This window comes from Vibrio sp. 10N.286.49.E11 (assembly GCF_041469505.1).
Classification (GTDB): Bacteria; Pseudomonadota; Gammaproteobacteria; order Enterobacterales; family Vibrionaceae; genus Vibrio; species Vibrio crassostreae_C.
This window is the reverse complement of sequence record NZ_JBFRKQ010000002.1, coordinates 1-57671: the sequence shown is the minus strand read 5'-3', so window position 1 is coordinate 57671 and position 57671 is coordinate 1. Positions and strand designations below refer to the sequence as shown.

Annotated in this window: 47 protein-coding genes and 1 pseudogene (1 of these 48 running past the window's edge); 18 read left to right on the top strand and 30 right to left on the bottom strand. The window is 43.3% G+C overall.

Translation table 11 applies throughout. The features are described 5' to 3' along the window. Together AB4167_RS00490 and AB4167_RS00485 are read left to right on the top strand one after the other, a co-directional pair. On the top strand, positions 1 to 632 hold the 3' portion of the coding sequence (locus tag AB4167_RS00490; RefSeq protein WP_136974601.1) for an isopenicillin N synthase family oxygenase. The gene continues 208 nt to the left of window position 1, outside the view; only the last 632 of its 840 coding nucleotides appear in the window; its start codon lies off the left edge, out of view; its stop codon occupies positions 630 to 632. Between the two features lie 589 nt (positions 633 to 1221). Next, positions 1222 to 1842, top strand: a complete 621-nt coding sequence (locus AB4167_RS00485) for a DNA-J related domain-containing protein (RefSeq protein ID WP_029235437.1) — start codon at positions 1222 to 1224, stop codon at positions 1840 to 1842. 145 nt (positions 1843 to 1987) lie between these two features. On the opposite strand, the gene mrdA is transcribed toward AB4167_RS00485, so the two are convergent. The 5 genes from mrdA to AB4167_RS00460 form a co-directional block, all read right to left on the bottom strand. Next, the gene (mrdA, locus tag AB4167_RS00480) at positions 1988 to 3886 is read right to left on the bottom strand and encodes a penicillin-binding protein 2 (RefSeq protein WP_102478747.1); all 1899 of its coding nucleotides are present in this window, start codon (positions 3884 to 3886) and stop codon (positions 1988 to 1990) included. Between the two features lie 376 nt (positions 3887 to 4262). Continuing rightward, positions 4263 to 5918: a P-loop domain-containing protein gene (locus AB4167_RS00475; RefSeq protein WP_372135964.1), complete on the bottom strand. Its 1656-nt coding sequence runs from the start codon at positions 5916 to 5918 to the stop codon at positions 4263 to 4265. A 120-nt stretch (positions 5919 to 6038) separates the two neighbouring features. Beyond that, positions 6039 to 7946 carry an EAL domain-containing protein gene (locus AB4167_RS00470; protein WP_372135963.1) on the bottom strand — a complete coding sequence of 636 codons (1908 nt, stop codon included), beginning with the start codon at positions 7944 to 7946 and terminating at the stop codon, positions 6039 to 6041. Positions 7947 to 8125: 179 nt separating this feature from the next. Next, on the bottom strand, positions 8126 to 9325 hold the full coding sequence (gene fabV, locus AB4167_RS00465) for an enoyl-ACP reductase FabV (protein WP_017067782.1): 1200 nt from the start codon (positions 9323 to 9325) through the stop codon (positions 8126 to 8128). 81 nt (positions 9326 to 9406) lie between these two features. Then, positions 9407 to 10024, bottom strand: a complete 618-nt coding sequence (locus AB4167_RS00460) for an arylesterase (protein WP_017060079.1) — start codon at positions 10022 to 10024, stop codon at positions 9407 to 9409. Between AB4167_RS00460 and AB4167_RS00455 the strand changes: the two genes are divergently transcribed. From AB4167_RS00455 to AB4167_RS00445, 3 genes are all read left to right on the top strand, one after another. Further along, entirely contained in the window at positions 10023 to 10697 is a 675-nt protein-coding gene (locus AB4167_RS00455) for an ABC transporter ATP-binding protein (protein ID WP_004730959.1), read from the top strand. The genes AB4167_RS00460 and AB4167_RS00455 overlap by 2 nt on opposite strands. A gap of 1 nt (position 10698) precedes the next feature. After that, positions 10699 to 13137 carry an ABC transporter permease gene (locus tag AB4167_RS00450; protein WP_136978589.1) on the top strand — a complete coding sequence of 813 codons (2439 nt, stop codon included), beginning with the start codon at positions 10699 to 10701 and terminating at the stop codon, positions 13135 to 13137. Positions 13138 to 13669: 532 nt separating this feature from the next. Continuing rightward, positions 13670 to 15124 (top strand): FAD-dependent oxidoreductase, encoded by a 1455-nt coding sequence (locus tag AB4167_RS00445; RefSeq protein WP_136978591.1) that lies wholly within the window; start codon positions 13670 to 13672, stop codon positions 15122 to 15124. A gap of 180 nt (positions 15125 to 15304) precedes the next feature. Here AB4167_RS00445 and AB4167_RS00440 read toward each other — a convergent pair whose 3' ends face one another. The 3 genes from AB4167_RS00440 to AB4167_RS00430 form a co-directional block, all read right to left on the bottom strand. Further along, positions 15305 to 16255: a biotin-dependent carboxyltransferase family protein gene (locus AB4167_RS00440; RefSeq protein ID WP_372135962.1), complete on the bottom strand. Its 951-nt coding sequence runs from the start codon at positions 16253 to 16255 to the stop codon at positions 15305 to 15307. Then, on the bottom strand, positions 16248 to 17000 hold the full coding sequence (locus tag AB4167_RS00435) for an allophanate hydrolase subunit 1 (RefSeq protein WP_372135961.1): 753 nt from the start codon (positions 16998 to 17000) through the stop codon (positions 16248 to 16250). Before AB4167_RS00435 ends, AB4167_RS00440 begins: the two co-directional genes overlap by 8 nt. Positions 17001 to 17134: 134 nt before the next feature. Beyond that, positions 17135 to 17878, bottom strand: coding sequence for a 5-oxoprolinase subunit PxpA (locus tag AB4167_RS00430; protein ID WP_102320812.1), 744 nt, complete (start codon positions 17876 to 17878; stop codon positions 17135 to 17137). Between the two features lie 375 nt (positions 17879 to 18253). Here AB4167_RS00430 and AB4167_RS00425 point away from each other — a divergent pair, with 375 nt between their 5' ends. The 3 genes from AB4167_RS00425 to galE all read left to right on the top strand — a co-directional run bounded on the left by AB4167_RS00425 (position 18254) and on the right by galE (position 21862). Continuing rightward, positions 18254 to 18790: a YfiR family protein gene (locus AB4167_RS00425; RefSeq protein WP_102394476.1), complete on the top strand. Its 537-nt coding sequence runs from the start codon at positions 18254 to 18256 to the stop codon at positions 18788 to 18790. Beyond that, positions 18790 to 20766 carry a diguanylate cyclase domain-containing protein gene (locus tag AB4167_RS00420; protein ID WP_102394475.1) on the top strand — a complete coding sequence of 659 codons (1977 nt, stop codon included), beginning with the start codon at positions 18790 to 18792 and terminating at the stop codon, positions 20764 to 20766. Before AB4167_RS00425 ends, AB4167_RS00420 begins: the two co-directional genes overlap by 1 nt. An 82-nt stretch (positions 20767 to 20848) precedes the next feature. Beyond that, a complete protein-coding gene (gene galE / locus AB4167_RS00415; protein WP_372135960.1) occupies positions 20849 to 21862 on the top strand; it encodes a UDP-glucose 4-epimerase GalE in 1014 nt (337 codons plus the stop codon). Between the two features lie 339 nt (positions 21863 to 22201). Here galE and AB4167_RS00410 read toward each other — a convergent pair whose 3' ends face one another. Further along, the gene (locus tag AB4167_RS00410) at positions 22202 to 24349 is read right to left on the bottom strand and encodes a TonB-dependent hemoglobin/transferrin/lactoferrin family receptor (RefSeq protein ID WP_102320809.1); all 2148 of its coding nucleotides are present in this window, start codon (positions 24347 to 24349) and stop codon (positions 22202 to 22204) included. Positions 24350 to 24574: 225 nt separating this feature from the next. On the opposite strand from AB4167_RS00410, the gene AB4167_RS00405 reads away from it, so the two are divergent. Then, positions 24575 to 25462 carry a LysR family transcriptional regulator gene (locus AB4167_RS00405; RefSeq protein ID WP_102320808.1) on the top strand — a complete coding sequence of 296 codons (888 nt, stop codon included), beginning with the start codon at positions 24575 to 24577 and terminating at the stop codon, positions 25460 to 25462. Here the strand turns inward: AB4167_RS00405 and AB4167_RS00400 are convergent. Further along, on the bottom strand, positions 25454 to 28135 hold the full coding sequence (locus AB4167_RS00400; RefSeq protein ID WP_372135959.1) for a GNAT family N-acetyltransferase: 2682 nt from the start codon (positions 28133 to 28135) through the stop codon (positions 25454 to 25456). The genes AB4167_RS00405 and AB4167_RS00400 overlap by 9 nt on opposite strands. Before the next feature lie 216 nt (positions 28136 to 28351). Here AB4167_RS00400 and AB4167_RS00395 point away from each other — a divergent pair, with 216 nt between their 5' ends. Together AB4167_RS00395 and AB4167_RS00390 are read left to right on the top strand one after the other, a co-directional pair. After that, entirely contained in the window at positions 28352 to 28915 is a 564-nt protein-coding gene (locus AB4167_RS00395) for an SPOR domain-containing protein (RefSeq protein ID WP_017069919.1), read from the top strand. Positions 28916 to 29094: 179 nt separating this feature from the next. Next, positions 29095 to 30090: a D-alanine--D-alanine ligase gene (locus AB4167_RS00390; RefSeq protein WP_372135958.1), complete on the top strand. Its 996-nt coding sequence runs from the start codon at positions 29095 to 29097 to the stop codon at positions 30088 to 30090. Between the two features lie 155 nt (positions 30091 to 30245). Here AB4167_RS00390 and AB4167_RS00385 read toward each other — a convergent pair whose 3' ends face one another. Then, positions 30246 to 31214, bottom strand: coding sequence for a tyrosine-type recombinase/integrase (locus AB4167_RS00385; RefSeq protein ID WP_017060094.1), 969 nt, complete (start codon positions 31212 to 31214; stop codon positions 30246 to 30248). Positions 31215 to 31314: 100 nt separating this feature from the next. On the opposite strand from AB4167_RS00385, the gene AB4167_RS00380 reads away from it, so the two are divergent. The 3 genes and pseudogenes from AB4167_RS00380 to AB4167_RS00370 all read left to right on the top strand — a co-directional run. Beyond that, the gene (locus AB4167_RS00380; RefSeq protein ID WP_372135957.1) at positions 31315 to 31683 is read left to right on the top strand and encodes a DUF3319 domain-containing protein; all 369 of its coding nucleotides are present in this window, start codon (positions 31315 to 31317) and stop codon (positions 31681 to 31683) included. Positions 31684 to 31686: 3 nt separating this feature from the next. After that, positions 31687 to 31998: a stress response translation initiation inhibitor YciH gene (gene yciH, locus AB4167_RS00375; RefSeq protein WP_008221404.1), complete on the top strand. Its 312-nt coding sequence runs from the start codon at positions 31687 to 31689 to the stop codon at positions 31996 to 31998. Positions 31999 to 33028: 1030 nt separating this feature from the next. Further along, positions 33029 to 33449: pseudogene (locus AB4167_RS00370) on the top strand (GGDEF domain-containing protein); the annotation flags it as partial. A gap of 561 nt (positions 33450 to 34010) precedes the next feature. On the opposite strand, the gene AB4167_RS00365 reads toward AB4167_RS00370, so the two are convergent. The 9 genes from AB4167_RS00365 to AB4167_RS00325 form a co-directional block, all read right to left on the bottom strand. Then, complete coding sequence (locus tag AB4167_RS00365; protein ID WP_004731009.1) at positions 34011 to 34163, bottom strand: YoaH family protein; 153 nt, start codon at positions 34161 to 34163, stop codon at positions 34011 to 34013. A gap of 41 nt (positions 34164 to 34204) precedes the next feature. Continuing rightward, on the bottom strand, positions 34205 to 35359 hold the full coding sequence (locus tag AB4167_RS00360) for a conjugal transfer protein TraF (protein WP_017069084.1): 1155 nt from the start codon (positions 35357 to 35359) through the stop codon (positions 34205 to 34207). A gap of 50 nt (positions 35360 to 35409) precedes the next feature. Continuing rightward, positions 35410 to 36297: a DUF2861 family protein gene (locus AB4167_RS00355; protein WP_029235234.1), complete on the bottom strand. Its 888-nt coding sequence runs from the start codon at positions 36295 to 36297 to the stop codon at positions 35410 to 35412. After that, entirely contained in the window at positions 36297 to 36956 is a 660-nt protein-coding gene (gene vxrB / locus AB4167_RS00350) for a response regulator transcription factor VxrB (RefSeq protein WP_017060099.1), read from the bottom strand. Before vxrB ends, AB4167_RS00355 begins: the two co-directional genes overlap by 1 nt. Further along, positions 36931 to 38403 (bottom strand): sensor histidine kinase VxrA, encoded by a 1473-nt coding sequence (gene vxrA / locus AB4167_RS00345; RefSeq protein WP_372135956.1) that lies wholly within the window; start codon positions 38401 to 38403, stop codon positions 36931 to 36933. Before vxrA ends, vxrB begins: the two co-directional genes overlap by 26 nt. A 289-nt stretch (positions 38404 to 38692) precedes the next feature. Continuing rightward, positions 38693 to 40090, bottom strand: a complete 1398-nt coding sequence (pntB, locus tag AB4167_RS00340; protein WP_017064580.1) for a Re/Si-specific NAD(P)(+) transhydrogenase subunit beta — start codon at positions 40088 to 40090, stop codon at positions 38693 to 38695. A gap of 10 nt (positions 40091 to 40100) precedes the next feature. Further along, positions 40101 to 41648 (bottom strand): Re/Si-specific NAD(P)(+) transhydrogenase subunit alpha, encoded by a 1548-nt coding sequence (gene pntA, locus AB4167_RS00335; protein WP_372135955.1) that lies wholly within the window; start codon positions 41646 to 41648, stop codon positions 40101 to 40103. A gap of 300 nt (positions 41649 to 41948) precedes the next feature. Next, positions 41949 to 42230: an HlyU family transcriptional regulator gene (locus tag AB4167_RS00330; RefSeq protein WP_372135954.1), complete on the bottom strand. Its 282-nt coding sequence runs from the start codon at positions 42228 to 42230 to the stop codon at positions 41949 to 41951. A 40-nt stretch (positions 42231 to 42270) separates the two neighbouring features. After that, positions 42271 to 42639: a late competence development ComFB family protein gene (locus AB4167_RS00325; RefSeq protein ID WP_017060104.1), complete on the bottom strand. Its 369-nt coding sequence runs from the start codon at positions 42637 to 42639 to the stop codon at positions 42271 to 42273. A 476-nt stretch (positions 42640 to 43115) separates the two neighbouring features. Here AB4167_RS00325 and AB4167_RS00320 point away from each other — a divergent pair, with 476 nt between their 5' ends. Beyond that, a complete protein-coding gene (locus tag AB4167_RS00320) occupies positions 43116 to 44357 on the top strand; it encodes a GGDEF domain-containing protein (RefSeq protein WP_032546996.1) in 1242 nt (413 codons plus the stop codon). A 144-nt stretch (positions 44358 to 44501) separates the two neighbouring features. On the opposite strand, the gene AB4167_RS00315 is transcribed toward AB4167_RS00320, so the two are convergent. Further along, positions 44502 to 45512: a Solitary outer membrane autotransporter beta-barrel domain gene (locus AB4167_RS00315; protein WP_029235232.1), complete on the bottom strand. Its 1011-nt coding sequence runs from the start codon at positions 45510 to 45512 to the stop codon at positions 44502 to 44504. A gap of 78 nt (positions 45513 to 45590) precedes the next feature. After that, complete coding sequence (locus AB4167_RS00310) at positions 45591 to 46541, bottom strand: diguanylate cyclase (protein WP_017060107.1); 951 nt, start codon at positions 46539 to 46541, stop codon at positions 45591 to 45593. Positions 46542 to 46693: 152 nt separating this feature from the next. Between AB4167_RS00310 and AB4167_RS00305 the strand changes: the two genes are divergently transcribed. Continuing rightward, complete coding sequence (locus tag AB4167_RS00305) at positions 46694 to 47131, top strand: DUF3069 domain-containing protein (protein WP_017060108.1); 438 nt, start codon at positions 46694 to 46696, stop codon at positions 47129 to 47131. A 311-nt stretch (positions 47132 to 47442) separates the two neighbouring features. Here AB4167_RS00305 and modC read toward each other — a convergent pair whose 3' ends face one another. Genes modC through AB4167_RS00285 form a run of 4 tightly spaced genes read right to left on the bottom strand, consistent with a single transcriptional unit; the run spans position 47443 to position 51526 of the window. Further along, a complete protein-coding gene (modC, locus tag AB4167_RS00300; RefSeq protein WP_017067812.1) occupies positions 47443 to 48549 on the bottom strand; it encodes a molybdenum ABC transporter ATP-binding protein ModC in 1107 nt (368 codons plus the stop codon). Then, on the bottom strand, positions 48546 to 49244 hold the full coding sequence (modB, locus tag AB4167_RS00295; RefSeq protein WP_017060110.1) for a molybdate ABC transporter permease subunit: 699 nt from the start codon (positions 49242 to 49244) through the stop codon (positions 48546 to 48548). The genes modC and modB overlap by 4 nt, the downstream gene beginning before the upstream one ends. Next, positions 49245 to 50003: a molybdate ABC transporter substrate-binding protein gene (gene modA, locus AB4167_RS00290; RefSeq protein WP_017060111.1), complete on the bottom strand. Its 759-nt coding sequence runs from the start codon at positions 50001 to 50003 to the stop codon at positions 49245 to 49247. It lies immediately after the preceding gene. 56 nt (positions 50004 to 50059) lie between these two features. After that, positions 50060 to 51526 carry a cobyric acid synthase gene (locus AB4167_RS00285; protein WP_017069093.1) on the bottom strand — a complete coding sequence of 489 codons (1467 nt, stop codon included), beginning with the start codon at positions 51524 to 51526 and terminating at the stop codon, positions 50060 to 50062. 286 nt (positions 51527 to 51812) lie between these two features. Between AB4167_RS00285 and AB4167_RS00280 the strand changes: the two genes are divergently transcribed. Together AB4167_RS00280 and AB4167_RS00275 are read left to right on the top strand one after the other, a co-directional pair. Beyond that, positions 51813 to 52205, top strand: a complete 393-nt coding sequence (locus tag AB4167_RS00280) for a YgiW/YdeI family stress tolerance OB fold protein (protein ID WP_017064574.1) — start codon at positions 51813 to 51815, stop codon at positions 52203 to 52205. A gap of 97 nt (positions 52206 to 52302) precedes the next feature. Next, a complete protein-coding gene (locus AB4167_RS00275) occupies positions 52303 to 52827 on the top strand; it encodes a hypothetical protein (RefSeq protein WP_372135953.1) in 525 nt (174 codons plus the stop codon). 137 nt (positions 52828 to 52964) lie between these two features. On the opposite strand, the gene AB4167_RS00270 is transcribed toward AB4167_RS00275, so the two are convergent. The 4 genes from AB4167_RS00270 to AB4167_RS00255 form a co-directional block, all read right to left on the bottom strand. Beyond that, complete coding sequence (locus AB4167_RS00270; RefSeq protein WP_080582218.1) at positions 52965 to 54572, bottom strand: ABC-F family ATPase; 1608 nt, start codon at positions 54570 to 54572, stop codon at positions 52965 to 52967. Between the two features lie 324 nt (positions 54573 to 54896). Further along, positions 54897 to 55583, bottom strand: a complete 687-nt coding sequence (locus tag AB4167_RS00265; protein WP_372135952.1) for a RimK/LysX family protein — start codon at positions 55581 to 55583, stop codon at positions 54897 to 54899. Positions 55584 to 55594: 11 nt separating this feature from the next. After that, positions 55595 to 56779: an amino acid aminotransferase gene (locus tag AB4167_RS00260; protein WP_017060118.1), complete on the bottom strand. Its 1185-nt coding sequence runs from the start codon at positions 56777 to 56779 to the stop codon at positions 55595 to 55597. A 211-nt stretch (positions 56780 to 56990) separates the two neighbouring features. Next, positions 56991 to 57671 (bottom strand): AraC family transcriptional regulator (locus AB4167_RS00255; RefSeq protein ID WP_372135951.1); only part of this gene is annotated, 681 nt, incomplete at its 5' end.

Sequence of the window (57671 nt, the reverse complement as noted above, 5' to 3'; positions counted from 1 at the left end):
CACCTTCAGTGTCTGAAGTTGCTAAAGGCCACACTGTAAAAGACATCAAAGAGTACTTTCACGTATACCCTTGGGGCCAAATCCCTGAACAGCTGAAAGAACAGATTCTAGATTACTACCAACGTGCGAATGCTTTTGCTCAAGAGCTGCTAGGTTGGGTTGAAGCTCATGCTCCTAAAGAAGTACAAGATAAATTCTCTATAGCGTTATCAGAAATGATCAACGGCAGTGAACAGACTCTGCTTCGTGTTCTTCACTACCCACCAATGCAAGGTGATGAAGAGCCAGGTGCAATCCGCGCTGCGGCACACGAAGACATCAACTTACTGACGGTTCTTCCTGCTGCAAGCGAGCCGGGCCTTCAAGTTAAAGCTCAAAATGACGAGTGGCTAGATGTTCCATGTGACTTCGGTAACATGATCATCAACATCGGTGACATGCTTCAAGAAGCATCTGGTGGTTACTTCCCATCGACAACTCACCGTGTAATCAACCCATCAGGTGAACGCCAAGAGAAGTCTCGTATCTCTTTGCCTCTATTCCTTCACCCGAAACCAGAAGTAGTGCTATCTGAAAAGTACACAGCAAACGAATACCTAATGGAACGTCTAAGAGAGCTTGGCGTTATCTAGTCAGTTCAATGCTTCGTCCCTAAAATTGGGATAGATGTGAAAGGTCAGCTAAGTCGCTGACCTTTTTTGTATCCGTACCAAAGAATTGCGGCTTTATTACTAGGGCGTGTTGATCTTTCGAGCTGATTTTTGCAGCGAGTTGCTGGGTATTTATACAAGGCAGAGGCATCGATGTGTAGCTAGCCTACATGAGAAGCCGATAACGTAGTAGAAATGACCAGCAAACGCTGCCCGAAGGGTTCGAGCTGGGCGCCCCCGCAAAAAGCGTTTTACTCTTTGTTGAGGGAGATTTGCTTAGAATGACTAGGCTACTTCTCCCTCGCCGCGATTAAAACGCTTTTATCTCGAACAAAATTTAACCGCGAAAGGTCAACACGCCCTAATGGTTGTATTCAACGAAATGGTACTCAGTTTTGACGATAAAAGGTGCCTTTAAGCCAAACGTTAGAAAGTTGTTTGTCCTTAAGCTCGACAAATCTTAGAAAATCGCTTTCAATTAAAGAAGATACGCAACGGATGCGAAACAGGTTACTTATAGTATCCACAGTTCTAGAAATCCATTAATTCAGAGAAGCTAACTGAGTCAACTATGTCGAATTATCAAGATGTGAGAGCAAACTTTCATTGCCATATGGAAAACCCATTGCTTTGGCCGATAATGGAAGTGCTTAAGCAAAAGCCAAGCGGATGGAAAGTACACACATTGGCAGCTCATCTGAACGATCTTGGGTTTGTGCCAGTGTTGGATGCTGTGCCTGAGAAAGAGTTGTTTAAAAAGAACTTCCTTATCATGAATGCGCTTTATCAGCTTCAAGAAACCTTACACCCAGATGGTTGGCTCCAAGTCCAAGCGATGGACATCGAATTGATGAATGGTCGTTATCACGGAAGCAGTCACAGCATCGATCATCAAGACCCACTTCGAGAATACTACATTAATTGGGTTAACTATGAAGCGGATGAAGGTGAAGTCAAAAGGCTGTTGAACGAATTTTGGACTCGGTATAGAAAGTATGTGGGTGGTGATGAACTCGATATGGATCGAAGTCGAGCATTGAACCTGTTTGAGTTACCTTTAGACGCGACACACCATGAAATTAGAAAACGTTGGCGACAACTGGCATTGAGATGGCATCCGGACAGAGACGAAGGCAACACCGCAAAATTTCAGACGCTCTGTGAAGCATGGCATGTATTAAGAAGCTCATAATCGACAGGCATTTTTAGCTGTCTAATTGCTTAGAACCCTAAAACAGAAAGCCCCACATTGTGAGTGACACAAGTGGGGCTTTGTCGTTATTACGTTATGTTTTGGGTAACTACGTTATGTGCTGTAGCGACTTAAGTTATTGGTGTTAGGAGTGATCTTTGCTCTCGCCACTTTTATGTTCAAAGGCATAGTCGAGTACTTTACGGATATAAGGCGCACCGACTTTTGAACCGCCGTTACCGTGTTCAATGACCACAGTTGCGACATATTCAGGGTGTTCATACGGTGCGAAAGCCGTGTAAAGCGCGTGGTCAAGTAAATGCCTAGCGAGTTTCTTCGAGTTGTAGACCTGATCTTTCGCAAGATCAAAGACTTGTGCAGTTCCTGATTTTCCGCCGCTCGTATAGTCAGTTCCCTTAAATGCACGTCTGCCGCTGCCTCTACTTCCGTGGTTCACGAGTCGCATCGCGTTGATTGGTACATCCCAAATTCTATCCGGCACTTCGGTGATTGAGGGCATTGGCTCCGGTTCGACAAGTTGTTGTGTACTGAAATCTTCACCATGATCTAAGGTGGCTCTTAAGATATGAGGGGGCATCACCTTACCATGATTAACTAATACTGATGTTGCTTTAGCAAGTTGCATAGGTGTCGATGTCCAATAACCTTGGCCAATACCAATCGGAACTGTGTCACCCTGATACCAAGGGGTGCGATAACGCATCATCTTCCATTCTCGAGTCGGCATGTTGGCGGTACTTTCTTCATAGATATCAATGCCTGTCGGTTCACCAAATCCAAATCGGTTCATCCAACTTGAAATTCGGTCAATACCCAAATCGAAAGCGGTTTGATAGAAGAATGAATCTACCGACTCTTCAATGGCTTGAGTGACATCGACAGGTCCGTGACCCCAACGTTTCCAGTCACGCCACGATTTAGAGTTTCGTTTAGAGCCAGGAATTCTCCAAACGCCATGGTCGTTACGGATGGTATCTTCAGAGATGACATGTTCTTGCAGTCCTGCCACAGCCATAAATGGTTTAACGGTTGAGGCAGGAGGATAAACGCCTAGAGTGGTGCGGTTAACCAACGGGTGAGCCGGATCATTCAATAAACGTTGGTAGTTCTTACTCGAAATGCCGTCGACAAATAGGTTAGGGTCGTAACTCGGGCTTGATGCCATCGCCAACACGCTGTTGTCTTTCGGATCGAGAATAACCGCGCTTCCAGTTCGGTGATCAAGTTGCTCAAAGACGTATTTTTGCAGCTCAAGGTCAATATTTAACACGATATCTTTACCAGCTACTGGCGGCACGTACTCAATGGTTCGGACTATTCGCCCACGGCTGTTTACTTCGACTTCTTGATAACCTTTGGTGCCGTGCAGAATATCTTCGTAATAACGTTCAACACCCAGTTTTCCTATGATTGTTGTAGCTTGATAATTCGCTTCTATCCCTTGTTCTTCAAGCTTTCTGAGATCGCTATCATTGATGTGCGCCACGTAACCAAGAACATGGGTAAGCACCTCACCATTCGGGTAAAAACGCTTTAAGCTGGTATCGATAGATAAGCCGGGGAACTGGTACTGGTGCACGGAGAACTTGGCGATCTCTTCCTCCGTTAAGTTCTCTAGAATAGTCACAGATTTAAAACGGCGGGTGTTGTGATAGCGTTTTTTGAAACGAGCGATCTGCTCTGCATCACGGGGGACATATTTGTCTAGCTTGGTGAGCATTGCATCGACATCATCGGTTTGCTCAGGAATCATGGTTAGATCAAAGACAAGCTTGTTCTCTGCAAGCAACACGCCGTTACGGTCGTAAATAAGTCCTCGAGTAGGGGCGATAGGTAATACTTTGATTCTGTTGCCATCGGCACGAGTTTGATAGCTTTTAAAATTTTCAACTTGAAGTCGGTATAGATTGCCGACTAAGACAAGAGTGAACATCAAGATCCCACAAAACGCGACGATTACGCGGTTTTTGAATAGGTTCACTTCGATTTTATGGTCACGCATCTTAACGCGTTTATGATTCATTGAAGCCTCAAGGGTCTGTTACATTTGGTTACACTTGTCGAGTCGGGACTTTATCTGAATATCACTAGGGTTTTGTAAAAGCTGTGTCATGTTTTGAAGGATCGACAGCATTAGATGGCGGTAAACAGTGCCTTTAATTTTCTCATTACAAAAGATGATAAGTAATTGATGTAAAGATTGGTTTTATGAATTTATAAAGTTCAAGAGTTTTGACGACACTAGAGGTTAGGTCAAAAGAGGTTAGATAAATTTACGGCCCTCAGAATGAGAGCCGTAGAAGGTTAATTTGCTTATTTAGTGGCTTAGAAGCTTTAGTAAATTAGAAGATTAAAACTTCAAAAACCTAGAAGCACAATAAATCCGATATTTAACGAAATCAGTTCGAAGGCTTGAACTGAGATTTACGCATACGGTTCAGAGCAGCCATCACATCTAACGTTCTTGGTTTCGCTAGGTCACCGTAGTTAGGCATGTTAGCGTGCCATTCGTTTTCTAAAATAGCGTTAAACTCTTTAGCAGGGTTGTTTGACCAACCTGGAGTTTGTGCGAATTGGAACCAAGCCCAACCGATCGCATTCACTTCAGACGGTGATTCTAATTGCTCAAGCGCAGAAAGGTCTGCAAACTCTTTACCAAAACGCAGTGACTCTTTGCCTTTAGCATTAACACGGAATTTACCGTCAGTCAGAATGTTCATCAGTGAAGCACGGTTCAATGAACGTGGTACAAACGTTTCTAAAGCAGTTTCACATTCGTTAGTACGCTGAGTAGGGTGCTGAGCAATCACGTCTTTTGCTTTTTCAGTCACATCTACCGCTTGGTAGTCGTGCATTTGAATCACAGTGTTCGCGACATCTAGGTAATCACCAGAGCCACCCATTACAACAATGGTAGAGATATCCATCTCTTCACGAAGCTGACCAATGCGGTCGACAAGTGGTGTGATTGGCTCATCGCCTTTTGACACTAGCGCTTGCATACGCTCGTCACGAATCATGAAGTTAGTCGCTGACGTATCTTCATCGATAAGTAGAGTTTGAACGCCGGCTTCAATCGATTCTTGTAACCAAGCCGCTTGAGACGTAGAACCTGACGCATCTTGTGTGCTGAAGTCAGATGTGTCTTTCTGCATTGGTAAATGGTTGATGTAGTTTGACAGGTTCAAGCTGTGCACACATCGACCATCTTCAGCGCGGATCTTCATCGTATCAATCGCAGTTACAATGCCTTCGCGACCGTCACCAGGAATATGGTTGTAGATAGAACGTTCAACGGCGTTCAACAGTGTCGATTTACCATGGAAACCACCACCAACGATCAGCGTAATGCCTTTTGGAATGCCTAGGCCGGTCACGTCACCTTGGTTTGGAGTATTTAACGTAACACTCAATGATTCTGGAGCCGCGAAAGGTACCGCGTCTTTCATTGGAAGGTCGCAGTTACCCGCGATACGAGGTAACACACTGCCGTTTGCAACGAAAGCGGCTAGGTTGTTTTCTTCCAATTGAGCACGAAGCGCTTCTTGGTCTTCAATCGTTTCACAATGTTTGATCATTGCATCGATGTTCAGTTCGCGTTCAAGCGTTGCACGACGAATAAACTTCGGTAAATAGAAAGTGATGATGTTGATTGCTTTCTTAGCAAGGATGCTACGGCCATCAGCTGGTAGGTTGATACGGAAACGAAGTTCGATACCGTGCTCAGTGAACACAACCGATGTGCTGTCTAAAACCGTTTGGCCAGTAAGAGCGATTGAAACAGTCGATTCTTGCTTAGCGAATTCAGAAAAGCTGCGCGCAATAAAGTCACGAGCAGCAACTTGGTATTCGTAAGACTTTTCTTTCAGCCAATCTAACCCAGTTAACGACCACGCGCGTGTTGCGCGAAAACGAGAAGCTGACGCGTACGGGTCGCCTTGGATGTGGTCGATGTGTAATTCAAAATCAGCAAAGTCGTATTGACCTTTAATTTGTTGATATGCACGGTAGTTTTGTTTTTCGAGCTTTTTAAGCTTTGCAGTCAACTGATCCATAACGAGGAATGCCTATATAAGGGGAAAGATAAAAACAGAAAGGCGGCGATTATAAAAATCACCACCTTTAGAGTAAAGAGAAAGTAGGCCTAAATCCAAAACTAACTGCTCTTTTTCGCTTTAAGCGTAACGAGTTGTCCCCAAATAGTTTTGATTGATTAAGCTGTGTTCGAATTCTTGGCTCGGCATCGGTCTACCATAGAGGTAACCTTGGCCAACATCGCAGCCTTCATCGATAATAAACTTCTCCTGAGCTTCTGATTCTATGCCTTCAATCGTGACTTCGAGGTCGAGTTTTTTCGCGATTTGGACAATCGAACGAACAATTTCCGAGTCTCCGTCTGAGTTGAGCATTTGATCAATAAAACTCTTATCAATCTTAATCGTGTCGAATGGGAATTTCTTCAGGTAACTGAAAGAGGCGTAGCCAGTCCCGAAGTCATCGAGTGACAATGTAACGCCAATGTCATGCAAAGTTTCCAACGTGGCCTTGGCTACCACTTCATCTGCGATTAAGCCGCTTTCGGTGACTTCAAGCTCTAAGAAGCGGGGATCGAGGTGATAGGTTTCCAATAGGTGAATCACTTGTTCTGCAAAATGCGCGTTTTTGAGTTGCACAGCAGAAACATTGACCGCCATTTTGAAGTCTTCAACGTATTCAGACCACTCTTTGGCTTTTTCAATCGCATTACGCAAGACAAAGCTACCCACTTCGAAAATCAAGCCGTTTTGTTCGGCCATATGTATCAGGGTTTCATTGGAAATATCACCTAACACAGGATGTCGCCAACGGAGAAGTGCTTCCGCGCCAACCCAGCGATGAGTCACAGGGCTCACTTTAGGTTGGAAGTAGAGCATCAAGTCATCATTACGAACGGCCTGTAGCAGATACCCTTCAATCTTATTGATGTGGCTTTGCTCTTCTGTATGAGATTGAGAGTAGTAAGCGTATTTTTGTCCAGAATCTTTACAGGCGAGCATAGCTTCTGATGATTTTTGAAGAATGCTCTCTGCATCATCTTCACTGTCCGTAATCGCAATCCCAATATAGGCATGCAAATGAACTTTATCACTTTCAATATCAAACTCGGAATGCCCAACTTGCACTAACGTTTGACTGAGCTCTTCGAGGCGATGGTGGAGATCTTTCACACTGAATGCCAGAACAAGGTCGACAGAAGTAGGGCGTGCCGTTAATACCTCGATGTCAGTAATGCTGTCGATACGTTGTCGATATTCTACAAGCACTTGGTCTAGCGCGCTGTAGCCGTAACGTGCTTGTATTCTTCTGCCATTGGTAAATCCAATATGAATAACGGCAAACGAACCTTCAGTCAGCCTTCGTTGTGCGATCAGCTTGTGATTTAAGCGAGATTCAAAGGCACTTCGGTTTAAAAATCCCGTGCCGAGGTCATGATTCTTTTGGAAGTTAATCTTCTGTTCAGCCGCTTTTCGCTTATCAATTTCTTGATTCAATGAGTAATTAAGGCTCGCGAGATCTTTAGTGCGATTGTAAACGCGGTTTTTTAGGTCGCGATTCATTTGGGTTAGCTTGGCGTGCCGGAACAGGGTTTTAAGCTGAGATTCAATCGAAGTACGAAAGCTCTCTAACAGTTTGATATAAGTAGAGGTGTAGTGGTTCTCTTTCGAGTCCAAGATACAAATGGTGCCGAACAGTTCACCGTTAGGCCAGAGTAATGGAATACCACAATAGGAGACTAAACCGAGTTTGATGTCTGGGTTGTTTTCCCACTTAGGATCGGCAAGCGCGTTAGGCACAAGAAGCTGTCGTTGAGTTTCCATCACGGTTTCGCAGTACAGCCCGTTCCCCAACGTTTCAGAATCGCCTTTGTTGTATGGGTTATTTTCATTTCGGCTGGTCGAGAATACTTCAATATAATTGGCGTGAACACGCATGATCAGTGCGGCGGGCACTTGAGTGATTTGAGCCAAGAGGTCGACAATATTTTGCCAACCAGACACCATATCGTCTGGGATATCTAAGTCTACTGTTTTTATCTTCTTCATATGACTCCGAGTCAATTATGCTAAATGCATCAACACATCCTGTGTTAATTATGATGAACCAAAGAAAACTATGAACCTTACGTTTAATAAGTATAAGAAATGTTGCACGAAAAAACCTCCGCAATTATGCAGAGGTTTTCAAATGTGAATCCGGGTCTCAGTAATGAGATAATTTTCGTTTAAGGCTTTAACTTTATAAAATCTTCTGTATTAAGTTTTTGGCTATAATCTACCGAGGGTTGAGCAAACCCATTTAATTGCAGAAATTCCTCTTTAAACCCTTGGTAATCACCTAAAGTTTGGAAGTTGTTTTCATCCATCTTTTCTAGTAGTTCAGTTACGTGCGCTTGGGTTTCTGGGTCTAATTCCCAATCATCCATACGGATCAATCGCTCACCATCAAGTGGTACTTTGGATTGACCATAAAGTTTACTGCCAAACAGACGCTGCATTTGTTGGATACAACCTTCGTGGGTCTCTTTCTCTTTCATCACCTTATACAAAGCAAGTAAGTAAGGGCTTAATCCAGGGATGAAAACGCTCGCTTTAGTGACTAGGGCTTTACATACCGCCGCGTAAGCGTTGCCATCAAAGTTAGCTAACTCTAGATTAAGAGCGTGGCTGGTTTGGTGAAGGTCGATCTTAGCGCGTCCCAATGTACCGTCTAAATAGATAGGATGTGTGACTTCTGGACCCACATAAGAAAACGCGATTGTCTTACAACCCGGAGCAATAGATTCTGCGTTGATGAGCTCATCTATCCATTGTTCCCAATCTTCGCCTCCCATCACTTTGAGTGTGCTTTCGGCTTCTTCTTCCGTCGCGGCTTCAAGCGTGTTGGTGACCCAGTTGTCGTGTTCCAGAGAAATGGTTGCGCCAGTTACGCTTTCACCAATAGGTTTGATGGCAGAGCGCCAAAACTCATCGGAATCTGGTTTAGGACGAACGCCTGCAGCTAAGCTATAGATAATCAGATCCACTTCACCTTCGAAGTAGGTTTCAATGGCTTCGACAACTTGTGAGCGTGTTTCTTGCGAAAATGCGTCGCCAACGATGTTGATAGCAGTGCGTTGCTCTCGTTCGGCTTCTTTTTTGAAGTAGATGTTGTTGTACCAACCAGCACTACCTAGGGATTTTTCGTTTGGACCGCGCTCGAATGAGACGCCGATAGTGTCAGCTTTTGCGCCGCCAAAGGTAAGGGCAATACGAGCGGCAAGGCCAAAGCCTGAGGAAGCGCCGATAATCAGTACTCGTTTAGGGCCATCTTTGATTTGCGGCGCACTCTTAACAAACTTGATTTGTTGCTTTACGGCTTCTTGACAGCCAAGAGGGTGAGCGCTTTTGGCTACCACACCCTTGATAACAGGTTCGATCAGCATAAATAACCTTACAGTTAACGGTGATATGCACTCAGGCTAACGTAAAGCTGTGTAAAATTTATTGAGCTAGACCATTAAAACTTAAAGATACTGATATAATTCTTCGGCGACGAATTCAGCAATCCAAGGTTGAGCTTCTGGTTTTGGATGCAGTCCATCGTTCATCATCCACTCAGGTTTGAGGATGATATGCTCTAGGAAAAACGGCAAAAGTGGCACGTTTTGTTGATCAGCAAGCGCTGCAAAAACGTATTCAAACTGCTGGTTGTAACGCTTTCCGTAATTTGGTGGGATTTTAATCTGCATCATTATAGGTTTGGCGCCCGCAGCTTTTATCTGCTCAATGATCTGCTCAAGATTTGCAGACATCAGCTTAGGTGGGAAACCACGAAGTCCATCATTCGCACCAAGTTCGATAAGAACGGTGTCTGGAGCATGTTCTTCAAGCAATTGTGGTAGGCGGGCTAAACCATTGCCCGTTGTATCACCAGAAATACTCCCGTTAACCACGGTTACCGTTTTGTCATGCTTTGCTAACGCGTCTGGTAACAGGCTTGGCCAACTCTGTTTGATGTCCATGTTGTAACCAGCACTCAGGCTATCACCAAGGACCAGTAACTTAGAATCTAAGCGGGTATCTTGAGCCAAAGAAGCGGTTGAAAATAAAATAAAGAATAAAAAGGAAATTAGTCGAGTCATGCATACATCCATCATTAAAGCAGAAGCTGTTTCGAAGACAGTGTCTACTAATCAAGAACATTTAACAATCCTAGAGCACGTCGATATCGATATTCGTGAAGGCGAAACTGTCGCGATTGTCGGCACGTCTGGCGCGGGTAAATCGACCTTAATGACGCTGCTTGCTGGTCTTGATGTACCAACGAAAGGCGAAATCAGTTTATTAGGACAGCCACTTTCACAGCTTGATGACGAGGCAAGAGCGAAGATCCGCAGTGAATCGGTAGGGTTTGTATTTCAAAGCTTCTTGTTAATTCCAAGTCTTTCAGCGCTACAAAATGTCACGTTACCTTGTTTGTTAAAGGGAGAAGACGAAGACATCGAACGCGCGACTGCTCTGCTTGAATCAGTAGGCTTGAAAGACAGGCTTGATCACTTACCGTCGCAGCTATCTGGTGGTGAACAACAAAGGGTCGCGTTGGCGCGCGCATTTATGATTAAGCCAAAAATTCTTTTTGCCGATGAACCCACAGGCAACCTAGACCAACAAACGGCAGCCAAAATTGTTGAGTTGTTGTTTGAATTGAACTCATCCCACGGCACAACTTTAGTTTTGGTGACACACGATCCTAAGCTTGCACAACGTTGCCAAAGAACACTCAAGATGCATGTCGGTCAGATAGAGGAAGTCTAAATTGAATTCATCAAACGGACTGAATAAACGCCTGTTTTCATGGAGTATCGAAGAGATTCGACACGGCCAGTTGTGGCCAGTTTCAATCGCTTTAACGCTTATTATTGCTTGTGTATTTGCATTGTCGGCGTTGGCCGAACGTATGGAGCAGGTAATTGTTAAACAGGGCAAAGATGCGCTTACTGCTGATAGCGTGTTTATCTCAGCAAACCCAATTCCGCAATCCTTGTTAGACCTCACTCAAGTTGAACAATTAGAAAGATCTCAGTTGACTCGTTTTTCAACCATGGCATTCAGTGATAACTCAATGCAGTTAGTGACGGTAAAAGCAGTTGAAAGTAATTACCCATTACGCGGTGAAATGATCTTAGAGGGCGCTGATAAAGCATCAAGTAACCATGTTGAGCCGGGTGAACTTTGGCTAGACGAGCGTATATTTGCACAGTTAGAGGTTGAAATTGGTGACAATGTCACTATTGGTGATGCCGATTTAGCGATAACTGGACGAATCACTCAAGAACCAGGCTTAAGCTTTAACCCATTCCAACAAATGCCAGCTGTGCTGATTCATACAAGTGATATCGATGCCACGGGAGCGATTCAACCGGGCAGTCGCGTTAGCTTTAGATTGTTTTTAAATGGTGATGAATCGAAACTCAAAGCCGCACAAGACAGTATCGAACTGACACCAAGTGACCGCTGGCGTACACAAGACTCAGCCAGTCGTACCAACGACATGTTCGAAAGCACCACTCAATACTTATCACTAACGGTAGCTATCGTAGTGATCATGGCTGCGACCACTTTGGTACTCACTTGCCAACATTATGTTGCGAGTCGTCGTAAAACCATCGCGATGCTTAAGAGTTTAGGTGCAAGCAAGCAGTGGATCGTTAAATGGTTGTCTGTACAGGTATCTTTGTTAGTGGTTATCGGTGCAGTACTGGGAATAACCATCGGTATCGGCTTGGAGTTTTTGCTTCGTATACCTCTGGGCGACTTATTACCAACGCCACTTCCTAGCTATGGTATTGAACCTGCAATCTTGGCGATTTTATCAAGCATCTTAATTGGTGTTCCTGCTCTTGGTATCCCGTTAATTGGCTTGGTCAACACCTCGGCAATCAGCGTTATCCAATCAAGTCACCAGTCCAATGAAAGCTACAAGAAATATTTGTTGTTACTGGTACCGATTATTCCAATGATGCTGATGTATGGCGACAATCTATTGGTATGGATAGTTTTAGCGGGTATCGCTTGCCTGTTCTTAGTGCTTGCGGTCGTCAGTACGCTTGTTCTGCGTTTAGTTAGTAAGTTGCCGACATCGACATCGATGCGTTTGGCATTGAGTCGAATTAATCGCACACCTTTAGCAACTGGGATTCAATTTGGCTCTTTAGCGCTTTCACTGATGTTGCTGTCTATCATCTGGTTGGTAAGAAGTGATTTACTGTCAGATTGGCAACAAACCTTACCCGAGAACGCACCGAATGCGTTTGCACTTAACATTGCAAGCTATGAAAAAGACAGTTATCTCGAGACGATTGATGCAAACGAAGTAGAGCGTACTCAAGCGTTTCCAATTATCCGAGGACGACTGACGACGATAAACGGTGTCGAAGCATCGGAATACAGTGATACCTCTGGAGAAACAGACGCACTAAGCCGTGAGATCAACTTCACTTGGGGAGATAGCTTACCTAAGTACAATGAAGTATTAGAAGGCAGCTGGACACAAGAGCATGGCGTATCTGTGGAATCGGATGTCGCGGAGCAACTGGATCTAAAGATTGGCGATGAGCTGTCATTCACAATCAACAGCCAGAATGTTTCTGCCAAGGTGAATAGCATCCGCAAAGTCGAGTGGCGAGAAATGAAGCCGAACTTCTACTTCATTTTTACTCCAGATGTCTTGAGTTCAATCCCTTCTACTTGGCTAGTGAGCTTCAGATTAGAAGAACAACACAATCAGATGCTCAACGAACTCTCTCGAAATCATCCAACCGTGAGTTTGATGGATATTCGTAAGATGGGTAGCAAGATCCAAGAGTTGCTTAAGCAGATTGTTTGGTCGATTACCGTACTTGCGGCGTTAGGTGTGGTGGCGGGGCTGTTGCTTATCTTCACTCTATTGCGATTGAGCTTATCTCAAAGACAACAAGAGATACGCTTGTATCGAACATTAGGCGCGAGTAAGAAGCGAATTCTCAATACTATTTGGTGTGAGTACGGTTTAATGGCGTTAGTCGCAGGCTCAATTGCAGCCCTTGGTTCTGAGCTCAGCGTGGCAGGAGTGATGAACTTTGGTTTTGAGTTACAACCTTCACTTCACCCGATGTTGTGGATAGCGCTACCGGTGCTAACGTTCATCACATTAGCCGCGGTAGTGAATAGCTTAATCAAACGTTTGTTGGCACCAGTAAACAAGGATTTTGGCTAGTCGTTAGCGAGATCTAGCCAAGCGCTTAAAACGGTCTAAAAGTGAGATTATTTATACTTAGTCATGCACTATTTATAATACGTCGCTTTAGACCGTTTTTTATTTAACCAACCGGTAGCATAAGTAAAAAATATCGCACCTTAGATTCCACTGTTTTTAGCATTTTTTAAAACTAATTACCCAATAATGCCGATTTAATGAACAGCGGTTAGTCCCTGTAAACAAAGGGTTTGCGCAACTTAGCAAGAACGTTATCAACAGTTATCCACAAAAACGGTGGATAACTTTAGGGATAAGTTAACCGCTATGTTTTAAGAGTACTGAGGCAGCCTTTATGTGGCGTCACTTAGGACAAATTTGACTGTTAGAATAACCTTTAAAACCCTATCTGGAGTTATTGAGTCAAGAGATTATTTATGTTTTTTACATAGATATTAAATCCCGCCTATCTAAGACCTTGATAAAAATGTGTTTTAATTCATCGCAGAACAAAAGTAGAATAGAGGCAGTTAATCTTATTCTACAGAACACGATGAACCACAACAAAACGGATACAAATCAACCTTCTATTGCCATTGTTGGTGGTGGTATTGCCGGAACAACGAGCGCGATTCACTTTAGTGAGTTGGGTTTTAAGGTCACTATCTTAGAAAAAGGGCCGAGTTTGGTTAATGGTCCACCAATTTGCCACCTGCACGCTGGCGGCAATTTGTATCGAGATATTTCTGTAGAGCAGTGTCTTCAATTGCTCACACAGTCAATTGATACCGTCCGCTTATTCCCTCATACGATCAATATTCGTCCGACAATCATCGCCGTTCCGCACAGTGATGGTGGAGAGCCGTTGGATCTGCTTCCTCGTCTCAAGATAATCAAAAGCGCTTATGCCGATCTTGTTAAACAAGATAAAAGCAACCAAGTGCTTGGTGACCCGGAAGAGTATTATAAGCTGTACAGCAAAGAAGATTTATTAGCACTTTCTGCAAAAACGCAGCCTCTGAAACCAACATCGCTTGATGATTGGTGTATTCCTTTCGCCAAGCATACGGATTTAGAGACTCTTAAGTATCCTGTTGCGATGGTTCAAGAGTACGGTTGGAGTGTATTCCGCTTATCTGCGACCGCTCAATTGTCTTTAGGGCAACAAGCTAACTGTACTGTGTTCACCAACAGCCGATTACAATCTGTTGAGTCGACAGGCCAAGGCTGGTCTTTGACTTATACCGATGCCGAAAACCAAAGCTGCCAACTAACGACCGATTACTTGATTAATGCGAGTGGGTTTGAAACGGGTATTGTGGACGACTTTGTTGGCTCTAAGCAGCAAAGACTTGTTGAATTTAAAGCTGCGTACGTTACCGAGTGGCCATATTCGCAAGAATGTAAGGAAGAATGGCCAGAGGTTATCTTCCATGGCCCGAGAGGCACACCGCAAGGCATGGCGCAATTGACGCCATATGCTGATGGTGTGTTCCAACTTCACGGTATGACAGAAGGGATTACTCTGTTCGAGGGTGGGCTTGTTTCATCGTCAACAGACTCGTCACAGCCACAGTTGCCTTCGAAGCTGCTTAAGAAAATCGTATCGGGTTGGAGTGAAGAGCAGCTTGAATTAAGAACTCGCGCGGCAATAACGCATATGTCTCAGTTCATCCCAAGTTTCAGTTCTGCATTGGTCGGTGGTAAACCTTTGTTTGGTGCACAACAGATTCCGGGAACCGATCCAAGCTTAAGAGCTTCAGACGTTTCATTCTGTGGAGATCGCTATGCTCGACTTGAAGTAGTAAAAGCTTCTTCAACATTAGAAGCGGCACAAAAGGTCGCTGAGCAATGGTTTGATGTATCAGAGGCGGCATCTATTGAAGACACACACTCAGTGACAATGTCACTTAATCTAAATGATATTGAAAACAGAGCGATAGATTTGACACAAGAACGTGGATACCCAGAAGCGCTTGCCAAGGTGTCAGGTCAAGATCACGCTTAATAGCCTATAATTAGTCTATCATCATCGACTGCGTTTAATTTCTTCAATTCGGCTTACCTATTACAGTAAGCCGAATCTTCATTTCAACATCTGCTTAGATACCGAACCTCATCTAAATGACATCTTCCTAGTTGATTATTCTCAGCTACATAGCATTTAGCACATAACACATCGCAAAAACTAATAGCCGAAAAACTGAGCCCATTGGCACCAAACATCTTGTAAGCCCAAGCGATCGCCCTTGCTGAACGATATCGCATGTCCAGGTTTTGCTTGCGCCAAGCGTGGTAAATCGATTCTGGCGACACATCCTATCTTCGGATAACCACCTATGGTCTGTCTATCATTAAGCAGCACGATAGGCTGTCCATCTTGTGGAATTTGAATCGCACCTAAGGCAATGCCTTCTGACAATAGCGAAATGTCAGGCGAGTCGACGGGTTCGCCACTGAGTCGATAACCCATCCGATTTGAGTTTTGGTCAACGTGATATTCCACGTTATACAAAGTTTCTCTTGCTGACTTGGAGAATAGCTCGCTTTGATAGCCTTCAATCACTCGTAGGTTCACGGGTAGATTGTAATTAGGCGTGTATCGGAAGGTAACACTCAACGCTTTAAACGGGCGCGAGAGTTGATGTTGGGTAAAAGCGATTTGTTGCCCTTGCTGGCATGGATCTCCATCTTGCGTTAATCCACCAATCTTTTCACGAGTCACTGTAGAGCAGCTATCAAGAGTTGATGGGACATCGAAACCGCCCTTAATGGCTAAATACGCCCTTAGACCATTTTTAGGCAAACTAAATGAGAGAACTTGCCCTTTAAAAGCTTGAAAAGTGCACCAGTTAGCCTGTGGTTTACCATCGAGCTTCGCTTGTAAATCACCCCCGCATAGCGCCATCTCACAATCAAAATCGATTCGTAACGCGCATTGCCCAAGCGTGATTTCCAACGCCGCTTGGTTGACTGGGTTGCCCAATAGATGATTGGCCCAGCTATAAGAGTAATCATCAACCGGTCCACCTTGCGTTAATCCAAGATGAGCAACACCAAATCGCCCAAAGTCTTGAATCAAACTCAACGGACCGGGCTTAATCACTGTCAGTGTTGGTTTAGCTTTTGTCTTAGCCATTTACGATGCCTCCACCCAACTCTACAAACTCTTGTTTTGAAATCGCGTTGAAACGGACTGTGTCACCAACATTAAGCAGAGACAGCGGTCTTTGCGTGATATCGGCGTTCTTCAATTGGCTATGATCGAACAACGGAAGCGGGCAATTGCCAATAATATTCCAGCCGCCCGGTGAATCCGAAGGGTACACAGCTGTTTTAGTATTCGCGATGGCGATACTGCCTTTGGGCACATTTAAGCGGGGTGTGGAGTGCCGGGGTAAGGCAAGCTCATTAACCACATCCGACATAAAGGCAAAGCCAGGCGTAAACCCAATAGCACTGACGCTGTATGTCTGTGAGGTGTGATATTGAATAATCTCGTCCAGAGACAGACCTTTGTCTTGATATCGGTCTAAATCGAGCGCCGTTTCTGGTGAGTAATAGGCAGGAAGCTCAATCGTATCGCGAGTTTTACTAATACTAGAAAAGGTCGATAGAGCGTGATTCAACAAATTATTGAGTTGTTCAATGAGCTGCTGTTCTGATATTCGATAAGGTAGGTAATCGACCAATATAGTTTGGTAAGCCGGCGTCACATTCATCAACACCGGTGCTAAATTTTGGCGAATGGCATCGGAAAAGTGAGCCATGTAATGCGCATATTCGGCGCTAGATTGATTATTTGAAGGCGATAGTGTCAAAGTCACTAAAACGCTGCATTCCGCGACTGGCGCTATATTGAATTCAATCTGATTCGTCGTCATTTCGTTTCCATACGTTTGTTATCTTGCCTTTTTTAGCTTACTTGGCGTGTCTCACTTCCGTGTCCAAGCCAATACAAATCAATTAGATCTCACGAGCGATTAGACCATGCGTCATACCAATCACACGCTTCATACTAATTAAAAGCGTTGAGGTCTTGTCTGATTTTTCTAATTAATGCGATGGATTGAGGGTTATCACCATGAACACAGATAGTATCAGCTTCAATAGGCAGTCTTTCGCCCTCTAAAGTCGTAACCGAGCCATAGTTAATGATTTGCATAACTTGGTTATAGATATCGTCTTGATTGACGTAAACCGAGCCTTTTTGAGTACGTGGCGCTAATTGTCCGTTATTTAAATAAGCACGGTCGGCAAACGCTTCAAACAAGAGAGGCAAGTCATGGTCGTCAGCAATATCCAAATACTGTTGATTGTCTGATGAAGAGAGAATCATCAACGGGATGTTAAACTCAGCGACGGATTGGGCTACCGCATTGAACACATCAATGTTTGCCATCATATCGTTATAAAGAGCGCCATGAGGTTTCACATAGCCAACAGTGGTATGGTGATAGCGGCAAAGGGCTTGTAATGCACCGACTTGATAACAAACCAGCTCACTGATTTCGTCCATGGTGTGTGGAATAGAACGGCGACCAAAACCAACGAGATCTTGATAACCGGGATGAGCACCAATTTGGGTGTGATAGTGCTGCGCCAGTTTTATCGTCTTGGACATAACGTGCGGATCAGACGCGTGGAAGCCACAAGCGATGTTTGCCATATCGACCCATTCCATGACCGACTCGTCATCGCCCATCTTCCAATTGCCGAAACTTTCTCCCATGTCGCAATTAAGCAAAATCTTCGTTGTCACGTGGTGCTAATCCTTTACGTTGAGGTAAGTAATGACGGTCTTATAAATACCATAAATAAACAGTGACCTAACTCAAACTTTCGACACCGTAGATTTACCAGTATGGCATTTCATATATAGTTGAACTATTGATTAAAGGATTAATATCTATCTGTATATTAGGTGAGCACATGATATCCCGCCAGGTTTGCTTAGGACTAGCATTAACGATACCTGTTTTTGTCTCTGCTCAAGAAAACTCTCTAGACCAGCTCATGTCGATGAGCCTTGAAGAGTTGTCTATGTTAGATGTCGAAATGGAAACGGCTTCGAAAGTGACACAAAAACTTACCGAGATTTGTGTCAACCAAGAGTCCGTATATGTGAGGATCTCTCATGAATTCTAAGTGGCTCAAGTACCGTATTAAGCTCGGTTTTACGAAACTCAGCCTTGCCACTATAGCTATGTTTATTGTGCCTTTGAATACATCGGCGGCTAGTTTCAAGCCTTATGAAGTGAAAGCGGTGTACCTTTTTAGAATTGCCAACTTTATTCGTTGGAACGACGAGAGCACCATGAATACGGTTAACTTCTGTGTGATTGGCGATGAGAAGGTAAGCAAAGCACTGACGTCGATTACACAAGGGAAATCTATTCGTTCTCTCGCTATTCAAGTACATCAATTGGTGACTCCTAAGTGTGATATCACTTATCTATCTGATCTCGATAATGATGAATTTAGCCGTAAAGCCCACTCACCACATACTGTGACGATTAGCGATATCCCAAACTTTACGGACATGGGAGGAGTCATTGAGCTAACGCACATCGATAATAAGCTAAAGCCTAAGATCAACTTAGTGAATGCAAGACGCGGTGAATACGTCATTGGCTCAAACCTGTTACGAATCGCTATAGTGGAGGGCCAATAATGTTGTCTTTCATTAATAATTTATCTATTAAAAACAAGCTGATATTACCGATTGTCATCTTCATCGCAGTTACTTTTGTGACGATTCAATCAATTAATTACACTGTCACTTTTGAGCGAGAGAAAGAGAGTCTTATTCAGCGAGTTAAAGTGTTAGCACAAGGTGTTGCTTATAACCTACAGGCCGCGATTCTATTTGAGGATAAATCTTCGGCTCAGGAGATTTTGTCAGCCTTCGTTGCGGATAAAGATATCGTCAGGGTGAAGCTCTATGACATTAATGAACAGCTTTTTGCGAGTTATCAAGTCAGTAATACGCTGGTTCCAAGGCCGAATACCGATGAATTAAATGACATCGCGGATCACCAATTTGCAATCTCCGAGAATTTCATCTTTTTGCTTGTTCCGGTGACGCTGGATGACGCTGTGATCGCTAACTTGAGAGTGACAATATCAAAAGAAACGTTTAATACGATCTTAACGAATATTTTCAAGGTTGCGGCCGTCTACTTGCTGTTTCTTGTGATCTTAGGCGGGGGATTGGTCAAATTGGTTCAACGCTTGATTATCGATCCAATGTTTGACCTTAATGAGGCGATGCAAGCTTTTGTTGAACGTCGTTCAGAACAACCAAAATTAGTCGCAACGAACCACGATGAGATAGGGGATCTGGTTCGAGCTTTTAATACCATGCTCGAAAGACTTCAACATCGTGACAACCAAATCAATTTTACGCTCGATAAACTACAAGAAGAAAAGTCGTTTGCAAATGAGGTAATTGAAACTGTTCAGCACTCGTTGTTGGTAGCCGATGAAAAAGGGTTCATCGTTCATGCGAACGCTGCTACTCGTGACATTTTTAAATGTACCGAAGCGTTTCTTGAAAATTTGTTGATCCAAGAGTTGATCGCGACAAAGCAAACTGGGCTCTTACAAGAGGTTATCGACGCTAAGATTGAGCTCAATGACGAACTACTCGAAACCACCGATCTCTTTCACTCAAAACGCTGGCTTCGTGTGAGTAGCCGTTCGTTGCCAAAGCACGGTCGTATTCTTTATGCAATCCAAGATGTCACGGGGATGGAAACGGCCATGAGTCGCCAGCGTATCGCTGCGGGTGTTTTCGAAAACAGTAAAGACGGCTTGATCGTGCTCAACTCATCCAATGTGATAACCATGGTTAACCCGGCGATCACACAACTTCTCGGTTATCACTCTGATCTGCTGGTGGGCAAAACACCATTTGAAGTATTTTCGTGGCAGCAATTTTCATCATTGATGCCGACAATTCGCAGTTCGTTAGACAACTATGGTCAATGGCAAGGCGAAGTGTGGGAGAAAAGCGCGTCCGGCACGTTAGTTCCAATGTTTGTCAAAGTGAATCGAATTGCCTCAGACAACGAGAAAGACGAGTTTGATATGGTATTAACGCTGTCTGATTTATCCAACGTTAAAGAGATGGAAAGACTCGAACACTTGGCTCATCACGATGCATTAACCGGGTTAGCGAATAGAGCGCAGCTGTATAAGGTTATGGATGATGTTGTCACGTCGAGCCACTATTCAAATCAGCATTTTGCGGTTATTTACTTGGATTTGGATGGCTTCAAAGAAGTGAATGACAACTATGGTCACGATGCGGGTGACGAAATCCTTAAAGAAGTGTCAAACCGGTTATTATCTCAGGTAAGAGCGGGGGATTTGGTTGCACGTTTGTCGGGTGATGAATTTGTTCTTATTATTAAACAGACAAACAAAGTCTTATTAGCGAAGTTAGCCGAGCGATTGTTGGATCTGATCGGGCAAGAAGTGAATTATAAACAGCGTTCACTTCATGTTGGGGCGAGCTTAGGTATCAATTTAGTTGATGGCTCAGAGCGTGATATTGACGTGATTCTAAAGGTTGCTGATGAGGCTATGTACCAAGCGAAACGCAAAGGAAAAGGTCAGTTTGTGTTCGCTCGTGAGGGTAAATAGGCACCGGTGTTTGTGAGCTCACCCTAAGTTGTTGTATCATAAGTGATAGGTTGAATATTTTTAATTAAAAGGTCTGCTAAGCATGAATGTTTTAGTTACAGGTGGCATGGGTTACATTGGTAGCCATACAAGTATCCAGATGATCAACGCAGGTATGACACCTGTACTTTTTGATAGCTTGTACAACAGCAAACCAAGCGTTCTAGAGCGCATCGAAAAAGTCTCGGGCGTTCGTCCCAACTTCATTGAAGGTGACGTTCGTGATAAAGCGCTTTTGACTGAAACTATGAAGCAACACAACATCGAAGCGGTTATCCATTTTGCTGGTCTGAAAGCCGTCGGAGAGTCTGTGGAAAAGCCTCTTGAATACTACGACAACAACGTAAACGGCACTTTAGTTCTTGTTGATGCAATGCGTGATGCGGGTGTAAAAACCTTGGTATTTAGCTCTTCAGCAACGGTATACGGTGATCCTGCAAGTGTGCCAATTACTGAAGACTTCCCAACAAGCGCTACCAACCCATATGGTCGTAGTAAACTAATGGTTGAAGAGTGTTTAACCGATTTCCAAAAAGCCAATCCTGATTGGAGCATTACACTGCTGCGTTACTTTAACCCTGTAGGTTCACATCCAAGTGGTGAGCTAGGTGAAGACCCGCAAGGTATCCCAAATAACCTAATGCCATTTGTCTCTCAAGTAGCAGTGGGCCGCCGTGAATTCCTATCTGTATTTGGTAGCGATTATCCAACAAAAGACGGGACTGGCGTTCGCGATTACATCCACGTAATGGATCTGTCTGATGGCCACATCGCAGCGCTTGAGAAAGTAGGGTGCAAAGACGGTCTTCATATCTACAACCTTGGTACGGGTAACGGTTCAAGTGTGTTAGACATGGTTAAAGCATTCGAACAAGCAAGCGGTAAAGAGATCCCTTACAAGCTAGTTGAACGCCGTCCTGGTGACATCGCAGAATGTTGGGCAGACCCAGCCAAAGCTCAGAAAGAACTTGGTTGGAATGCAAGACGTACACTGACTGAAATGACTGAAGATACATGGCGCTGGCAGTCAACCAATCCTGATGGTTTCCCTGGTTGATCTAGTTGTTTCATGAATAGTTAACTTACAAAAAGATGCTTTAGGGCATCTTTTTTGATCTAAATCGAATAAAAAGTAAATTAGTGGTTAAAAAGTATCATTCTGTATCTGTTGTGTTATTATCCACGCGAATTATATGTTTAATGTTAATTTTCTTTGGAGTTAATCATGGAACTAGGCCTAATCATCACTTTCATCATTGCTGCAGCAGTAATGGTTAAGAAAGAAATGGCAGAGAAGTAATTTCACTTTATCCCTTTTTGATACAATTTTTAGTGAAATAATAAAAGCCAGCATTTAGCTGGCTTTTTAGTATCTGCAATTCAGGTTTTTAACGAATTAGAATTCGTACTTAGCTGAAATACCGTAGTTTCTTTCTGCTTGAGAGTTCTCTTTATAAAGCTCATCATCGCCGCGAATATCATTCCAACGGTAGTACTCTTCGTTAGTTAAGTTGAATACTCCACCACGAATAGTAAGATCTTTCATTGGCTTGTAGTAAGCCGTCAAGTCAACAACCGTTGCACTCGGAAGCTCAGCTTGACCAGCGTTACCGCCGCTTTCGTCATCGAAGTTGATGTCTGAACCAGACTTGTTAGCCGTGTAGTTTAACTTAAGGCTAGTACCCCAGTTTTGGTTTGGAGCGTCGTAGTTAAGACCTAATACAGCATTCCAAGGGTTGACACTATTTAGTGCATTACCGTTTCCATCTTCACCTTCTGTGTATGAAGCAACGAAGTGAGTTGAGATACCCTTAGGTGCACCAACCAAAACATCCCATAGTAACGTGTTAGAGAATTCAACACCCTTAATTGTTGCCGAATCTAGGTTAACGTTAGAGTAGTGTGTCGTTCCGCCAACTTTTTTCGTTACCACTGTTTCGATGAAATCATCGTAATCACTGTAGTAAGCCGCTATTTCAGACGATGAAGCCTGTGTATTATGACGGTAACCTAGCTCGTAAGAGATACTGGTTTCTGACTTAAGGTCCGGGTTTGGATCGTTTACGTAACCATGTCCTGGGTTGTCATACGTGTAGTACAGTTCATCGAAAGAAGGGGCTCTAAAGCCTTGGCTAATCTGGCCAAAAATGGTGCCTGTATCAGTAAGTTTGTATGTTGAGCCTAAACGTCCAGTTACCGCAGAATCAGAGAAGTCCGTAAGTGACTCACCCGTATTTTTACCAGGGTCTGTAGAGAAGTAATCGAAACGAACACCTGGAGTAACAACAAGTTTGTCGTTCATTAGGCTAATTTCGTCTTGTACAAACAGACCAAACTTCTGCTCTTTAGCATCAGGAGTGTATACATAAAGCTGATCATCAGTATCAGGATCAGAGTTGTACTCCATGTTTGTATTGCTAATATCACTATGTGTGTATGTTGCACCATAAACTAGGTAATGGTTGTTAATCTGTTTATCTAGCTGAGTTTCGATCTCAAGCTTATCTTCGGTGTATTCATAGTCTTTTGTTTGAAGATTGTCATTGTTAGCAGGAACATAAGGTGGGAAACCGGGACCTGCCGGTTTAAAGCGCTTCGTCACCCCATTTTCTTCTTTAGAGATGTATGACACTTTGCTCGTCACTGTGTCAGCGATAGCGCCATCAGCGAACCAAATGTGTTTAATCGCAAATCGATTTTGCTCTGTATCATCTGCACCCGTGTAGCTATCGTAGCTTGAGTGATAAATATCAGAGTCAGAAGTATCCTTAATTAGCTCAGCTAGAAACTCGATACGGTGGCTTTCGTTCAATTGGTATTGCAATTTTACCAATAGGTTATCTGCAGATGTATCTTGATCTTCTACTGCGTAATTCTCTAAGTTATTAGAGTCGCGGAAGTTTTGAAGCTCTTCACCATCACGGCGAGTGTAGGCAACCAATGTTTCCAAATCACCAAATCGATTAGCTAATGCAACGTGCTCACTGAAAGAGTTATCTTCTGAAGAGTAAGACAGTTTCGCTTGGCCACCGAAGTCTTCGCCATCTTTCAAGAAATCAGAAGGGTCTTTGGTTTCGAATGCAACAACACCACCAATAGCGTCGCTTCCGTGTAAACTTGAAGCTGCACCTTTGATGATTTCAACGCTTTTCAGCATATCTGGGTCGATTGAGATACCGCTAGAGTTAATAAATGCATAAGGGCCACCATCAAATGAACCTGGTTGCGATGAGTCATCTACTAAGATCTTAACGCGCTTACCTTCCATGCCACGAATATTGATAGTTTGTGCACCTTGACGAGAGCTTGAGTTCATCGTTACACCCGGAGTGTATTCGAAGATTTCATTAACATCTTTTGCCATGTTCTCTTCGATTTGCTCGTCAGAGATGACCGTCACAGAAGCTGCTGTATTGATAAGTGTTTGATTAGTACGAGTCGAAGATACAACAACCTCGTCAAATAGGGCATAATCTTCAGCAAAGGCTGATGTTGATGAAAGCGCTAAAACGATTGAAGCAGAGAGTAGGGATTGCTTATACATCTGATAGTTACCTTAATTCCATAGTATTATCTTGATTTGGGAAAGATAATATTGGATCTAAATGATAATTACTATTATTTGCATTTCAATTTATTTGTACTTTTGTCATTAAAAATACGCTTAAACCGTATAACTCATTGTATTAAAAGACCTTTAATGGTTCCATTTATCTGGTGAATGCTTCCATTTTTGTGATTAACCTCTCATTTATAAAGTAGGAAACTGATGCATAGTCCAATAACACTTGAAGCATTACACATATTAGATGCCATCGACCGACGTGGAAGTTTCGCCGCTGCAGCCAATGAAATGGACAGAGCACCTTCATCACTCAGTTATCAAATCCAGAAGCTTGAACAAGATCTGGACATCATGATTTTTGACCGTTCTGGACATCGTGCAAACTTCACAGAAGCGGGCCAGTTGATACTTGAGCAAGGTAGGGTAATTCTTGGAGCAACAGAACGCCTTGTTAATGAGGCAAGCATTCTAGCCAATGGTTGGGAGCTCGATTTGACCATCGCCTTTGATGGCATTATCCCGATTGCTAACTTTTTCCCACTGGTAGATGAACTAGGAAAAATCAGTAAAACACGCGTTCGTTTGCAAGAGGAAATCTTAGCGGGTTGTTGGGAATCTCTCACAGATGGTCGTGCTGACTTATTGATATGCCCTAAGCTCGATACAATTCCAAACGATATGAAAAGTGACGTAATTGGTAAAATGGAGATGGTGTGGGTCGCGGCATCAAGCCACTATGTTCACAATCGTTCTGGTGAATTCGATCAGAAGGCGAGAGAAAGTTACAGGGTTATTGCCATTGCAGACACCGCACGCGATCAGCCAGCACTAAGCATCAATATTCTAGAGAAACAGCCACGTTTAACCGTGACAAGCTTTCCTGCGAAAGTAGAGGCTTTGACATCAGGACTAGGGATTGGCACCTTACCGAATAGTGTCGCTAAACCTTTGATTGAATCTGGCGTACTACAGCAGATCTCCGGTACAGAACCACAACCGATCGATATTGTTATGGCTTGGCGACGCAACAAAATGGGCGACGCCAAGTCTTGGTGTATCCAACATCTTAAAAAGACATGGGCGTTAAAGTAACGGTAACACCATATCTGCAGTACCATCTTCAAAACTGATATCTAGCTTAAAACCGAGCTTTTGAGCTAGTGTCAGCATCCCTCTATTGGTTGGCATCGTCATACCCGACATCTGCTTGGTCTGCTTCGCACGGCAGTAATCGATAACCTTGGTCATAAGAATGCGACCTAGACCAACACCTTTAAGGTCAGAACGAATCAATATTGCGAATTCGGCGTCTGTGTTCTCAGGGTTAATCAGCGCACGGGACACGCCGATGATCGCTGGAACGCCTTGTTCCTCGCGAACGACCACAAAGGCGATTTCTCTATCGAAATCAATCTGAGTGAAATTCGCCAACGCCTCATGATTGAATTCACCGACATCACTAAAGAAACGCTTATAGAGATCTTCCTTAGACACACGGTTAATGAAGTCAGCATGAAGCGGTTCATCTTCGGGAAGAATAGGGCGTAACAACACTTCGGTTCCATCTTTTAGCTGGATACGTTCTTCAAGCTCGACCGGATAAGGGCGAATCGCAAGACGTTCCTGTGGATCACCTTCGTACGCTTTCAAGAGGATATCGGCATCTAATATCGTGAACTTGTCACCATTGGCCAGTACTGGATGGATATCCAAATCATGTATTTCAGGGCAATCCACTACCATTTGCGATATACGTACCAATAACTCAGACAAACCTTCTATATCGATGGGGTTAGGGAGTTTTTGTAGACGAATCTTGCCGCTTTTTATCGCTCGAATAATCAAGTAACGCGCCAGTGTCATGTTGAGCGGTGGAAAAGCAGCTGCGGCATCAATCGACTCATCCCACTCCGAACCACCTTGTCCAAGTAATATGATTGGGCCGAAGGTTTCGTCTGTTGTAACCTTAATACGCAACTCTTGGCCGCCCGCGAGCTTAGCCATACCTTGAATTAACAAGCCGTGGATGTTTGCTGTAGGGAAGGATAATTGAGAACGATCGAGAATTGCCTGAGCCGCATTGGCAACTTCACTGCTGTTTCGCAAATTGAGCATCACGCCTTGTACGTCTGACTTATGTGCAATATCCGGCGAACGTAATTTTACTGCGACGGGATAACCGATCGTTTCAGCGATGTGTACCGCTTCACTTGGGTCAGAAGCGATCCAAGTTGGTAACACATCGAGGTTGAAGCTCTTGAAAAACTGACTGTTTTGGTGAGTATCAAGGCTAACTGTATCTTTATCCAGTAGTTTTCTTTCTATCCAACCTTTCGCATCTGCTAGATCTTCAATGTGTACTTTTTCTGCAGTGGTCGGCGTTTCCATTAACTGACGTTGGTTACGTCTGTACTCGACTAAGTGCATGAATGCGACCACAGAGCTTTCAGGGGTCCGATAAGTTGGGAAACCCGCTTCGGTAAACAGCTTTCGTGCGGGCCTTGCTGTTAGCTCACCAGACCAATTCGTCAGGATGTTAAAGCGCTTGTGGCGAGGGTGCTTCTTAATCGCTTCAATAATTCGTTCTGCCGTTTTAGCGGAATGTGCGACCGCTGAAGGGCTGTGCATGATAAGAATCGCGTCTGCTTCATCGCCATCGAGTAAGATGTTTATAGTGTCGATATAACGTTGATCACCAGCGTCGCCGACAATATCGATAGGATTGCTATGAGACCAACTCGATGGTAAAACCTTGTTCAACTTATCAAGTGTCTCTTCTGAAAACTCTGCGAGCTTACCACCGCGGTCAAATAGGGTGTCCACAGCCATAATCGCAGGGCCGCCACCATTAGTAACAATAGCCAAGCGCTCGCCTCGCAATGGTACTGAATGAGTCAGTGTTTCTACCGCAGCAAACAGTTCATGTAAGTTCTTAACTCGTAGCATGCCGCTGCGTCGGATTGCGGAATCATAAATAATATCTAATGTGTCGGCACCGCCAGTGTGAGCCATTGCTGCGGCTCTGCCTTTCGCCGTTCGACCGCCTTTCAACACCAAAATTCGTCGGTTACGCGAAGCCGCACGCGCTGCAGAAATAAAGCGCCTCGCATCAGTAATGCTGTCTACATAAAGCAATATCGCTTCGGTGTGAGAGTCGGTACTGAGATAATCCAATAACTCCGAGAATTCGATATCGCTACCATTGCCTATAGAGATAAACGCCGAAAAACCGATCTCTTTGTCATTAGCCCAATCGAGAATAGTGGTACACACAGCTGCCGACTGAGAAACAAAGGCGATCTTACCGGGTAATGCTGTCACTGGAGAGAATGAGGCGTTCAAATTTAACCAAGGAACAATCACCCCCAAACTATTGGAACCCAACACTCGAATGTTGTGCTTTTTGGCAATCGCTAGGCATCGTTCATCATACGTCTCACCATTATCGCTTTCTTGCTGCATGTCTGAAGAAAGCACAATGACAGAGGCTATACCTTTCTCAGCCAGTTCTTCAAAAATAGCGACATTACGGGTCGCATTGGTACACAAGATTGCGAGGTCAGGAACAATCGGTAACGACAAAATGTTCTTGTAAGAAAGCACACCGGCCACTGAATCATATTTCGGCGTAACCGGCATCACCGCACCTTTAAAATCCCCATGCAACAAATTGTTCATAACAATATATCCTGCGCGTGTTTCTCGTTGAGAAGCACCAACAACAGCGATTGAACGGGGTTTAAGTAGGGGATCAAGATGATTCATAGACATATCCTAGCAATGCACGTAAGTTCATCGTAACTTACTTTGCACTCACAGGTTGATGGCAAATTCACCGAATTCAGATGAATAAGCAAACACTGCATAAAGTTTGTGAAATAGGTCACCCACTAATGGTGTATAATCCCAAAGTTAACTTGATTCTAAACCGACGTATCGGCATGATTTATAGTAATTATTATTAAGGATATAGAGCTTTCCATGAAAAAATTTGCAATTGTGACTTTGCCACTGCTCTTGGCTGCGTGTGTATCTGACGACTACGTTACCAATGTCACTTCAGATAGTTATCAAGAAGAGTACAAAACGGCAAAAGTTGAAGCTCCAGTTGTATCTCAATCTGAGCAAACAAGCGTTGTTGAAGAAAATGTTGTCAACGTTATCAGAACCGAACCTGTTGAACAGAAAGTCGCTCAAACGACTCAAGCTAAGCCAGTTGCAGTAGTGACAGGCCCAACCAAGAAACAACAAGACATGAACCAACGTTTTGGTTACACAGTTCAAGTTGTTGCTGTTGGCAGCCAAAGTAAAGTCGATTCTTTCGTGAAAATGCTACCTACGACTTCTCAACCAGTTTGGGAAAACTACAAAATGGTTAACGGCACTAAGTGGTTCACGGTACTTTATGGTGACTACGCAACACGCTTAGAAGCTAAAAAGGCAATCTCAACACTGCCGAACACTTTCCAAAACTTGAAGCCGTTCGTTAAGAGCATTGATGACATCAAGAACTCTGAATACCCAACGCTTAACAAGTTGAACTAAGTTTTGATTCATAAAGAAGGGGCAAATGCTCCTTCTTTTGTTTTAAGACTCGCTGTTTTGTTTAATAGTTAATCGCTCGATCTTTCGAACGCAATTTTAACAATCAAAACACTGTACCTATCTCGACTTTTGTTTATCATTGAAGTCAGTACTCCTAGTTTCAAGGACCGAATTTACCCATGAACACCACAAACATCCTTCTACTTTGCGGCGGTGGATCTTCAGAGCATGAAGTATCTTTAGTTTCAGCCAATTACCTTTTTGAACAACTTAATAGCGTTGCAGATTTTAACGTTGTAAGAGTTGAAATTAAGAACGAAGGCTGGTGTCTTGATTCAGGTGAATTGGTTTATCTTGATATTAACGACCAAACCTTACGCGGTGACAATTTAACATCTAAAGTCGATTTCATTGTGCCGTGCATACACGGTTTCCCAGGTGAAACAGGTGACATTCAATCACTGTTTGAAATGGCTAAAATTCCATACCTAGGTTGTGGTCCAGAAGCAAGCAACAACAGCTTTAACAAAATCACGTCAAAGCTTTGGTACGACGCACTTGGTATTCCAAACACGCCGTACCTGTTCTTATCAGACAACAATGATCAAGCTCACTCACAAGCAACTCAAGCATTTGAAAAGTGGGGTAAAGTGTTTGTGAAAGCGGCTCGTCAAGGTTCTTCTGTAGGTTGTTACCAAGTTAACCAAGTAGAAGATTTAAGCGAGGCTATCAACAAGGCGTTCACTTTCTCGGACCAAGTATTGGTTGAGAAATCAGTGGTGCCTAGAGAGCTAGAAATTGCTGCTTATGAAATCGATGGCGAGCTACACATCAGCAAGCCGGGTGAGGTGATTGCACCGAATGGCGCATTTTACTCTTACGAAGAGAAGTACAGTGCAGACAGCCACTCGATCACTGAAGTTGAAGCAAGTAATTTAACTGACGAACAGCGTGAATTGATTGCAGACAGCGCACGAAAAGTCTTCACCCAGATGAAGCTTCGTCACTTGTCTCGTATCGACTTCTTTTTAACGCAAGACAACGAGATCTACCTGAACGAAGTCAACACCTTCCCAGGTATGACGCCAATCTCCATGTTCCCTAAAATGGTTGAGCATGACGGCCACAAATTCAGCCAGTTCTTAGAAAACTGCGTGAGAACAAGCCTTTCTTAGGTTTCTAACTCGTTTTCGTTCACTTAGAGCTGAACCAACAAGTGCCTTGAGCTTTCGCCAAGGCGCTTTTTGTTTTTAACGCTAACCGTTTTTACAAATATCGTTTTAACCATAACTTATATCAAAATAGTAATATCCAAGTAATCTGCGACCCGTCATTGCCAAGGTATTAACGCCTTAAACTTCATCTTCTCACTATCAGCCGTTCCCGTGAAACCGACATATTGAGCTGGCATTGCCGGGCTAAGCCAACGACCAAAGTCCTGAATCTCTCTCACCTTAAGACCTTGTTTCGACAACTCTTGTGCAGCACCAACACGAATCGAATTTCCAGAGAAATGGTGATTTTCTGGCAGTTGAAGTAAGTCGCTAGCTCTTCTCAATATCCTATAGATGGACGAATCATCTAAAGGCTGCAAACCAATATTCTCATGCTTGTCTATCGCACGAAATACTGGCAAGTCATCTTGTATACCAGTAAACGAAAGCCAACGTTGAAGTGCAACACTGGCTATTTGTGACAACTGATAAGCCGAATCTTTGACTGTTACTTGGTAATGATCTTCAACGTACTCAACATCACTCATCGATAACAACTTAAGCTCTGAGCGCTTTAAAGCACACTCGAACATCACGTTATAAATAGCAATGTCTCTGATCTCTTTCAGGTTTGCTTTCTCATGGGAGAGTAACGTATTCAAATCAGTGAGATGCACAGATGTCATAGCATTGGTTTGTTTAGCGTCGCCGGCCATTTGAGATTGTAAGTGGAGTAGGGTAAAGCGAACTTGCCTGTGCTTGATCGGGTTAGCAAAGCTCAACACAGTATGTAACATGCTAAGCGTTGCAGTGTAACGTTTTAGCGATGCGTATTTTCTATCGTTAGACTCCGTTTCAAGAAAACGACGAACAGCGGTTATAGATGCGGGAAGTGTGTTAATACGATGTTTGGTACAGAACGCATGATAGCGATTCCAATCACTGTAAATGCCCAACAGTGAATTGCGAGAGTATTGAAATCCTGTCAACTCATCTATAATTTCTATTGTCGCGTTGCTGTTTAATTTTTCAACAAATGAATTAATTATCACAGAGTCAGTTAAAATAGGGACTTTTTTTCTCAAATTACCATACCTCGACAGGTGTTTTTACCATATTATGCTTGATATCATTATTAGTATACTTATGATTAATGCAGTGAAAACAGAAAGATGATTAATAGATATGGCTAATTCAATTTACCGAAGCGTCCATCTTCAATCGATAGATGCTAACAACACAGTTTGGCGTGCTAAGTTAAAAAACAACGTTATTCAGGGCAACCTAGCTGCCGTGAAAAAGAGTATTGATTGGTGGATTGATACCGCATCTATTATTGATCCAAAAGAATTCATGTCATTAAATAAGTCGAGAGGAACTGGTGGCTCGACTGAAAACTTCAACGGCTACCAAATCAAGAATGACACCGGTGAGCCTAATGTGTGGTATTGCATGTTTAACGGTCGCTTAATCAAAGGCGGCAAGGTTGCAATCCAACGCCATATAGAAGCTTACTTACTCGCAAAACAAAAAGCAGAGCAACAAAAGAAGTAAATTATGAGCCTAGTATATTCAACAGAAACAGGTCGCATTAAGCCTGAAGAAGAGAAAGTCCAACGTCCTAAAGGCGATGGTATCGTTCGAATCCAAAAAGAAACCAAAGGCCGTAAAGGCAAAGGCGTTTCTGTCGTAACTGGCTTAGACCTAGATGACGCACCATTAAAACTAATGGCAGCAGAACTCAAGAAAGTTTGCGGCTGCGGTGGCTCAGTAAAAGATGGCAACATCGAAATTCAAGGTGACGCGCGCGACAAGATCAAAGCGCACCTTGAAAAGAAAGGCTACAAAGTTAAATTTGCTGGCGGTTAATCTCTAACTAATACCAGGGTTAAAATCGAAGATTATTATCACTGGTTATTAGGTATTTTATGGTAAATAGCCAGTATGGTTAAATACACAGTATAAATTAGAGAATATCGGCACAATACAAAGGCAGGGCATCACACAAAGATACCTGCCTTATAAACATCAAAATCCATTTAACATAACGTACATAATACGCAGTTAATAATGCGTGTAGTTAATTCTAAAGGTAGTATTCTCATCTTTTGTCCTTAAAATCCTTGTTCCAACTGACTCTCACGCTTCTTGCGCCGTTCAGAGTTTTCTTATCGCATTTGAAATCTAATAATTATATGTACGGCCAGCGTCTACACAATTCAATCTTCATTCAGAAAATCTAATTGACGCGAAACTTTGTCCGTCTGGTTTAACTTATATGCCACTTCTCTGTTTGCACTAACGGTTCGCTGCGCTGTGTGCAATTCTTGTAAGCATTGCTGTTGTTTCTATTCCAGATTTCACACACGCGACCAATGTTTCTTATCAACTGCACATGCTTAGCTCTCGTTTAAATCCATCAACTAATAAAGTTCGTGTGTCTTATGTAGACCCGCACACAGATTTTTCAAACCTTCTTAACGATTCTCTCTAGAGTTAGTACTTTGTGTTCAGTTTGCATAGATTCATTACACTTATTGCTGGTACACAACACCGATACTTGGGAGATCCATAATCACGGTTTGCCCTGAAATTACGTTCAATTGGACTTAGGTAGCTTTGGTAATAAACCTAAGAGTTACTTTAAACCCATTGCGCTTAATTTTTCTTTACTTGTTTTCTCTAACTGATATGCCTGCTTTGAAGTCGCAATGGTGTTACCGCCTGAGATTAGAAAGCTTATAATGTTTATCGACACATGTAATCAATAAGTAAAGTGACACTGTAGCTAGCTATACAGGTAAAGCTTGGTCCTATGGAACACAAAATAAAGAACCCAAATAATAACTGTATATTTACACAGTTAAATTATTATCCCCTTAAAAACGTTACCTTTCGTATAAATACCGAACAAAAACAACGCTATTTAGGCATATATCTGTCGCTGGGCGCGTATTTTTGCCTAGCAATCACGCTAGTGTTTTAATACGCTCATGGATAAGAACTACATCATCACACCTGACAGATAGCCTACGCGCGTAAATACGGACAGAGACCACGATGGTGGCACCGTAGGCTCATTACATAAGTCAGAAGATGGAATTAAGTTACAGCGTGACTTTGAACAAACCTATAGCTTACCCTTCTGTGAAATTGAGTACGTTAAGAGATCGACCCAAAATAAAGGGCTCGATCTCTCAACGTTCGATTCGGTCACCATCAATATAGAATATGAAGGTCAAGAGGAGCCAAGGTTTCGATTCTACATACGTAACCACGACGACAACTACAGCGCTCAAAGCGACCCTATTTCTAACAAGTTAGCATTCTCAAAGTGATACGCGCCGCATTCCTTAATCGACTTCTACACAACACCTTACGCCTCGTAAGCTTTTTAAATACTTATTCTGTAAAGCACATATGTGGAAACGAAGCTTGCTCTAAGCGGTGGTAAGCCATTCGCGATATCGGTTTTGAACATTACCGCTGTGGATTGTTTCACTCTGTTCTTAGATAAAATCCTCATTTGTCTGCTTCTGATCATTCATGGATTCTCATCCGTTCAAAATACAAGTCACAACGTCACTAGCCGTAAAAACACTATATATTTAGCCATTTAGACATGGTGACACAAATACTGACACCTAAAGTGGCGATTGTTTTACTTTCAGATCTTGCTGTAATTTAATTACAACTCAAAGCCGAGGAATGCCTGAAAAGTGGATTACTCCGACATAACTTGCTGAATATACGGTATTTAATGGTTTTGGGTAGATCGGAATTTAGGGTAACTAAAGAGTTCGGATGTACGAGATAATATACTAGAGGGTAATATATTTAGTTATAGTGCACTAAGGTAATAAAAAAGAAGGGCTGATGCCCTACTCTTCTTTATTACTCATTTCTTCACGAATTTGCTCAGCAACGATTTTGATAGCTTGTGCTGTGCTGATGCCCTGAGTCATCATTTCTTGAATTCGTTCAACAGCTTTCTGTTGTTCTTCGTGAGAAAGGGTTGGTAAGTCGTTTAGCATGCTCTGCTCCTTTATTTAGGAGCAGAACTATATAAGGACTGTTAGTAACTAGCAAGGAAATTGATGGATGCACCCATTGCATTTTCATTCGTGTAGTTAGCACTTAGATCTAGCTGAAACAAGTTCAATGGCGAGATACCAACACCAGCTGTCACTGTTCCTTCTGAATCAGAGTAAGCCAGGTTCTTGTAATACCCTCCCCTTAGCTTAAGCTGACGTAACAGGTCGACTTCAGTACCAACACGAATCATCTGTTCGTTGTCTTCGAACGAAGTAAACTTCTCTGCTTCATTCAAATCATAATCAACACTCAACGTAAAGTAATCAGAAACGATCCCCGCACCAACAGTGTAGACAGGCCCCAGGTTATAAGAATGACTCGATGTTACTGTTCTTGTAGCCCCTGTGCTGCTTGTTAGCTGTTGGCTAACGGATTTAGTTTCAATCTCACGGTCTATAATATTCGTTGCAGAAAAACCCACTCTAAATGGGCCGTAAAACCAAAGCGCACCTGCATCAATATTAAATGTAGTTTCCGCGGTGTCGTTTTCTCGAACATCACTTAGATCGTAGTTTTGTGCCGAGGCAATGTAGTTATACGTATAGATTCTTTGGAGTTTTGGAGAAATACCAAACGACAAATGTTGTCCCATGAACGTTTGATATTTTGCTAATGATATACCAGCTTCCATAATGCCAATAGAAACAGCTTTAACAGCAGTTAACTCAGCATTAACCAAGTCACTATTAGCAGCGTCACTAGATGTATCAGGGGTTACAAATGATTCAGTGTATGCTTTTGCAAATACGTTTGCTGCAATATACTGATTTGGTAGAGCGAATGCTACAACACCACCTAAATCAACATTCAGGCTATCACCATTAAGAGCATCTAGATCAGAACCAGTCACAGTACCTGACTCAATGCTGTCAACTAAATTATCGATATCATCAACTAAGTTATTAGGGTCATTATAATTACCGCCAAAACTTGGCGTGATCATTCCCATGTCATCATTACGACGATAAATCGCAACAAGTGCTGGGTTATAGAATGGAGCAGTTAGGAAGTTTGCTGAAACAACACCAACACCACCCATCGCATCACCACGCGCTTCAATGGCGTAGTTTGCTGCTGAAAGAGGAAGACTGGCGAATGCAATTGACGCTGCGAGTAGTTTTGTGGTTTTTTTCATGCCGTTTATCTTTGTTAGATCCCTTACATAGTTAACGGCACAATTTTAAATTACTTTAACTCTTCTTCGCTAGAAATATCATAAGTTTTGCTGATAGTTTGTGCTTGTTCTATCGCTATGTCGCCTTGCCAGCGTGAATGCACCATTGAAACCGCTAAAACATAGCGATCATTAGGAAGTTCTTCACCAGTAAGGTTCATTGGATAATCAGATTCGTAGCTCTTGCCCCAGACCTGTTCATAGTGTTCATCAACGTAATCGTACAAACCGATTTCGAGCTTAGGGAGCGGACAATAAGGATTGAGTAGTTCTTTTTTATCGATTCGCCACGTGTCTTTTGATGCCCAGCGAACTTGTTGACGCATGGCAACTTCACCCAAAACAACCCAAGTGCTCCAAGACTTTCCGCCATCACCTTTAACGCTTAAACGGTATAAACCGGATTCAAGTTGAGAGGCTAAATTGTAACGCTTGCGGTATAGACTCACCGATGCGTTGTTAACCACTTCACTGTCTTTGGTTAACTCACTGTCCGAAGAAACGATCTTATCGACCCACTTCTCGAAGGTAATGTCTTGAATGTTGTTTTCGGATTCAACATTAATCGATACACGAAAGGTATCTCGGCCAGGGCTTTGAATGATGTGTCTTTTAACGACGACTGAACTAATCCAATCTGGGAGTGTTTTTCTGGTGAGAGTTTTACCACAATCTTTGTTCAATGCTTGATCGAACAGTTCATTGAGGTGATCTTCTCGTGATTGAGACGAGTTGATTTGCCAAACTTCCACTAATGAGTCAAACATCTGAGGTAAATCATTATCTAGCAGATGTTTATGAACTTGAGTCAGAGCATCGCTGCTCTTAAACCAATCCGTTGCTTGCGCGGTATTCGCTACGCAAGAAAACATTAATAGTGGAAGTAAGGCTATTCTCATTACGCTTTCATCTTGTAACCAACGCCACGCAGCGTTTCAATTTCTAGACCCGGCAGTTTCTGTCTTAGTTGCAGAACGTGCGTGTCTACCGTACGTGTTGTTGGGAAATGGTTGTAACCCCATACATGGTCAAGCAGTTCATCACGTGTAAACACACGTCCAAGGTTACTTGCCAAGAACAGTAGAAGGTCAAATTCAGTGCGCGTTAACGTTACTTCCTGTTCATTGAAAAACACTTCACGTGTCGCTTTATCGATAACAAGATTCTGAGCGATAACTTTTGATGCATCTTGTTCTTCAGAATCTGGCAGGCGAAGTTGAGCACGAATTCGAGCAAATAGCTCAGCCTCTGCGAATGGCTTTGTTAAGTAGTCGTTTGCACCTGAATCTAGGCCCGCTACTTTGTCTTTTACTGTCACGAGAGCCGTCAGCAAAATAACTGGGATATCTTTCTTTTTCTTCCAACCTGGAAGTGAATCTACTGAGTCGCCATCAGGAAGTTGACGGTCTAGAATCACTAGATCCGCTTGTTCCCAGTAGCCTTCAACTTCAGAGATCAGTTCTGCATGCAAACATTCATATCCAGCTTGCTCAAGGCTAACTAATAAACCGTCAGCTAAATTTTTATCATCTTCAACGAGAAGCAATGTCTGTTTCACAAGGTATCTCCAAAATAAATGTTGTTGGGGGGCCGATAAGCGTCATGTGACCGCCCATTTTTCCAACCATAGATTCCACTATCGTCAGACCTAAACCGAGTCCACTCTTACTTACGAATGGCTTTCTTAGTTGCCCCCAATCTTTGCGAGACAAGTCTCCATTATCTATAACTTTGAATGTCAGCTTCTTGTCAGAAGTATTCAGTTCTAGAATTACTGGAGCCACACCGTATTTCACGGCATTTCTGATTAGGTTATCGATGCACGTTCCCAACCAATATACGTTCACTTTTGCAGCTATATCTTTGTTTACACGGAGTTCAATCCCCGGCGCAAAGTCTTCTTCAACTTTGTATTGGAGCCACTCTTCAACACTTGGCACCCACTCTGTTGCGAGCGGTTGATTATCTGATTGCAGGTAATCTTTACTTGCTTCCGCCAACTGTCTTAAACGGCGTGTATCTTCACACAGCCTACGGAACTCATCATATACCGATTCTGGTAAGTGTTCGAACTCACGCCTGAACCCTTCCACCGTCAATGACAAACTCGCAATCGGCGTTCTTAATTCGTGCGTTAGGATTTGAAGAACCAGCATGCGACTCTTCATCTCTTGTTTCTTGCTGTTCCAGCGGTAAATCGCCCAACCTAAGACAAGCATGATGTTGGCAATAACCAAGATAAACATGGCGACTTGCAGAAGCTCTGAATGATCTTCTATTTCCCAACATACATTACCGCGCTGAACAAAACAGCTTTTGCCTTCTGAAGACAAACTGAACGATAATCCAGAAAGTGTCGCGTTTTCATTCCAGGCTGATTCTTTGTACAGGTAATATCTGTCGCCGCGTTTTACCCACATTTCGTCAAGCTCGACAAACATGCTAGCACCAGCTAACAGTGCCGTGATGGCCTCACTGTCCATGTTCTGTAAACGAGATAACAGTTCATCATGTTCAGTATTTGGACGCTCTTGAATATGCATAAAGCGTTTCAAAGAGTCGAACTTGTCAGGATACTTCTCTACGTATCGCGCCGCATAAGAACCACCACCAGGGTGAATCAAGCCACTACGGCTAAACCAACGATCAGAAAGCTTGGTTCCTTTACACATTGCACGAGTAAAGACCAAAGGTTCGGTGATCAACGGGCTTAACGGTAATTTCCCGCTACACGTTTTTGATAATTGGTATAAACGCTGTATGTCTTTTAATGGGTACTCTGCGGTTTGTGGCAGCATAGAAGACGGCATGATCAAACGTGTTGGATAATCAGCCTGCAACAATCGAATATCATAAGATTCGATTGCGGTTTCATGATCAAAGAGTTTGGTGAAATTATCGATACGCTCAGGTAAAGAGTCAGCAAGCGCGTTTGCAGACACAGATAACGTAGCGATAAGAAGAGTAAATGTTCTTTTGATGATCACAAACCAACGCAAATTCATATAGATCAACCAAATATATACCATTCGCTATCAAAGATAAATTTTTAACCGCATGAAAAACTTTGAGAATGGCGAGCTACAGAGATAAAGGCCAATATATTACGGCCACATTGTACATACGTACTAGTAGGCTGATTGGCAAGCCAAACCTCAATTGCGACAAGTTTTGCATCAGGCTTCGTCAACTTCGTATCAACTGAGATCACACATAGAGTCGCTTTCGTAAGATAAAAAAAGGAGCTCAAATGAGCTCCTTATCGAGTTGTTACATATTGTTTAGAGGTGATCTCTATAGATGTTCTAAGATACTTAGACAACTCTTTTTAGCATCGCCAAACAGCATCTGCGTGTTCTCTTTGAAGAACAGTGGGTTTTGCACACCGGCGTAACCTGTGTTCATCGAACGCTTGAATACGATAACATTCTGAGCGTTCCAAACTTCAAGTACTGGCATACCAGCAATTGGGCTGTTTGGATCTTCAAGTGCTGCAGGGTTTACGGTGTCATTCGCACCAATTACCAATACAGTATCTGTCTCATCGAAGTCATCGTTGATTTCGTCCATTTCTAGAACGATATCGTACGGCACTTTCGCTTCAGCAAGCAGTACGTTCATGTGACCCGGTAACCTACCAGCAACTGGGTGGATACCAAATCGAACATTAATGCCCTGCGCTCGTAGCTTCTCAGTGATTTCATGCACTGGGTATTGTGCTTGAGCTACTGCCATGCCGTATCCAGGAGTGATGATTACTGACTTAGAGTTTTTCAGCATATCAGCCACATCTTCAGCTGATGTTTCGCGGTGTTCACCTTGCTCTTCATCGCCATCAGACACAACCACTTCTTGGCCGAATCCACCAGCAATAACGCTGATGAAAGAGCGGTTCATCGCCTTACACATAATGTAAGACAGAATCGCACCCGACGAACCAACCAATGCACCAGTTACGATAAGCAGATCGTTTGCAAGCATGAAACCTGCCGCTGCTGCTGCCCAACCAGAGTACGAGTTCAGCATAGAGACAACTACTGGCATATCTGCACCGCCAATCGATGCCACTAGGTGGTAACCGAATGCGAATGCGATAAGTGTCATCACCATTAGTGCGAACATGCTGCCGTCTGCTTTAACGAACATGATCATCAGCAGTGTAGAAACTACGATAGCCGCTAGATTCCACTTGTGCTTATGAGGGATGTTCAATGCAGACGAAGAGATAACGCCACGAAGCTTACCAAACGCAACAATAGAACCCGTGAACGTCACCGCACCGATAAACACGCCAAGGAACACTTCCACTAGATGGATAACGTGCTCTGCATGAATATCTGCAGGGTTGATAGAAACAGCAGCAGGTGGATCGATGTAGCTGTTGTAACCTACAAGTACTGCAGCCATACCTACGAAGCTGTGCAGAATTGCAACCAGCTCTGGCATTTCAGTCATTTCTACTTTTCTTGCGTAGTGGATACCAATACCACCACCGATCACCATAGCAATGATGATCCACACAATACCAGCAGAGTGAGGGCCAAAGATCGTTGCGATCAACGCGATTGCCATACCCGTGATACCGTAATAGTTACCTGCACGCGCAGATTCCTGTTTCGATAACCCAGCCAAGCTCATAATAAAGAATACAGCAGCAACAATATAAGCTGCTTGTACTAATCCTTCAGACATCTGTTACTCCTTAGTCTTTACGGAACATTTCAAGCATACGTTTGGTCACGGTAAAGCCACCAAAGATATTGATACTTGCAATTAATACGGCAATAAATGATAAGAACGTGACGACGCCACTTCCTTGTCCGATCTGTAACAGTGCACCTACTACAATGATGCCTGAAATCGCGTTAGTCACGGACATCAAAGGCGTATGCAGAGAATGGCTTACATTCCAAACTACGTAATAACCCACCACACAAGCGAGAACAAAAACGGTAAAGTGAGATAAGAACGCAGCTGGAGCAACCGAAGCTACCCAAGCGAATGCACCAACAGCTACCGCCATACCCGCCACTTTCTTAATTGGAGAAACAGGTTCTTCAACTTTAGGCTCTGGTTTGGCCGCTTTTGGCTTAGCTTGTTGTGGTTGAGCTGAAACTTGAATTGGTGGAGCTGGCCAAGTGACCTCGCCCTCTTTAACCACAGTAACACCACGCAGAACAACATCTTCAAAGTCGATATTGATGTTGCCATCTTTCTCTTTGCAAAGCAGTTTCAAAAGGTTAACTAGGTTCGTTGCATACAGTTGAGATGATTGAGTCGGCAGTCGACCAACCATATCAGTGTAACCAACCACCTTCACGCCATTAGCCGTTGTAATGACTTGATCCGCAACCGTGTATTCACAGTTACCGCCATTGGCCGCCGCAAGGTCTACAATCACACTACCTGCACTCATGCTGTCTACCATCTCTTTGGTAATCAGCTTCGGAGCCGGGCGACCTGGAATCAGCGCCGTAGTAATGATGATATCAACGTCTTTTGCTTGAGCTGCATAAAGCTCTTCCGCTTTCTTATTGAATGCTTCAGACATCTCTTTTGCGTAGCCGTCACCAGCACTGGTGTCTTCCTTGAAATCCACTTCCAAGAATTCAGCGCCCATCGACTCAACTTGTTCTTTAACTTCAGGACGAACATCGAATGAACGAACGATCGCACCTAAGCTACCCGCAGCGCCGATTGCCGCTAGTCCAGCAACACCAGCACCTGCAACCAGTACTTTTGCTGGTGGAACTTTACCCGCAGCCGTAATCTGGCCCGTGAAGAATCGACCAAACTCATGCGCCGCTTCAACAACAGCACGATAACCCGCGATGTTTGCCATAGAACTCAATGCATCTAACGCCTGAGCTCTTGAAATTCGTGGTACAGAATCCATCGCCATCACGTTGATGCTACGACTGGACAATTGTTCCATTAACTCTGGATTTTGAGCAGGCCAAATAAAGCTGACCAATGTTGCGCCATCTTTAAGAAGATCGATTTCATTTTTAGACTCGTCAACGATCGGAGCGTTAACTTTAAAGATAATATCGGATTTCCAAGCTTCATCTGCGGTGACAACTTTTGCTCCAGCTTGTTCATAAGCTGCATCTTCAAAACTTGCTAACGCACCTGCTTGTGATTCAACACAAACTTCAAATCCTAATTTTAGAAGCTGTTCTACCGATTTCGGCGAAGCAGCGACTCGCGTTTCACCTGCGAGCGTTTCTCTTGGTACACCAATTTGCATAGCTATTCCTTGACTATTGGCACGAATGACTTATTCGTTTGTATCTAACGACAACTAATACTTCAAGCGTTTTGTTCAAAGAACAGGAAAAGTTATTACTTATAACGATTTGGATGGAATTTGAGCGCTTCATTCGGATAAATGACGACCGTCTCGAACCAAGAGGTCAAACCACTTGCAAATAATCCTTTTAATAACAACTCACTAGCTGTTCTTTATCCCTAAAACTAAAAAGAGCTTTCAGCATATACACTGAAAGCTCTCTAAATTATGACCAACATCAATTCTAACCCTAATTGGTTAGCTAAATATATTGTCGCCCATTTGGTCGATGAACATCTGCGATTTTTTGAGCATCAATTCATCGGCATCTTGTTTGTTTGAAACAATATCTGAACGAATAAAACGGTGAGTTTTGATTTCACCATCGAATTCTTTCTCGATTCGCCCAGCAACACGGTATTGACCAGATTCTGCAATGGCATCTTGATAGATATTGAAACCCTTATATTCGACTGGCTCAATCTCTACTTTTTGTTCGGTTTTTTCTTTGCCACCAAATAATCTAGAAAAGAATCCCACGTTTTTTTACTCCTTAAATGACCGTATTCACCCTAAACTATCATGACTGTTTACGGTTCAACAACGGCTTTTCATACCATTGCAATTCTACGTCATCGTCAAAATTGTGTTGACTAAATATAACAGGCACATTGTCGTCACGTTCACGTCTTCGATCGTCAATAATCATACTTTCTGCATTTTTGACCGCGATCTCACTATTGCGTTTATAGAGCACCAATTTGTCTTCTGGCAATGCTGACAGAAAATCGATATCAAAACGAATATAGATAGGTTTTAGCTGGCCCAAAGCCAAGCACGCGAGATCGGCCAACTGTTCGTTGGTATAACTAGACACATATTCCTCGGTAGCCAATACATGACCGACCAGAGTTTCCATATAGTTATGTACATCAACACTAATTTGCATACCACACCTCCATTTGTAGCGGTTTTTCTAGTCGCAGTCGTTTCTAAAGTCACTTGAAACCATGCAATTCCTAATAGCTTTCTATAACTCAGTTATAGGTTTTACTGTCCATAGTTGAAACTTAGGCATTATTTAATCTTACTCTGACTTCATTACAGATCTTCGTCGCTTAATGAAAAGGTCACTCAATGATAACTGATCATCAAGCCCTTTAAGTGCCAGCGCCAACGTAAGAGCAGCAGAGCAGATTTTGTTAAGTATCTATAACGACTAATTAATTTCTCATATATACTGTGTAGTTCGTTCTAAGGTTAATAGCAACTCAAAATACATATAAAAATGATTGCACCAATAGCGACCTATGACTATGTTTTTGCTCTAATTTAGGCAAAAAGCTTGGCAATCGCTTGTTTAACCGTATCCTACGCATAGTATTAAATAATAAGATCATCAATATAGTTAGGCTCACCACATAAATGGCATCATCTTTTGTAACGTCGAGCATGTTTCGATTTTGCTTCCCTTTAGTCCTGTTAACAATTTTGCTCGTTGGTATGGACAACGTCATTCTCGTGACGGACTCAAATTTAGGGTTTGCTAGCAACCTCCCTTACATTTTATTGAGCGTTGCGGTTCTGCTATGCCATACGTTCAGACAAGGTCGAATGGCGATGGTATCGGTGACCATGCTTGTCGCTTATCTGATCATCCAAGTTCGCTTACAAACGCCTCTCAATACTGGCACAACGCTATTAGAGCTCTCGTTACTTGCGGCATTAGTACCTGTCACTTGCTTACTTGTTTATGCCTTCCCTGATAACGGCGTAAACTCAAAGTCGATGCTGCTCTACGCCATCGTTCTTGTTCTGTTTATGGTGTGGGCACAATTGATCGTCTCTCACTTCCATGCCGGCGGTTTTGAATCATGGAGTGATGGTCTTCTATTTATTGTCAGAGACTTCTCCAAACTGCCTTTTGTTTTAGTGCTGTATAGCCTTTGCTTGCTTGGCCTTACTGCCATTCTCGTGTTGGTGTATAACCGCTCTATCGATGTTGTGGTTTATAGCGCTATCCTGCTTTCTTCTTGTACGTTCATCTTCTTCGATATTCAGTACATCTCGAGCACCATGTTCTCGCTGTCAGGCACACTGATCATCGTCTATGTGATGTCTGCTAGTCATGATATGGCCTTTAACGACCAACTGACTAACATTCCCGGTCGACACGCCTTAGAAGTCGATATGAAGCACTTGGGGCGTAAGTATTCGATGGCGATGGTCGATATTGATCACTTTAAACAATTCAACGATACCTACGGACATGACATTGGCGACGATGTGTTAAAACTGGTGGCACGCATTCTGAGGGAAACTACAGGCGGCGCTAAAGCTTATCGCTATGGTGGAGAAGAGTTCACGATTATCTTCAAAGGAAAACATTCGGAACAAGTTAAAGAGCACCTTCAAGCTCTGATTTCCGAGGTTCAAAACTACGACATGACGATTCGTAATAGTCATGAACGCCCCGACGATCATGAAGTGGGTATGAAAAAGCGTGGCAAGAAAGGCAAACCATCGGAAGTGGTGAATGTGACGGTGAGTATTGGATTGTCTGATAGTACAACCACCAGACATCCTGAAGAGGTGTTGAAGCTTGCTGACCAAGCGCTGTATAAAGCGAAAGAAACCGGTCGAAACAAACTGTGTATTGACCGTTAACAATAGTTGATAGCGAAAGATATTGAGTGCTAGAGATCTAAATAGCTTAAGCCATTAATAGCGATCTGCTTCAATAACTATCACTTCCAAGTTCAACGAGCCTCATTGATTTGAGGCCGTATGGGCTTAACTGGAAAAAAGAGCTTAATCTTGGTTGAAGAATATAACCAAGCTGCCACCTTTTAAGCTACTTCCGTAGTTAATCGTAAAACCTATTCCCACGTTATCGACCCACTCATTAAACAGGTTTGGGTTAAGCAACCAACCAACACTGCCCTCGTAGTAAGATGTGGTGCCCATAGATGCCACGGTGTCACCACCAATATCAATTCGTCTTATACTCGAGTACATCGAAGTGATGTTCTTATCCCAACGCACGAGATCATAGAAAACCTTGGCTTCATTGGCGATATACCACCCTTCAGGATGACCGACATTGCCATTATTCGCCTCGCCCCAGCCGATGCCATTAAAGTAATGCCAACTGGTGCTCAATTTATACTTTCCCCAGTCATTCTTATCTTCGTACATCAGCTTGATTTTAGGCTCGATGATGTAAGCCCAAGCATCAGTATTGAGATATACGCCATCCAGTTGGTCTTGAATAGGCTTTAGCAACGAAGCGCGATATTCATAATCATTGCGGTAGTAAGAGATGTGGTTACCGATTGCAGAGCTGAAGCTCCAATATTCGTCTAGCTGGGACACATTCGCGAATTCGACGTAGCCAGACACTACCGACTCTTTTTGAAAATCGTTTCTGTTTGCTGCCGCGTACTCGACATCGTTCTCGATTCGCAATGCAGACAAGCGTAGCGTCACCTCTTGATGGTTGTCTTCGATGTAACTTGGTAATTCAAATGTGTAAGGCAAACTCAGGGAGGTGATGTTTTGGCGACGACTTACCGAATCATTCGAACCGATGTCTTCATTGTCCAAACTAAACACTTTATTGGGGTCAAAGTTATTGATACCAAAAGTGAAAACATCGGTGTCGTTGAGCAATACACTGGTGGCAAAGCTCTGCTCTAGATCCTTTCGAAAAAGATCAGATAGCGTATTGGCATTAACAGTGGTCGCCAAAGCGGTAAAAAATAGAGGAACCGCAAGCGTCCAAGATGTGTTAGTCATAGAAAATGACTTCGAATGTGGCATTTCTTTTATCACTTAAAGCACTTCCTAGCTCAAACGCTATTAGAAGTATAAATTCAAATATCGAAAAGAGCTCGCCAACTAACGCGCAAGCTCCAAAATGTTACGTTGTACAAAGGTATTTCTACCACTTTGCTTCGCTTGATAAAGCGCTTGATCGACCTTTTCGTAAATAGACGCAATAGATTCGCCACCTTCTGGCACAAATGACAACACACCTTGTGACGCTGTCACTCTATCCGATACCGTTGAGTGTTCATGAGCGTAGTTCATCTCATGCAATGCCTCTTTAACTCGAGTCGCGTGTACCTTAGCGCCTTCACTGTCTGTATCGCTAAGAATCAGAACAAACTCTTCACCGCCATAACGACCTACAAATTCTCCCGCACGAACAAACAGCTGTTTCAAGGTATTAGCAAGCCCTTGTAAGCACTTATCCCCTTGAATATGACCATAATTATCGTTGTAAGGCTTAAAGAAGTCTACATCTAGAAGTATGACTGTCATGGATATATTACGTCTTCCGTGCCACGCTATGCTCTCTTCAAGCTTAGTATCCATATATCGACGGTTATACAATTTGGTCAGGCCATCTTCGTTGGCTTGTTGCTGCAGAAGGATGTTCAGTTCTTCGAGTTTGGCTGTGCTTTGTTTTAGCTCTCGTCTCATGTGCGCGATACGTTGCATCGCAATCAGCTTAGAATTCAAAACAACCTTGTTTACTGGCTTGATCAGGTAATCATCGCCACCAGCGTCAATCGCTTTTGCGATCATCTCAGGTTCTTCGTGACCACTAAGAAAGATGATGGGAACCCATTCTGGGAATCGGCTTCGAACCTCATTCGCCACTTCAAAACCATCCATATCAGGCATGCTGATATCAAGTAACACGAGTTCAGGATCAAAATCAGAATAAACACTCAGGGCTTCTTTTCCGCTACCGACAGCTTCTACAATATGACCCAGTTGCTTGAGTCGGATAGCAAGTTGCATCCTGTCTAGTTGAACGTCATCAACCAGCAATATGCGCATTGAAGATCCCTTTTCTATCATCACATCACCTTTATCTAGTGTTGAATATTCAAAGTAGCTCAAATTTGGGCTTAAATCATGCCCTAATCTCTATATTATATTGACTTTTTTACAGATCTTTTTAGCATTGTTTCTTTTTAAAGAGAAATACTATGTCAGACGCTACAAACAACGAACAACAAGAAATCGATTTAACCACCATCTCACCAGAACTTCGTCAAGTTATCGAATTTGATGGCGTACCAAAAGAGATGCACTTTATGGTTACTTCTATTCACGAAGTGTCTGAAGAAGCAGTACGCGAAGCTTGGGATAGTCTTCCAGCAAGCGCACAAAATGTTTTAGACAACTTCGAGCAGTTCCACGCTCTAATCTCAGTTAGCCAAGCTTTCGCTGGTGTTAACGTGATGGAAGAGTTCCCTACTCTTAAACTTCCAGAAGACATGTCTGACGAAGAAAAAGAAGAGTACCGTGCTCAACTGCTAGACCAAGTTCTACACAACTGTGTAAAAGACATGGTTAAACAAATCAAGAAAGCTCGTCGTGATGCAATCTTGAAGCGTGATTTCAAAGAAGTTTTTACTAAGTAAGTCGCTAGTCGCCTAAACTAGGCTAAGCGCTAACAGTACTACTTAGAATTAAGCCGCATGTTTCTTTAAACACGCGGCTTTTTTATATCCGCTATTTTCTGTTCGTCGATCGTTACGTCTGTATGTTCTTGTTGCTAATGTTCATATGATTCGACAAATCATATGCTCTAACACTCATATAGTGTGGCGCAAAACTGGCAGTTATACCGTATAAAAATGACGCATGTATCCAATCATGGAATCAAGACCGAATTTTCAGAACCTATAACAGGCAGTATCGCGACAATATCGAAAAGCAAACCTTCTCAGGTTTAATGCGTTACCGCGATATCTCTTTGAGCGACACTCACACCTTTAATTTGAGCGTAAACACGCTGCCCGATTTCTAGATTCAACTCATCCAGCGCCCACAAAGTAATGGTTGCCCATAGATAGCACCCAGACTCTAACTCTAGCTCGACCGCGACACTCTGCTTATTTGTGCCTTGTTGGTGCGTCTCTACGCTTTTAATGGTGACAGGAAGGATGTTACGTATAGAAGTCCCTTTCGGCCGTTCTAGCGTGATAGAGACATCATTTGCCCTAACTTGCAGCCTCACTGTCGTACCAAGCTCACTCGATACTTTCTGAACCCATAACGACGTCGACTTTCCTAGCATCAGGCGAGACAGCGCATAATCGTCATTGTGTTCCGCTAATGTCGCTTCAAACAACGAGCTTTGCTCTGAGAAAGATTGCCAAGGTTGCATGGCTCTCGATGCCCACACCTCTTCCGTCACACCCGACGAAATCACTTTGCCTTGGTCAATAATCACAAGGTGATTTGCCAAGCGTAAAATTTCATTGAGGCTATGAGTGACATAGATGATCGGTATTTGGACGGTTTCGGATAAGTTTTCCAGAAATGGCATCACTTCGCGCTTACGAGGCAAGTCGAGAGACGCTAAAGGCTCATCCATCAACAAAATGCTCGGCTTTGATAACAAAGCGCGGCCAATCGCCACACGTTGCTTCTCACCGCCAGACAAACGAGCTGGGTATCGGTCAAGCAATGAACCCAAAGACAACAGCGAGACTATTTGCTCAAAGTGCGCTTGATCGACGCTTTTCATACCGTATTTAAGGTTCGCTGCCACCTTCATATGTGGAAACAATCGCGACTCTTGGAACACATAACCGACGTTGCGTTTGTGAGTCGGCAAATTAATGCCATTTTCACTATCGAACAGTGTGGTTCCAGATACGCTGATCAGACCTTTATCGGGCTGTTTAAGGCCACTGATTGCATTGATAAGTGAGGTTTTACCCGCGCCAGAACGACCAAAAATTGCCGTAATGCCGCTACTTGGTAATTCCAAGTCGATATCAAAGAACGTTTCACCAAGTTGTTGTTGATATTGGAGGATCAAAGCACTCATGCATTGCCTCCCAAGCGTTGTGCTGACTTTTTGTTGAGCCACTCAGATAGCATCAATGAACCCAGCGCTATCACAATAGAAATGACACACAAACGCGCGGCTTCCATTTCAGCGCCAGGGGTTTCAATAAAGGTATACATAGCCAAAGGAATGGTTTGAGTTTCACCGGGAATATTTGAAACGAAGCTGATGGTCGCGCCAAACTCCCCTAGGCTTCTTGCGAATGAAAGCATGGTGCCGGTAATGACCCCTGGGATCATCAAGGGTAAAGTGATCGTGAAAAACACACGAAGAGGTGAAGCGCCTAATGTAGCAGCCGCCTCTTCAAGCTTACTGTCTACGGTTTCTAGGCTCAATCTAATAGAGCGAACCATCAGCGGCAACGCCACAACCACACAAGCGAGTGCCGCGCCCTTCCAGCTAAAGCTGAATACAATACCAAACACGTCATTGAGCCACGAACCTATGATACCTTGCCTGCCCATCATCACTAGCAGTAAATAGCCAATAACCACAGGTGGAAGTACCAAAGGTAAATGGACAATACTCTCAACAATGCTCTTACCTACAAATTGTTTCTTAGCAAGTAGCCATGCTAAGCCAATACCGATAGGGATAAGCCATAAGATTGCAAACCCAGCGACTTTTAAGCTCAGCATTAAGGCTTGGTATTCGTATTCCGATAAATACATCATTTAACGCACTTCAAATCCAAAACTGTTCAAGGTGTCTTTCGCTTTTTCGCTCTTTAGGAAAGTATAGAACTCTTCTGCTACAACTTTATCACTCAACTTCGCTACAGGGTAACGTATTGGTGTGTGCAGATCTGATGGGAAGGTCGACACTAGGTTTACTTCTTTAGAAAGCAACGCATCCGTTTTGTAGACAATGCCAAGCTTAGCTTCACTACGCTCGACTAAGGCTAAGGCCATACGAACATTGTTACTTGGTGCCAATCGAGTTTTCACATCGTCCCATACACCTAACGTTTCTAACGCTTCTTTTGCATAGATACCAGCAGGAACCGACATGGTATTACCCACTGCAAGCCTTTCATTAGTAAGCAGTTTAGCCCATTGTTCACCTTTTGATAGGTCTAACGTTACCGATGTCTCTTTAGGAGCAATCAGCACCAGTTCGTTTTCACATAGGTTTGTGACATTGTCACTATAAACCAATTTACGATCGACTAAATGCGTCATCCATTTCTCATTTGCCGAGATAAAAATGTCTGCTGGTGCTCCTCTTTCGATTTGTCGCACCAAAGACGACGTACTCGCGTACACAGGAATCACATCGACAGAATGGTCTTTCTCAAACTCTTCAACCAACAGATTAACCGCATTGGTCATCGACGATGCAGCGTAAACTCGTAGCTTTTCCGCAGCAAAAAGATGACTAGAACTCAATGCCGAAGTTAAAGCCATGGTTAAAAGGAAGACTCGCTTTTTCATTGTTATCACTTATCTATTGTTCGTTTAAGTTCTTTAGCTAACTTCTAAATGGCGGCTTAAGCTGTTAACTCTGGCCAAAGCAGATCAAGATTTAAGTACTCTTCGATGGCATCAGCGATTCGATTAATACCCAGCTCTTTAAGCTGTTCGTGGTCAATCGCGGTCACATCGTTGGCTCCTGCCCATTCGCAAATAAGCGACAACGCATCACTGTTGTCGAATACGCCATGCAAGTAAGTACCAAAAATCGAGTTATCTTGATTCACAGCGCCATCTAGGCTGCCAGATTCTAACTGAACCGGTAAGGCTGTTTCTTTGACATCAGTCCTACCTACGTGGATTTCATACCCTTTTACTTGTGCTGTTTTGCCATCCAGCGTCATGGTGCCGCGTACGTTGGTTAAGGTTTTCTGCTGTGTAAGGGTCGTTTCAGTATCCAGATACCCTAACCCTTCGCTGCTGCCGGGTTCCCCTTCAACGCCATCAGGATCGTGGATGATGTTACCTAACATTTGGTAGCCACCGCAGATACCCATCACTTTGCCGCCTAAGCGCAGGTGGCGTTGAATATCTTTATCCCAGCCTTGTTCTTTTAGGTAATCCAAATCTGCTCTTACCGACTTTGTACCCGGCAAGATAATTAAATCAGCATTGTTTACACGTTCGCCTTTACCGACATAACGTAAATCAATCGAAGGATTCAATCTTAACGCGTCAAAGTCTGTATGGTTGCTGATTCGGGTTAGCACTGGCACCGCCACCTTAAGCTTAGCTTCTCCGTAAGACTCTTGAGCAGAGGTAATGGCATCTTCCGCTTCTAAGTTAAAACCATGCAGATATGGCAAAACACCAATGACTGGCTTGCCGGTTTTTTCCTCTAGCCAATCTAGGCCAGATTGAAGCAGTGCGATATCGCCTCTAAAACGATTTATCACAAAGCCTTTTACACGAGCTTGTTCAGATTCAGACAATAGAGCTAATGTCCCGTAGAGATGCGCAAAAACGCCACCACGGTCAATATCAGCAACGATGATCACAGGGATGTCCGCTTTCTCAGCAAATCCCATGTTAGCGATATCATTTTCACGAAGATTGATTTCGGCTGGGCTCCCCGCACCTTCAATCATCACGCTTTCATATTCTTCAGAAAGTCGGTCAAACGAATCGATAACTGTATCCATCGCCACTTTCTTGTAATCATGATAACCCGTCGCTTCCATGTTGCTCAGCGCTCGGCCTTGCAAAATCACTTGCGCGCCGGTATCTGAGTTGGGCTTTAGCAATACAGGGTTCATGTGAACGGTTGGCTCTATATTGCAAGCTTGCGCCTGAACCGCTTGAGCGCGACCAATTTCGCCACCATCTTTTGTCACAGCACTGTTCAACGCCATGTTTTGTGGCTTAAAAGGTGCCACTTTGATTCCTTTCCTTGCCAAAACACGGCATAAACCTGCCACCAAAACACTTTTTCCGGCATCTGACGTTGTCCCTTGAACCATAAGGGCACTTAATGGTGCTCGCATTTGTACTTAAATCCTTAATTTCTTAATTTCTTAATTTTCAATTTATAGCAGTGGGCAATATTTCTCTGCGACCATCTTAACGTCATTGCCGAGTAGATGCTCAATAAAATGAATGGAAAATGAATGTGTTACTCACTCTGGATTCAACCCCAGTGTTGTTTAATAGCTCCATCGAAACGAAGCTTGTGAACGATAACAGGCGATTCAACAAAAAACGTACTAACGAAAAGAAACGTTTCAAATTCAGAAAAACGTTTCTACTAAAAACAACATTAAGGGATTCACCATGAAAAAAACCGTATTAGCTATCGCATCTACTATTATCCTTGCTCCTACTTTCGCAATGGCTAGTGACCACAACAGCAATAATAATGTCAACAGCAAGCACGAAAGCGCTATTGCTTATACTGGCCCGATTGAAACCGTTTCTGTTGCGACACTACTTGCCGACACAAGCATGTTCGCAGAGCAAGAAGCAATTGTGGATGGCAAGATTGTTCGTCAACTAAAGAATGACACGTTTGTCTTCTCTGATGGCCAGAGTGAAATTCAAATCGAACTTGATGATGATATCCGCCTAGCACAACCACTGACCGCTGATACAAAAGTTCGTATCTTCGGTGAATATGAAGGTGGTAAGACACCTGAAATCGAAGTGGACCACATCCAGGTTCTATAAGCGATTAATATAAAAATACCGACTTCAAATAATTGGCCTGCATATTGCATGCTTTTTGTATTATACTGCCGCAAAATACAATTTATATGGAGTCACCATGCTAGGTTGCACGAATAAGACTGTCCTTTTAGGACTCGCTGCACTGTGTTCATTCTCTGCGTCTGCAAACAACTTTAACTACAACACATTCGAGCTGCGCATGGGTACTAGCCCAAGTACTTTCGGTGGTGAAGTCACAACAATGTTCACTCAGAACTCTCATTTTGTTGCTCGTATCGATTCAGAATTTGAAAGTGATTGGGATGCAGCGGTAGGTATGGGATTCAACGGCCCAATCAGTCAATTTGCTGACGTTACTGGCCAAATGTTACTGCACAACATTGAACAGAATGACGATAACCACATCAAAACAGAAATTAACCTTGGCTTGAGAGCTTGGTTAATGGCAAACGTTGAAGTTAACGCACGCCTTGGTCAACTGATCGACAACGATGACACTCGTTCAATTTTGGGTATCGGTGCTCGTTTCCATTCAACTGATCAACTGTCTGTTGGTCTTGATATGCGCAATAACGGCACATATGGCCACCAAATCTTAATGTCGGCTCGATTCGGATTCTAATCTAGATTTCAATTACTGAGTAATAAATAGCTAAACGTATTACATAGAAAAGCCCCGAACATATTAATGTTCGGGGCTTTTTTGTTTGTTAGTTTCGCTGGCTTTTAGTCGTTCACGACCTGAGCCAGCGACTTGCTTTATAAGCTAACCATCAGCATCTTTTTCTGGTGATCTAAGTACTCTTCATAAGTACCTTGGAAGCTCACTAGCTGTTGATCTTTTACATCGATGATGTGTGTTGCTAATGAAGAAACGAACTCTCGGTCATGGCTTACGAAGATAAGCGTGCCAGTGTAAACCTTCAACGCGTCGTTCAGGGCTTGGATTGCTTCCATGTCCATGTGGTTGGTTGGTTCGTCCATTACAAGCACGTTGATGTCTTGCATCATTAGCTTGCCGAATAACAGACGGTTCTTCTCACCACCAGAACAGTTACGCGCTTTTTTGTTCGCATCGTCAGCAGTAAACAATAGGCGACCTAGAATGCCACGTACCATAAGGTCATCGTGCTTCACTGTGCGCCATTGTGAGATCCAATCGAAGATGCTCAGGTCGTTATCAAAGTCAGACGTACTATCTTGTGGGCAGTAGCCTACAGATGCGTTTTCAGACCATTTTACGATACCTTCGTTTTGCTCTAGCTCTTGAACTAGGCAACGTAGCAGCGTGGTTTTACCTACACCGTTCTCACCGATAACCGCAAGACGAGTACCCGCTTCAAGCAGCAAGTTACCACCGGCAAACAATGTTTCGCCATCGAAGCCGTGACCAAGGTCTTGAAGTTCAAGCGCTTGACGGTGTAGTTTCTTACCTTCGCCAAAATCAATAGATGGGCTCATACGGCTCGATGATTTCACTTCATCAAGCGTGATCTTATCCATTTTCTTGGCACGAGAGCTTGCTTGTTTTGCTTTAGATGCGTTAGCACCAAAACGGTTTACGAAATCTTGAAGCTCGCTGATTTCAGCCGCTTTCTTAGCGTTGCTTGCTAAAAGCTGTTCACGAATCAAGCCAGATGCTTCTAGGAAGTACTCGTAGTTACCAGGGTAGACACGTAGCTCACCGTAGTCGATGTCTGCCATGTGTGTACACACAGAGTTCAGGAAGTGTCTATCGTGCGAAATGATGATCATTGTACACTTACGCTGGTTTAGCTCTTCAGCAAGCCAGTTGATCGTGTGAATGTCCAAGTTGTTGGTTGGTTCATCAAGAAGCAGGATATCTGGGTTTGCAAACAGAGCTTGTGCCAATAGCACACGCAGTTTCCAACCTGGAGCTACTTGCTGCATCAAGCCGAAATGGAACTCTTCTTCAATACCCGCTTGAATTAGGATGTCGCCAGCACGGCTTTCTGCTGTGTAGCCATCCATTTCCGCGAATTCACTTTCAAGTTCTGCGACTTTCATGCCGTCGTCTTCGCTCATTTCTGGCAAAGAGTAAATGCGGTCACGTTCTTGTTTTACTTCCCAAAGTTTTCTGTCGCCCATGATCACAACGTCGATAACGCTGTACTGTTCGAAAGCGAACTGATCTTGGCTTAGCACACCCAGCTTTTCTCCTGGAGTGATAGAAACGTTGCCCGAGCTTGGCGTTAATGCGCCACTTAGGATTTTCATGAACGTTGATTTGCCGCAACCATTAGCGCCGATCAAACCATAACGGTTGCCGTTACCAAATTTAGCAGAGATGTTTTCAAACAGCGGCTCTGCGCCAAATTGCATTGTGATGTTCGCGGTAGATATCAAAGAACTAATTCCTAAGCGTGTACTGACAGATAATTATTAGGCTATTTCAAGAACCTAAATAAGAAGTACGAAAGTATGGATTAAACAAAAATCGAAGCGCGGATTATATAGAGATCTCGATCACGTTGTCGAGGCTAAACAGTAAACGAATAGTAAACATAGACCATTTAGATGCTTTTCATACGTTATGGGGTGTAAATAAAAAAATCCCCACCAGCAGAACTGGTAGGGATTTCATTTATCAACACTAAAAGTCTTTTAAGCTCGTCACCTTTGAAACTATAGCTCTTCAAAACGAAAAGCTTTGATGACGAGCAGAACTTGTTATTTAGTAATTTTCTTCTGAACGTATTTTTTGCTCACGTCGACAACCGCAACATCTCTAAAGAAGCTTCTACCCAACAGAAGTGGGAAAGAAAGATGCGTTCGGTCGGCTAGCGTAAATTCAGTTTTGTCTTTTAGATCGCCAATTTGAATCGAAGCTACAACCACAGCGCGTCGTTGTGTGCCTTCTGCGCTTGATTGCTTGATCTTAACCCAGCGTTCTACTGGTAAGCTGATCTCTTCAGTTGTAATTCCGTCGTGTTCAATCTTGAACTTAACCCAGTCTTTGCCGTCACGTTCAAAATCAACAATATCAACTGCACTGATTGAAGAGGTTGTTGCACCGGTATCGACACGTGCTTTAAACGCTTCTTTTAAACCAGGAACAAACACCCACTCTTCTTCACCAAGAATCAGTTTGCCGTCACTTGTTTTTCTAACCTTCTCTACTGGTTTTTCAACAGGTGCAGGTTTTACTTCCGGCTCAGTTGGTTTTACTTCTTCAGGCTTCTCAGTAGGTTCCGTTACTTTCTCGCCTTCTGTTGCGTCAGTTTTTGAAGAGTCATCCACAACAGGTTGTTCGATTTGAGGCTTTTGCTCTGGCTCAACAGGAGCTTGAGCTGTAGCCGAACAAGCAAACAGGCCACCACTTAGCATTAAAACTACAATCGCTTTCCAATTATACATTCAGTCACCTTCTATTTTGAAACGTTTGCTATCGCTTTTGCTACATAAGGAATATGAGATTCGGAAAGGCCTGCGATATTGATGCGTCCATCACCAACACCATAGACTCCATATTCTTCACGTAATTGATTCATTTGAGTTTCTTTAAAGCCTAGTACACTAAACATGCCTTTATGGCTTTCAATGAAGTCAAATTGTGACGTGTTATAAGTATTTCGCAATTCATCACATAAACTTTGGCGCAGATTTAACAAACGTTGCTGCATTTCACTCAATTCTTGCTTCCAAATCGAGGTTAGCTCTTGATTCTGAAGAATTGTTTTAACCAAAGCTGCACCATGATCTGGCGGCATTGTGTAAGTTGAACGAGCAAGCGTTAGAAGCTTACCTTTAGCATTGCCAACGTGTTCGCTGTTTTTGCCAATCACGATAGCGGCACCCGTTCTTTCACGGTATAAACCGAAGTTCTTCGAGCAAGATGTCGTAATCAACATCTCTTCGACGTTGTTAGCCATGTGTTGAAGACCTTTTGCGTCTTCTTCTAAGCCATCACCAAAGCCTTGGTAAGCAATATCAACGAACGGCAAGAAGCCATTTTTCTGCGATAGTTTGGTAATTTCCTGCCACGCCTCAAAGTCGATATCCGCACCCGTTGGGTTATGACAGCAACCGTGCAGTAGTACCACATCTGATGGACCCGCTTTTGAAAGGTCATCCAACATTCTTGCAGTATCAACTTGCTTCGTTTCAGGACTGAAGTAATTGTAATATCGAACTTTTAAGCCTGCCGCTTCCATCACCGGTTTGTGGTTAACGTAGCTTGGGTTTGAAATCCAAACCGTGGTGTCTGGTTGAGAAACTTTCATTAAGTCACCCAACATGCGAAGTGCACCACTTGCACCCGGTGTTTGAATCGCAGCAACGCGATCCATTGCAGAAGTCCCTTTAAGCAGCAGATCAACCATGCTCTGGTTGAACTCTTCACAGCCTGCTAGGCCAACGTAAGCTTTGGTTTTCTGCGTTTCAACAACGATATCTTGAGCCATAGAAACGGCTTTCATGATCGGAGTTTCGCCTTGATCGTTTTTGTAAACGCCAATGCCTAAGTCGACTTTATCAGTACGAGTATCGCCGCGGTAAGCAACAGAAAGAGATAGAATTGGATCTAAAGTTGGTTTTGGTAGATGTGAAAACATGAAAGTCACAACCCTTTGAAATTCAAGTAATGAGTTTCACGTTAACATTATCGTAGACAAATCAGAAACATTTTTTAATAGAAGCGCTTAGTTAGAATAAGTAAACAGAGATTGGTCATTTTACGTCACAAAACAGCGTAAATTTCGAACACTTTTAGTGCTTTATCAAAAGAGCAGTAGCTTGTTTAAGAAGTACCTTGTTGATTCTCAGCTAAATGCCTTGTTTGAATTGCCTTGGTGTCATTCCTGACCAAGCCTTAAACCGAGTGCTAAAGTTAGCGGCATTGGGATATCCAACTATCTCGCCAATGTGTTGAATCGACCAATCACTCGACCTGAGCAGCCTTGCAGCGTATTCCATTCTCATACGCATAATATGAGTCATCGGGCTATGAGAGTAATAACGTTGGCACAAACGATGGAAGTGCGGCTCTGAACAAGGAAATAGGTTTGCTAGCTCATGCACATTCCACTCTTTATGAAGCTGCTTTTGAACACTGTCGAACACACGTCTCAAGCGAATCAAATTTCGAGACTGTTGCTGCGGGACTGGTGCATTAATCATGAACTCTATTTGGGCTACGCTGTGAATGGCAATCGCTCCGCCTAAATCAATGGGCAAGGCAATACTTCTCAGCAAGGTATGAATACAAGACGAGACGACTTCGGCTGCAGGAGAGAGCGTATAACTCACTTCATCATTGACGACATTATCCCAATGCTTATCAGGCGATAGAAAGATCCACGCTATCTGCCATGTTTCTTCTTCAATCCCAAAGCCATTCTCAACGCCTGCAGGCACAGTAATGCACGACCCCGGCTCTAGAATATAGCGACACGCCCCACTTTCTAACCACCCTTTGCCCCTAACCGTATATGGAATCCACGTATT

Bases quoted from the DNA above. Each gene is read 5' to 3' on its own strand.
- AB4167_RS00485 (WP_029235437.1), top strand. From the start codon at position 1,222: ATGTCGAATTATCAAGATGTGAGAGCAAACTTTCATTGCCATATGGAA.
- mrdA (WP_102478747.1), bottom strand. From the start codon at position 3,886: ATGAATCATAAACGCGTTAAGATGCGTGACCATAAAATCGAAGTGAAC.
- AB4167_RS00475 (WP_372135964.1), bottom strand. From the start codon at position 5,918: ATGGATCAGTTGACTGCAAAGCTTAAAAAGCTCGAAAAACAAAACTAC.
- AB4167_RS00470 (WP_372135963.1), bottom strand. From the start codon at position 7,946: ATGAAGAAGATAAAAACAGTAGACTTAGATATCCCAGACGATATGGTG.
- fabV (WP_017067782.1), bottom strand. From the start codon at position 9,325: ATGCTGATCGAACCTGTTATCAAGGGTGTGGTAGCCAAAAGCGCTCAC.
- AB4167_RS00455 (WP_004730959.1), top strand. From the start codon at position 10,023: ATGCATACATCCATCATTAAAGCAGAAGCTGTTTCGAAGACAGTGTCT.
- AB4167_RS00460 (WP_017060079.1), bottom strand. From the start codon at position 10,024: ATGACTCGACTAATTTCCTTTTTATTCTTTATTTTATTTTCAACCGCT.
- AB4167_RS00445 (WP_136978591.1), top strand. From the start codon at position 13,670: ATGAACCACAACAAAACGGATACAAATCAACCTTCTATTGCCATTGTT.
- AB4167_RS00440 (WP_372135962.1), bottom strand. From the start codon at position 16,255: ATGGCTAAGACAAAAGCTAAACCAACACTGACAGTGATTAAGCCCGGT.
- AB4167_RS00435 (WP_372135961.1), bottom strand. From the start codon at position 17,000: ATGACGACGAATCAGATTGAATTCAATATAGCGCCAGTCGCGGAATGC.
- AB4167_RS00425 (WP_102394476.1), top strand. From the start codon at position 18,254: ATGAATTCTAAGTGGCTCAAGTACCGTATTAAGCTCGGTTTTACGAAA.
- AB4167_RS00420 (WP_102394475.1), top strand. From the start codon at position 18,790: ATGTTGTCTTTCATTAATAATTTATCTATTAAAAACAAGCTGATATTA.
- galE (WP_372135960.1), top strand. From the start codon at position 20,849: ATGAATGTTTTAGTTACAGGTGGCATGGGTTACATTGGTAGCCATACA.
- AB4167_RS00410 (WP_102320809.1), bottom strand. From the start codon at position 24,349: ATGTATAAGCAATCCCTACTCTCTGCTTCAATCGTTTTAGCGCTTTCA.
- AB4167_RS00405 (WP_102320808.1), top strand. From the start codon at position 24,575: ATGCATAGTCCAATAACACTTGAAGCATTACACATATTAGATGCCATC.
- AB4167_RS00400 (WP_372135959.1), bottom strand. From the start codon at position 28,135: ATGAATCATCTTGATCCCCTACTTAAACCCCGTTCAATCGCTGTTGTT.
- AB4167_RS00395 (WP_017069919.1), top strand. From the start codon at position 28,352: ATGAAAAAATTTGCAATTGTGACTTTGCCACTGCTCTTGGCTGCGTGT.
- AB4167_RS00390 (WP_372135958.1), top strand. From the start codon at position 29,095: ATGAACACCACAAACATCCTTCTACTTTGCGGCGGTGGATCTTCAGAG.
- AB4167_RS00380 (WP_372135957.1), top strand. From the start codon at position 31,315: ATGGCTAATTCAATTTACCGAAGCGTCCATCTTCAATCGATAGATGCT.
- yciH (WP_008221404.1), top strand. From the start codon at position 31,687: ATGAGCCTAGTATATTCAACAGAAACAGGTCGCATTAAGCCTGAAGAA.
- AB4167_RS00365 (WP_004731009.1), bottom strand. From the start codon at position 34,163: ATGCTAAACGACTTACCAACCCTTTCTCACGAAGAACAACAGAAAGCT.
- AB4167_RS00360 (WP_017069084.1), bottom strand. From the start codon at position 35,359: ATGAAAAAAACCACAAAACTACTCGCAGCGTCAATTGCATTCGCCAGT.
- AB4167_RS00355 (WP_029235234.1), bottom strand. From the start codon at position 36,297: ATGAGAATAGCCTTACTTCCACTATTAATGTTTTCTTGCGTAGCGAAT.
- vxrA (WP_372135956.1), bottom strand. From the start codon at position 38,403: ATGAATTTGCGTTGGTTTGTGATCATCAAAAGAACATTTACTCTTCTT.
- pntB (WP_017064580.1), bottom strand. From the start codon at position 40,090: ATGTCTGAAGGATTAGTACAAGCAGCTTATATTGTTGCTGCTGTATTC.
- pntA (WP_372135955.1), bottom strand. From the start codon at position 41,648: ATGCAAATTGGTGTACCAAGAGAAACGCTCGCAGGTGAAACGCGAGTC.
- AB4167_RS00325 (WP_017060104.1), bottom strand. From the start codon at position 42,639: ATGCAAATTAGTGTTGATGTACATAACTATATGGAAACTCTGGTCGGT.
- AB4167_RS00320 (WP_032546996.1), top strand. From the start codon at position 43,116: ATGGCATCATCTTTTGTAACGTCGAGCATGTTTCGATTTTGCTTCCCT.
- AB4167_RS00315 (WP_029235232.1), bottom strand. From the start codon at position 45,512: ATGCCACATTCGAAGTCATTTTCTATGACTAACACATCTTGGACGCTT.
- AB4167_RS00310 (WP_017060107.1), bottom strand. From the start codon at position 46,541: ATGCGCATATTGCTGGTTGATGACGTTCAACTAGACAGGATGCAACTT.
- AB4167_RS00305 (WP_017060108.1), top strand. From the start codon at position 46,694: ATGTCAGACGCTACAAACAACGAACAACAAGAAATCGATTTAACCACC.
- modC (WP_017067812.1), bottom strand. From the start codon at position 48,549: ATGAGTGCTTTGATCCTCCAATATCAACAACAACTTGGTGAAACGTTC.
- modB (WP_017060110.1), bottom strand. From the start codon at position 49,244: ATGATGTATTTATCGGAATACGAATACCAAGCCTTAATGCTGAGCTTA.
- modA (WP_017060111.1), bottom strand. From the start codon at position 50,003: ATGAAAAAGCGAGTCTTCCTTTTAACCATGGCTTTAACTTCGGCATTG.
- AB4167_RS00285 (WP_017069093.1), bottom strand. From the start codon at position 51,526: ATGCGAGCACCATTAAGTGCCCTTATGGTTCAAGGGACAACGTCAGAT.
- AB4167_RS00280 (WP_017064574.1), top strand. From the start codon at position 51,813: ATGAAAAAAACCGTATTAGCTATCGCATCTACTATTATCCTTGCTCCT.
- AB4167_RS00275 (WP_372135953.1), top strand. From the start codon at position 52,303: ATGCTAGGTTGCACGAATAAGACTGTCCTTTTAGGACTCGCTGCACTG.
- AB4167_RS00265 (WP_372135952.1), bottom strand. From the start codon at position 55,583: ATGTATAATTGGAAAGCGATTGTAGTTTTAATGCTAAGTGGTGGCCTG.
- AB4167_RS00260 (WP_017060118.1), bottom strand. From the start codon at position 56,779: ATGTTTTCACATCTACCAAAACCAACTTTAGATCCAATTCTATCTCTT.